Source organism: Actibacterium sp. 188UL27-1, assembly GCF_016901225.1.
Taxonomy (GTDB): domain Bacteria; phylum Pseudomonadota; class Alphaproteobacteria; order Rhodobacterales; family Rhodobacteraceae; genus 188UL27-1.
Genome location: NZ_JAFEUL010000009.1, coordinates 114,356 through 172,026 on the forward strand (window position 1 = coordinate 114,356; position 57,671 = coordinate 172,026).

General features: G+C 59.9%; 48 protein-coding genes and 1 pseudogene (2 of these 49 running past the window's edge). 24 read left to right on the forward strand and 25 right to left on the reverse strand.

Annotation, left to right across the window (positions count from 1 at the left end; all coding sequences use genetic code 11):
* The 9 genes and pseudogenes from puhB to bchF all read right to left on the reverse strand — a co-directional run.
* Positions 1-399, reverse strand: partial view of a photosynthetic complex putative assembly protein PuhB gene (gene puhB, locus IU397_RS13480; RefSeq protein WP_204414419.1) — the 5' portion only. 273 nt of this gene lie to the left of the window's left edge; 399 of the gene's 672 nt are visible here — the first part of the coding sequence; the start codon lies at positions 397-399; its stop codon lies off the left edge, out of view.
* 77 nt (positions 400-476) lie between these two features.
* Positions 477-1,232, reverse strand: coding sequence for a photosynthetic reaction center subunit H (gene puhA, locus IU397_RS13485; RefSeq protein ID WP_204414420.1), 756 nt, complete (start codon positions 1,230-1,232; stop codon positions 477-479).
* Between the two features lie 18 nt (positions 1,233-1,250).
* Complete coding sequence (locus tag IU397_RS13490; RefSeq protein WP_204414421.1) at positions 1,251-2,660, reverse strand: PucC family protein; 1,410 nt, start codon at positions 2,658-2,660, stop codon at positions 1,251-1,253.
* Complete coding sequence (gene bchM, locus IU397_RS13495) at positions 2,657-3,328, reverse strand: magnesium protoporphyrin IX methyltransferase (RefSeq protein ID WP_204414422.1); 672 nt, start codon at positions 3,326-3,328, stop codon at positions 2,657-2,659. Before bchM ends, IU397_RS13490 begins: the two co-directional genes overlap by 4 nt.
* Complete coding sequence (gene bchL / locus IU397_RS13500) at positions 3,328-4,260, reverse strand: ferredoxin:protochlorophyllide reductase (ATP-dependent) iron-sulfur ATP-binding protein (protein WP_204414423.1); 933 nt, start codon at positions 4,258-4,260, stop codon at positions 3,328-3,330. Before bchL ends, bchM begins: the two co-directional genes overlap by 1 nt.
* Positions 4,261-4,380: 120 nt before the next feature.
* Positions 4,381-7,941: a magnesium chelatase subunit H gene (locus IU397_RS13505; protein ID WP_204414426.1), complete on the reverse strand. Its 3,561-nt coding sequence runs from the start codon at positions 7,939-7,941 to the stop codon at positions 4,381-4,383.
* Positions 7,931-9,517: a ferredoxin:protochlorophyllide reductase (ATP-dependent) subunit B gene (gene bchB, locus IU397_RS13510; RefSeq protein ID WP_204414434.1), complete on the reverse strand. Its 1,587-nt coding sequence runs from the start codon at positions 9,515-9,517 to the stop codon at positions 7,931-7,933. Before bchB ends, IU397_RS13505 begins: the two co-directional genes overlap by 11 nt.
* A gap of 148 nt (positions 9,518-9,665) precedes the next feature.
* Positions 9,666-10,940 (reverse strand): annotated as a pseudogene (locus IU397_RS13515) (ferredoxin:protochlorophyllide reductase (ATP-dependent) subunit N); the annotation flags it as partial.
* Positions 10,937-11,425: a 2-vinyl bacteriochlorophyllide hydratase gene (gene bchF, locus IU397_RS13520; RefSeq protein ID WP_204414438.1), complete on the reverse strand. Its 489-nt coding sequence runs from the start codon at positions 11,423-11,425 to the stop codon at positions 10,937-10,939. The pseudogene IU397_RS13515 and the gene bchF, both read right to left, overlap by 4 nt.
* Positions 11,426-11,742: 317 nt before the next feature.
* Here bchF and IU397_RS13525 point away from each other — a divergent pair, with 317 nt between their 5' ends.
* On the forward strand, positions 11,743-12,495 hold the full coding sequence (locus IU397_RS13525) for a B12-binding domain-containing protein (protein WP_204414440.1): 753 nt from the start codon (positions 11,743-11,745) through the stop codon (positions 12,493-12,495).
* A gap of 38 nt (positions 12,496-12,533) precedes the next feature.
* Positions 12,534-13,949: a transcriptional regulator PpsR gene (gene ppsR, locus IU397_RS13530; protein ID WP_204414442.1), complete on the forward strand. Its 1,416-nt coding sequence runs from the start codon at positions 12,534-12,536 to the stop codon at positions 13,947-13,949.
* Positions 13,950-14,046: 97 nt separating this feature from the next.
* On the opposite strand, the gene IU397_RS13535 is transcribed toward ppsR, so the two are convergent.
* On the reverse strand, positions 14,047-15,810 hold the full coding sequence (locus IU397_RS13535) for a bifunctional diguanylate cyclase/phosphodiesterase (RefSeq protein ID WP_204414444.1): 1,764 nt from the start codon (positions 15,808-15,810) through the stop codon (positions 14,047-14,049).
* Positions 15,811-16,064: 254 nt separating this feature from the next.
* Here IU397_RS13535 and chlG point away from each other — a divergent pair, with 254 nt between their 5' ends.
* Genes chlG through idi form a run of 4 tightly spaced genes read left to right on the forward strand, consistent with a single transcriptional unit; the run spans position 16,065 to position 19,979 of the window.
* Positions 16,065-16,964 carry a chlorophyll synthase ChlG gene (gene chlG / locus IU397_RS13540; RefSeq protein ID WP_204414445.1) on the forward strand — a complete coding sequence of 300 codons (900 nt, stop codon included), beginning with the start codon at positions 16,065-16,067 and terminating at the stop codon, positions 16,962-16,964.
* Positions 16,964-18,253: a BCD family MFS transporter gene (locus IU397_RS13545; protein ID WP_204414447.1), complete on the forward strand. Its 1,290-nt coding sequence runs from the start codon at positions 16,964-16,966 to the stop codon at positions 18,251-18,253. Before chlG ends, IU397_RS13545 begins: the two co-directional genes overlap by 1 nt.
* A 5-nt stretch (positions 18,254-18,258) precedes the next feature.
* Positions 18,259-19,440 (forward strand): geranylgeranyl diphosphate reductase, encoded by a 1,182-nt coding sequence (locus IU397_RS13550; protein WP_204414455.1) that lies wholly within the window; start codon positions 18,259-18,261, stop codon positions 19,438-19,440.
* An 8-nt stretch (positions 19,441-19,448) separates the two neighbouring features.
* Positions 19,449-19,979: an isopentenyl-diphosphate Delta-isomerase gene (gene idi / locus IU397_RS13555; protein ID WP_204414457.1), complete on the forward strand. Its 531-nt coding sequence runs from the start codon at positions 19,449-19,451 to the stop codon at positions 19,977-19,979.
* Between the two features lie 219 nt (positions 19,980-20,198).
* On the opposite strand, the gene IU397_RS13560 is transcribed toward idi, so the two are convergent.
* A complete protein-coding gene (locus tag IU397_RS13560; protein ID WP_204414459.1) occupies positions 20,199-21,518 on the reverse strand; it encodes a M10 family metallopeptidase C-terminal domain-containing protein in 1,320 nt (439 codons plus the stop codon).
* A gap of 218 nt (positions 21,519-21,736) precedes the next feature.
* On the reverse strand, positions 21,737-22,564 hold the full coding sequence (gene dapD / locus IU397_RS13565; protein ID WP_204414461.1) for a 2,3,4,5-tetrahydropyridine-2,6-dicarboxylate N-succinyltransferase: 828 nt from the start codon (positions 22,562-22,564) through the stop codon (positions 21,737-21,739).
* Between the two features lie 87 nt (positions 22,565-22,651).
* Between dapD and IU397_RS13570 the strand changes: the two genes are divergently transcribed.
* The 6 genes from IU397_RS13570 to IU397_RS13595 all read left to right on the forward strand — a co-directional run bounded on the left by IU397_RS13570 (position 22,652) and on the right by IU397_RS13595 (position 30,950).
* Entirely contained in the window at positions 22,652-23,497 is an 846-nt protein-coding gene (locus IU397_RS13570; protein ID WP_204414463.1) for a TIGR00730 family Rossman fold protein, read from the forward strand.
* A 3-nt stretch (positions 23,498-23,500) separates the two neighbouring features.
* Entirely contained in the window at positions 23,501-23,833 is a 333-nt protein-coding gene (locus tag IU397_RS13575) for a hypothetical protein (RefSeq protein WP_204414465.1), read from the forward strand.
* Between the two features lie 77 nt (positions 23,834-23,910).
* Positions 23,911-25,218, forward strand: a complete 1,308-nt coding sequence (locus tag IU397_RS13580; protein ID WP_204414467.1) for a PAS domain-containing protein — start codon at positions 23,911-23,913, stop codon at positions 25,216-25,218.
* Positions 25,219-25,950: 732 nt separating this feature from the next.
* A complete protein-coding gene (gene dapE / locus IU397_RS13585; RefSeq protein WP_204414625.1) occupies positions 25,951-27,099 on the forward strand; it encodes a succinyl-diaminopimelate desuccinylase in 1,149 nt (382 codons plus the stop codon).
* Between the two features lie 48 nt (positions 27,100-27,147).
* A complete protein-coding gene (rnr, locus tag IU397_RS13590; RefSeq protein ID WP_204414469.1) occupies positions 27,148-29,403 on the forward strand; it encodes a ribonuclease R in 2,256 nt (751 codons plus the stop codon).
* Between the two features lie 293 nt (positions 29,404-29,696).
* Entirely contained in the window at positions 29,697-30,950 is a 1,254-nt protein-coding gene (locus IU397_RS13595) for a lytic murein transglycosylase (protein ID WP_370541693.1), read from the forward strand.
* On the opposite strand, the gene cobM is transcribed toward IU397_RS13595, so the two are convergent.
* The 6 genes from cobM to IU397_RS13625 form a co-directional block, all read right to left on the reverse strand.
* Positions 30,934-31,707 carry a precorrin-4 C(11)-methyltransferase gene (gene cobM / locus IU397_RS13600; protein WP_204414473.1) on the reverse strand — a complete coding sequence of 258 codons (774 nt, stop codon included), beginning with the start codon at positions 31,705-31,707 and terminating at the stop codon, positions 30,934-30,936. The genes IU397_RS13595 and cobM overlap by 17 nt on opposite strands.
* Entirely contained in the window at positions 31,704-33,542 is a 1,839-nt protein-coding gene (gene cobJ / locus IU397_RS13605) for a precorrin-3B C(17)-methyltransferase (protein WP_204414475.1), read from the reverse strand. Before cobJ ends, cobM begins: the two co-directional genes overlap by 4 nt.
* Complete coding sequence (gene cobI / locus IU397_RS13610) at positions 33,518-34,234, reverse strand: precorrin-2 C(20)-methyltransferase (RefSeq protein ID WP_204414477.1); 717 nt, start codon at positions 34,232-34,234, stop codon at positions 33,518-33,520. The genes cobJ and cobI overlap by 25 nt, the downstream gene beginning before the upstream one ends.
* Entirely contained in the window at positions 34,231-35,436 is a 1,206-nt protein-coding gene (gene cbiE / locus IU397_RS13615; RefSeq protein ID WP_204414480.1) for a precorrin-6y C5,15-methyltransferase (decarboxylating) subunit CbiE, read from the reverse strand. Before cbiE ends, cobI begins: the two co-directional genes overlap by 4 nt.
* 81 nt (positions 35,437-35,517) lie before the next feature.
* Entirely contained in the window at positions 35,518-36,159 is a 642-nt protein-coding gene (locus tag IU397_RS13620; RefSeq protein WP_204414482.1) for a precorrin-8X methylmutase, read from the reverse strand.
* Between the two features lie 434 nt (positions 36,160-36,593).
* On the reverse strand, positions 36,594-37,676 hold the full coding sequence (locus IU397_RS13625) for a sirohydrochlorin chelatase (protein ID WP_204414484.1): 1,083 nt from the start codon (positions 37,674-37,676) through the stop codon (positions 36,594-36,596).
* A gap of 331 nt (positions 37,677-38,007) precedes the next feature.
* On the opposite strand from IU397_RS13625, the gene IU397_RS13630 reads away from it, so the two are divergent.
* Complete coding sequence (locus IU397_RS13630; RefSeq protein WP_204414486.1) at positions 38,008-39,003, forward strand: glutathione S-transferase family protein; 996 nt, start codon at positions 38,008-38,010, stop codon at positions 39,001-39,003.
* On the opposite strand, the gene IU397_RS13635 is transcribed toward IU397_RS13630, so the two are convergent.
* Positions 39,000-39,362 (reverse strand): response regulator transcription factor, encoded by a 363-nt coding sequence (locus IU397_RS13635; RefSeq protein ID WP_204414488.1) that lies wholly within the window; start codon positions 39,360-39,362, stop codon positions 39,000-39,002. The genes IU397_RS13630 and IU397_RS13635 overlap by 4 nt on opposite strands.
* 150 nt (positions 39,363-39,512) lie before the next feature.
* Between IU397_RS13635 and IU397_RS13640 the strand changes: the two genes are divergently transcribed.
* The 4 genes from IU397_RS13640 (at position 39,513) to IU397_RS13655 (ending at position 43,027) form a co-directional block, all read left to right on the forward strand.
* Positions 39,513-39,887, forward strand: coding sequence for a DUF1636 domain-containing protein (locus tag IU397_RS13640; protein ID WP_239479784.1), 375 nt, complete (start codon positions 39,513-39,515; stop codon positions 39,885-39,887).
* 9 nt (positions 39,888-39,896) lie between these two features.
* Positions 39,897-40,853 (forward strand): threonine-phosphate decarboxylase, encoded by a 957-nt coding sequence (locus IU397_RS13645; protein WP_204414491.1) that lies wholly within the window; start codon positions 39,897-39,899, stop codon positions 40,851-40,853.
* Positions 40,853-41,764 carry an adenosylcobinamide-phosphate synthase CbiB gene (gene cbiB, locus IU397_RS13650; RefSeq protein ID WP_204414493.1) on the forward strand — a complete coding sequence of 304 codons (912 nt, stop codon included), beginning with the start codon at positions 40,853-40,855 and terminating at the stop codon, positions 41,762-41,764. Before IU397_RS13645 ends, cbiB begins: the two co-directional genes overlap by 1 nt.
* Positions 41,765-41,854: 90 nt before the next feature.
* Positions 41,855-43,027 (forward strand): lytic murein transglycosylase, encoded by a 1,173-nt coding sequence (locus IU397_RS13655; RefSeq protein WP_204414495.1) that lies wholly within the window; start codon positions 41,855-41,857, stop codon positions 43,025-43,027.
* Positions 43,028-43,097: 70 nt separating this feature from the next.
* Here IU397_RS13655 and IU397_RS13660 read toward each other — a convergent pair whose 3' ends face one another.
* Positions 43,098-43,544 (reverse strand): cupin domain-containing protein, encoded by a 447-nt coding sequence (locus tag IU397_RS13660; protein ID WP_204414497.1) that lies wholly within the window; start codon positions 43,542-43,544, stop codon positions 43,098-43,100.
* Positions 43,545-43,547: 3 nt separating this feature from the next.
* Entirely contained in the window at positions 43,548-44,156 is a 609-nt protein-coding gene (cobO, locus tag IU397_RS13665; protein WP_204414499.1) for a cob(I)yrinic acid a,c-diamide adenosyltransferase, read from the reverse strand.
* 118 nt (positions 44,157-44,274) lie between these two features.
* On the opposite strand from cobO, the gene IU397_RS13670 reads away from it, so the two are divergent.
* Positions 44,275-44,565: a hypothetical protein gene (locus IU397_RS13670; RefSeq protein WP_204414501.1), complete on the forward strand. Its 291-nt coding sequence runs from the start codon at positions 44,275-44,277 to the stop codon at positions 44,563-44,565.
* Positions 44,566-44,570: 5 nt separating this feature from the next.
* On the opposite strand, the gene IU397_RS13675 is transcribed toward IU397_RS13670, so the two are convergent.
* From IU397_RS13675 to cobW, 4 genes are all read right to left on the reverse strand, one after another.
* A complete protein-coding gene (locus IU397_RS13675) occupies positions 44,571-45,104 on the reverse strand; it encodes a hypothetical protein (protein WP_204414503.1) in 534 nt (177 codons plus the stop codon).
* A gap of 101 nt (positions 45,105-45,205) precedes the next feature.
* Entirely contained in the window at positions 45,206-48,946 is a 3,741-nt protein-coding gene (gene cobN / locus IU397_RS13680; protein WP_204414505.1) for a cobaltochelatase subunit CobN, read from the reverse strand.
* A gap of 13 nt (positions 48,947-48,959) precedes the next feature.
* Positions 48,960-49,412 carry a GNAT family N-acetyltransferase gene (locus tag IU397_RS13685; protein ID WP_204414506.1) on the reverse strand — a complete coding sequence of 151 codons (453 nt, stop codon included), beginning with the start codon at positions 49,410-49,412 and terminating at the stop codon, positions 48,960-48,962.
* Positions 49,409-50,467 (reverse strand): cobalamin biosynthesis protein CobW, encoded by a 1,059-nt coding sequence (gene cobW, locus IU397_RS13690; protein WP_204414508.1) that lies wholly within the window; start codon positions 50,465-50,467, stop codon positions 49,409-49,411. The genes IU397_RS13685 and cobW overlap by 4 nt, the downstream gene beginning before the upstream one ends.
* Positions 50,468-50,718: 251 nt before the next feature.
* Between cobW and smc the strand changes: the two genes are divergently transcribed.
* From smc to IU397_RS13720, 6 genes are all read left to right on the forward strand, one after another.
* Positions 50,719-54,174: a chromosome segregation protein SMC gene (gene smc / locus IU397_RS13695; RefSeq protein ID WP_204414515.1), complete on the forward strand. Its 3,456-nt coding sequence runs from the start codon at positions 50,719-50,721 to the stop codon at positions 54,172-54,174.
* A 46-nt stretch (positions 54,175-54,220) separates the two neighbouring features.
* Entirely contained in the window at positions 54,221-54,586 is a 366-nt protein-coding gene (locus IU397_RS13700; protein WP_239479785.1) for a hypothetical protein, read from the forward strand.
* A 194-nt stretch (positions 54,587-54,780) separates the two neighbouring features.
* Complete coding sequence (locus IU397_RS13705; RefSeq protein ID WP_204414517.1) at positions 54,781-55,404, forward strand: aspartyl/asparaginyl beta-hydroxylase domain-containing protein; 624 nt, start codon at positions 54,781-54,783, stop codon at positions 55,402-55,404.
* Positions 55,405-55,709: 305 nt separating this feature from the next.
* Positions 55,710-56,852, forward strand: coding sequence for a hypothetical protein (locus tag IU397_RS13710; protein WP_204414519.1), 1,143 nt, complete (start codon positions 55,710-55,712; stop codon positions 56,850-56,852).
* Complete coding sequence (locus IU397_RS13715) at positions 56,846-57,298, forward strand: toxin-activating lysine-acyltransferase (RefSeq protein WP_204414521.1); 453 nt, start codon at positions 56,846-56,848, stop codon at positions 57,296-57,298. Before IU397_RS13710 ends, IU397_RS13715 begins: the two co-directional genes overlap by 7 nt.
* On the forward strand, positions 57,295-57,671 hold the start of the coding sequence (locus IU397_RS13720; RefSeq protein WP_204414522.1) for a hypothetical protein. 613 nt of this gene lie beyond the right edge of the window; only the first 377 of its 990 coding nucleotides appear in the window; it begins with the start codon at positions 57,295-57,297; the stop codon falls past the right edge of the window. The genes IU397_RS13715 and IU397_RS13720 overlap by 4 nt, the downstream gene beginning before the upstream one ends.

Here is a 57,671-nt window from a genome sequence, read left to right on the forward strand (position 1 = left end):
CGCCGCATTTTCAAGCTGCTTGTAAGGCATATTCAAGGTGAGTTGTAGCGCAGCGCCGACGCGCAGCAGCACGCGTTCCGTCGTGACTGTGTAGACGGTCGCGCGGGCCTGCACCCAACTGAACCCATAAAGGATGCCACCGGCAACCGCGCCCATAATCAAAAGAGGCACGGCAGAACCAAAGGCGACGCCAACGCTGTGATCGGCGAAGGCCGAACCCACCCGCCAGATGATCAGAAACGCGAAATAACCGATAACCCAGCGCAGCAGCAAAGAGTCCACCGCCAATTGCCAGGCATCGGGTTTGCCTTGCCACAACATGTGCTCCCCCTTGGGAAGCCGGGCGGGCAAACCCGGCGCATGCTCAAAAGCGAAATCATCATGGGTGTCATGTGGCATGGTCTTTGTCCCTATTGGTGGTGTCCGGAGGCGTGGCGAGCGCCCCCGGGCCTGACCCGTGAGTGGGCTTGTCGTCTCTAGGCGTAGAGCTGACCACCGGCGACGTAGCCGCTGATCTTGTCTTCTTCCAGCAGGGTCACCTGCTCCGAGGATTTGTGCTGTGGAATGCCTGGGAACCGGTCACGCTTGAGGTTGCGAACCATCACGTAGTTCCCTTTGATCTTGCAGAGGGTCATGGGGATCAGGCGCTTGCCGCCCCCAAGGCTTTCTTCCAGCTCGACCTCGAGATAGCGGACCAACTGCTCAGGCTCATCGACCCACATGTCGGTTACCGCAGCAGCAGATTTGCCGTCACGGCCCCCGACCTTCAGGCCACGCGGATCGCGCCCGGCAGAGATATGGAACCCTTCGGCATGACTCATCGGGACGATCTTTGGATAGCCCTTGCCGTCCAGCTCCGGATGGTCTTTCCGGTTGCTCCAGGAGGCTGGGCCGACACCGTCCACCATCGCGTCGCCCGTGGGCACGTAGGGGCTGCCACCCACGGGAGAGGTTCGCTCCATCGGTAGATCCGTGCGGCGATGCGCGTCCTCGTTCTCAGCGCTGGGGACGGTCACGTCACCGCGGCCATGGGGCAAGTGAAAGGTCTTGGGTGTAGGCAGCGAGAACGGCCCCTGGTTTGCCGCGTCACCGCCATCCTCGCTTTCGAGCGGATAGCCTTCGCGCATGTTTTCGGTCTGCAGATAGTAAATCAGCAGGGCGAAAAACAGCCAGAACATCCAGATCGACACACTGGCCAAATCCACATTGCCAAAAAATTCTACGCCAACCATGGGTGATACCTCCGGGGGTCAGGCGGGCAGATCGGCAAGCCCTATCTTGCCGTCATGCCCGCTGGGGTTTTTAGTTTGAGGGGAAAACCTAGCGGTACGGACCAAGGGCCCAAGCGCCGCAAGAGTGAGGAACAGAAGACCGATTTCAACATGATAAACAACCGAATAGGCCGTCGCCGGACCTAGCTGTTCGGTCCATTGGGTCGCGCCGACCAGATCGCGGATCGCGCCGCCAAGAAAGATTGAGATGCCTGCCGCAGTCGCCTGCGCAGCACCCCACGCGCCGAGTGCCAGACCGCGCCCGGCAATGCCATGGGCCGGCATAGTCATCGCCGCCGTCAGGGTCGCAACCGCAAAAAGACCACCGCCAAACCCGATGCCTATGGCACCGGCAAAGAACAACGCGGGCGAATTCAGCGGAGCGGCAAACACAACCGCCGAGAACGCCCCGATACCGACCAGGATACCGCGGGCCGCCATGCGGTAGGCATCATGCCCCTGCCCCAAAAGCCGCGCGGCATAGCCAAAACCAGCCAAGGCACCGACGGCCCAAACCGCGGTCAGCATCGTGGTGGCCGCGACGCTCAGGCCAAGGATTTCACCGCCATAGGGTTCCAGCAGCACATCCTGCATATTGAACCCCATGGTCCCGATTGCGACGACCGCCAACAAACGACCGGCCTGCCCGCCCCGTGCAAAGTCGGCCCAGGCGTCCGTGAATTTCGGGCGCGGCTCCGCACGCTCCGCCTTGGTCATGGGTTTGACGATTTCCTGCCGCCAGAGGGCGACCAGGTTCAGCAGGATCGTCACAACGGCGGTGCCCTGCACTACCTGGATCAGGCGCAATTGGCTGAAATCCTGCAACAGCGCCCCGATTATCACCGCAGAGACGCCCATGCCCACCAAGAACATCACGTAAAGCAGCGCAACGACCCTGGGGCGCGTCTCATCGGTTGCGCGGTCGCTGGCCAGTGCCAGCCCAGCCGTCTGGGTCATGTGCAGGCCAAGGCCTGTCATCAGAAACGCGAGTGCAGCCAGAACTTCTCCGGCAAAGGGTACGTCATGGACCGTATCCCCTGACAGCACCAACAGCGCAAACGGCATAACTGCCAGCCCGCCCATCTGCCAAAGAGAGCCAAACCACATGTAAGGCAACCGTTTCCACCCGATGGCCGAACGGTGCGTGTCCGACCGGAACCCCAGCAACGCCCGGAACGGCGCGACCAGTACCGGCAACGCAATCATGGCCGCCACGATGATCGCCGGAACGCTCAATTCTACGATCATCACCCGGTTCAGCGTGCCCAGCAGCATCACGGTCGCCATGCCGACACTGATCTGAAACAGCGACAAGCGCAGCAATTGCCCGAGCGGCAACGCGTCCGAAGCCGCATCAGAAAAGGGCAAAAAGCGGCGCAGATCGGTCATGGCCGCAACTCAAGGCATTGGGAAATGTAAAAGCCGCTGGTCACCCGCTCGACTTCGGACAGCGTGCCATGATCGGCGGTATGCCGGGCCAGACGGGTCGCCTTGTGCGGCACCATGGTGGGGGAGCGATCAGCGCGCGGGAAAAGCTGCCCCATGCCCCAAAAAGCCATCAGAAAAGGTGTGCGCGGCGCAACGGTAAAGACAACCTGGCCCACCCGTGGGGCCAGCCGCCCCATCGCCGTGCCGATATCTGCCGCGTTGTAGTAAATTAGGCTATCCATGGCGATAACGTGGTCAAAAGCACCCAAATCGTCGGCCAGCATGTCGCCCGCACGAAAAGTCACCTTGGCGGACAGCGCCGGATCCAACCGCTCCGCCGCGATATCCACAAGGGCGGGGGAGATATCAATCGCCACCACCTCGGCCCCACGTGCGGCCAGTTCTGCCGTCATCTGTCCCGCGCCGCAGCCCGCATCCAGAACCCGCGCCCCGGTCAGATCCTCCGGCAATTGCCCTAACATCACCGCCCGCATCCGGTCCCGCCCTGCCCGCACGGTGTGGCGGATTTTCGACACAGGCGCGTCAGAAGTCAGCCGCGCCCAGGTCTGGGTCGCGGTGCGGTCGAAATAGTCCTCGACCCGGGTCAATGTGGCGGCATAATCCCCCATCAATCAAATCCCAACAACTCAAAGATGTCGCGGTCGGGCAAAGGCGCCGGTGCCAAGGGCTCGGTCCCGTTCCACAGCGTTTCAGCCAGACGAATGTATTCCTTGCGCACCTGAACGATGTCTTCTTCATCCGGCATCTCAAAGAGGGTCTTTTTCTTCAAGCGCGACCGCCGGATGGCATCCAGGTCAGGCATATGGGCGATCCGGTTGAAACCCACCGTCTTGCAGTACCGATCCACCTCATCGGTCTCGCGGGACCGGTTAGCCACGCACCCAGCCAGCCGCACGCCATAATTCTTCGACTTCGCCTGCACGGCGGCAATGATCCGGTTCATCGCGTAGATACTGTCGAAATCATTGGCCGTCACGATCACGGCCCGGTCGGCGTGCTGCAACGGTGCGGCAAAGCCACCGCATACTACGTCGCCCAGCACGTCAAAAATCACCACATCGGTGTCTTCCAACATGTGATGCTGCTTGAGCAACTTGACGGTCTGCCCCACCACATAGCCGCCACAGCCGGTGCCTGCAGGTGGCCCGCCAGCCTCCACACACATCACACCGTTGAAACCTTCAAACATGAAGTCCTCGGGCCGCAACTCCTCGGCATGAAAATCCACGTCCTTCAGGATGTCGATCACAGTCGGCACCAGCGATCCGGTCAGCGTGAACGTGCTGTCATGCTTGGGGTCGCAGCCGATCTGCAACACCCGCTTGCCCAACATCGAGAATGCGGCCGACAGATTGCTCGACGTGGTCGATTTGCCGATCCCGCCTTTGCCATAGACCGAAAAGACCTTGGCCCCTTCGATCTTCATCGAGGCATCCTGATGCACCTGCACAGATCCCTCGCCATCTTGCCCGCGCAAAACCGGTGGCGCTCCGCGCCCACGAACCGCCGGCGGCTGCTTGAGATCATCATAGGGCGCCATGGGCATCCTCCCGCCATGAAAGAGCCAAAGCCTCTTTCTTATTGTTGAAAATACTCCGGGGGGGGTGGGGGGCTGGCCCCCCGGTCTCTCCACGGATCGTCAGGTCTAGGGCAAGGCACATCATTCCGCCGCGATCCCCTCTAACCGGTCTTCCAACTCATCCGCCGCATCCTGAAGCGCCGCGAGCGTTTCCTCATCCGGCTGCCAATAGGCTCGATCATTCGCCTCCAACAGCCGCCCGGCCATCCGTGCGCTGGCCTGCGGGTTCAGCGCCGCCAGCCGCTTGCGCATCTCTTCATCCAGAACAAATGTTTCGGACAGACGCTGATACACCCAAGGCTCAACTTGGCCCGTCGTGGCCGACCAACCCAGGGTATTCGTCACCTGCGCCTCGATCTGGCGGACACCTTCATGGCCATGCTTCAACAGCCCCTCGAACCATTTGGGGTTCAGGCTTCGGCTGCGAGTCTCCAGGGCCACTTGTTCCTGCAAAGTCCGCACCTTACCGGCACCGCGGGTCTGGTCGCCGATATAAACGGCAGCTTCCGATCCCTTGGCGCGCTTCACGGCCCGGCTGATCCCGCCGAGCGTGTCGAAGTAATGGTCGACGGTCGTCACGCCCAACTCGACAGATTCGAGGTTCTGATAGGCCACATCGACGTCTTTCAGCGCCCGTTGCAGCAGTGCGGGTTTTGACATCGCCTTGCCATCCCGGCCATAGGCAAAGCTTTTGCGCGCCTCGAATGCATCGGCCAGTTCGTCTTCCTCGCCCCAGGCGCCACTATCGATCAAGCCGTTAACATTGGCGCCATAGGCACCTTCGGCATTGGAAAAGACGCGCAGAGCGGCTTCTTCCAGCGGCACATCCATCTTGGCGGCATAATCAAGCGCATGGGCGCGGACAAAATTCTGCTCTGCGGGCTCGTCGGCAGATGCGGCCTTCCACGCGGCTTCGGCCAGCATCTTGGTCTGCAAAGGCAGCAGGTCGCGGAAAATCCCCGACAGTGTCATGACAACATCAATGCGCGGACGGCCCAGATCCTCCAACGCGATCAGATCCGCCCCGGCCAAACGCCCGAAATTGTCGAAACGTGGCTTGGCCCCGATCAGGGCGAGCGCCTGGGCAATGGGCCCGCCATCGGATTTGATATTGTCGCTGCCCCACAGAACCAACGCGACGGTCCGCGGCAGCTCTGGATGGGTCTCCAACAGCAACGCCGCCTGTTTCACGCCATCCTGCATCGCAAAAGCCGTTGGCATGCGGAACGGATCAAAGGCATGGATGTTGCGGCCCGTCGGCAGAATTTCCGGCGAGCGGATCAGATCGCCCCCCGGAACAGGCGCGATGTAACGCCCGCCCAAGGCGCGCATCAGAGCAGGCAATTCCGGCTCTTCCTGCAAAAGTTGATCAATGCCGGCACGGGTCTCAGCATCCCGCTCGGCCATCGTATCCAGATGGTGAGCGCGCGTCGCATCATCCATAGGGCGACCGACCACGTGCAGACCGTTGGGGATCAGCGCATCTTCGGTTTCCAGCAATTGCAGCCACAATGCATCCGGTGCGATGCCGCCCAGATCAACGGCAGCGGCCTGACCGGCAATCAGATCCTCCAACTCAACCCGATCCGCCGCATCCGCAGACATGGACCGCCAGCGGCTGAGGCTATCTTTCAGTTCGGCCAAACCTTTATACAGGCCCGCCGTGGCCAAAGGCGGCGTCAGATGGGTTACCGTGACAGCACCGGATCGGCGTTTGGCCAACGTTGCCTCGGACGGGTTATTGGCCGCATACAGATAGACATTCGGCAAGTCACCGATCAGACGATCAGGCCAATCCGCCGCACCCAAACCAGATTGACGACCCGGCATGAATTCAAGCGCGCCATGCATGCCGAAATGCAGCACGACATCGGCCTGAAACCCGGTTTTCAGCCATTGGTAAAAGGCGCTAAAGGCGTGGGTCGGTGCAAAACCCCGCTCGAATAGCAGACGCATCGGATCACCTTCGTAACCAAAGGTCGGTTGCACCCCGACAAAGATATTGCCGAAATGCGCACCCAGGACGAACACACCGCGCCCATCGGATTGCACCCGGCCGGGTGCAGGACCCCAGACAGCCTCGATCTCCTCCAGCCAGGGCGTGCCCGTCACGATGTCATCGGCCAGGACCTGGGCTGCGACATTGGCCTCTTGCCCATATTGCGCAGCATTGCCTTTCAGAACCGCCATGCGGAGGGCATCCACATCGGCCGGCAGATCCAGCTGATACCCCTCCGCCTTCATCCGGTGCAGCGTGTTCCACAGGCTCTCGAACACGCTCAGATACGCGGCCGTGCCCACCGCGCCGGCATTGGGCGGAAAACCGAAAAGGACAATGGCGACCTTCTTGTCGACATTCTGAGCCCGGCGGAGTTTTGCAAGGTTATCGGCCTTGGCCGCCAGCCTCTCTGCCCGTTCGGGACATGCTGCCATCGCCTTGGTGTCCGAGACAGACTGGCAATTACGACTGCAGCCGGCACATTTCTCAGGTCCGTGCCGACCCCCAAAAACGATGGGGTTAGTGGCGCCATCGATTTCAGGCAACGCCACCAGCATTGTGGTTTCGACCGGCCCCAAACCCTGAGGAGAGGCCGCCCATTGGCCCAATGTCTGAAATTCCAAGGAATGCGCTGCGATGTATGGGATATCCAGTCCGGTCAACATCTCGACTGCGGCATCGCTATCATTATAGGCGGGGCCGCCGATCAGCGAAAAACCGGTGAGAGAGACCAGGGTATCAATCCGGATATCGTCGCCATCCCTGAAATACGCCTCCATCGCCGGGCGCCCGTCCAATCCACCCGCAAATGCGGGTATGACGCGCAGCCCGCGGGCCTCCAATGCGCGAATGACCCCATCGTAATGGGCCGTGTCAGACGCCAGGATATAAGAGCGCAGCATCAGCAGGCCGATGGTCGCCTTTGCCGCGTCAGGTGCCGGCAGGTCGGCCAGATCCGTAGTGATGTTATGACCCGGCAGATCCGGGTGATACAGGCCGACTTCGGGATAATCGATCGGCGCCTCGGCCCGCACCGGTTGCCAGCTTTGCCCGGTGGCATAACGATTGACGAGAAAGCGCACCATCTCGCGCACATTGTCGTCGGAACCGCCCAGCCAGTATTGCATGGTCAGGAACCAAGCCCGCAGATCCTGCGCCTTGCCCGGAATAAGTTTGAGCAGCTTTGGCAAGCGGCGTAGCACCTTCATCTGCTTGGCCCCGGATGCGCCGGAGGGCTTGGACGAGCCGCGCAGCCGCTTGAGCATCTTCATGGCGGCCGATGTCGGCTTTGCCATATCGAGATCGCCCATCTTTGTCAGTCGAACGACCGAGGCATCGGCAATAACACCGACCAATGCGTCACATTCATCCCGCCGGACCAAAAGATCCGCCATCAGACTTTGGACATGTTCCTCAAGGAACAACATGTTGCAGACGATGATATCGGCATGCCGGACAGCTTGGCGTGCCTCCTCCAATGAAGCGCTGTTTTCCGACCATTCCGCCGCCGCATGGACCGAGACGTGGAGCCCGGGGAAATCCTTCGCCAGATCATCTGCGGCGCGTGCCGCAGGACCCGCCGCATGACTGTCAAGTGTCAGGATGACAAAGCGATAGCCCGATATGAAAGCATCATCGCGCATAATGAGCCTTTGCTTCATAAAGCGTATCAACGCTGATCTGGTGCATGCCGCGCTCAGCCGCGAACAGCTCGGTATTGCGACGGGCCTTGCCCCGCACGAAGAATGGGATTTTCTTCAACTCCCGCTCAGCATCGGCCAGCCAGATGACATTTCCTTCGGCAGGCAGAGCTGGCGCGTCGACCATTGAGGCCTCCTTGCCAGCGGCCGCAGTCGCGGCAGACAGCGCGGGGTCAGGGGTCGGACGACCTTCAACTGTCCCCGCGGGGACAGAATGGCCGTGATGGGACGGACCTGCCGCATCATGAAACTCGAAGTCCTCCCTGAACATAGCCAAAAGGTGCTCTTCCAGCCCCATCACAAGCGGATGGATCCAGGTATCGAAAATGACATTCGCGCCCTCAAAACCCATCTGAGGGGAATACCGAGCCGGGAAATCCTGCACATGGACAGGGGCCGAAATGACGGCGCAGGGAATGTTCAGACGCTTGCCAATATGGCGCTCCATCTGGGTTCCAAGGATCAGTTCCGGCTGAAGCGCCTCAATCGCGGCTTCGACCTCCAGATAATCATCGGTAATCGTTGCCTCCAATCCCATCTCTCGGGCAAAGGCGCGGATATCGCGGGCAAATTCGCGGTTGTAGCAGCCTAGCCCCACAACCTCAAAACCCAGCTCTTCCTGGGCCATGCGCGCAGCCGCCCTGACATGGGTCGCATCCCCAAAGACAAAAACGCGCTTGCCCGTCAGATAGGTGCTGTCGACACTGCTGGACCACCATGGCAGCCGCAGCCGACTGTCATCTGGCATCACCGTTGATCCGGACAGCTCCTGAACTTCGGCAATGAACTCTCGCGTTGCGCCGACACCAATTGGAACCGTCTTGGTGTAAGGCTGACTGTGGGTACGCTCTAGCCAGCGCGCCGCAGTCTCGCCCGTTTCGGGATAGAGCAACACGTTGAAATGCGCGGCGCCCAACCGAGCAATATCGGTCGGGCTTGCCCCCATTGGAGCGACGACATTGATGTCCACGCCCATCTCTTCCAGCAACGCGGCGATCTCCGTCACATCATCCCGGTGACGAAACCCCAAACCGGTTGGGCCCAGCAGATTGCAGCTGATCCGCGCCGTCCGCTCGATAGGTTCTGCAAGGCAGCGGGTAATCTGAAAGAACGTTTCATCCGCGCCGAAATTTTCCTTGCGGCTATAAGACGGCAACTCCAACGCAATCACGGGGACCGGCAAACCCATGGTATCAGCCAAACCGCCGGGATCATCCTGTATCAGTTCCGCCGTGCAGGACGAGCCTACGATCATGGCCTGCGGTTGAAACCGATCATGGGCGTCCTGGGCTGCATGTTTGAAAAGAGCGGCGGTGTCAGACCCCAGGTCCTGGGCCTGAAACGTGGTGAACGTGACCGGGGGGCGATGACTGCGCCGCTCGATCATTGTGAACAGCAGATCCGCGTAAGTGTCCCCTTGCGGGGCATGCAGAACGAAATGCAGATCTTTCATCCCGGTGGCCACGCGCATGGCACCCACATGGGGCGGGCCCTCATATGTCCAGACCGTCAGCTTCATGCGATCACCAACCGGGCGATTTGGCATCTACCTGGTACAAGAAACGGCATTTCAAACGGTCCGATCATGCAAGTCATGCGCTGACCTCTCCAGCGGCGGCAGGGCGCAAGCCCTGCGCGGCCGATGGCCCCTCGATGGGGCCGGAGGTCGCCCCCATCCGTAAGGCGGCGCGACGCCGCAACGGACGGGAAAACAGACCCGCCAGATCGCCTGCCTGCTCGTAAAAGTGAACCGGCGTGAAAACCAACTCGATCGCCCACTTGGTGCTCAAGCCCTCTGCCTCCAGCGGATTGGCAAGACCAAGGCCGCATACTGTCAGGTCAGGACGGTTTGCACGGCAGCGATCAAGCTGTAGATCGACATCCTGCCCCTCTGACAGAACTGGCCCTTCGGCAATCAATGCCAGGTCGGGCCCGCACAAATCCTTGTGCAGGTAGGGCGTACCAATCTCCACGGCCTCCATCCCACATTCCCGGGTCAGGAACCGCGCCAAAGGCACTTCCAACTGACTGTCCGGAAAAAAGAACACGCGCTTACCATTCAGCTCCTGGGCCTGTGCAGCAATCGCCTTGCGCGCACGTGCGCGGGGCGCGGCGGTCACATCATCGAACACGTGCTGCGCAATCCCAAAGGTCTCAGCGACCGCGGCAATCCAAGCCGTTGTCCCCTCCTCCCCGAACGGGAAAGGTGCAACGATCCGCGTGGCACCCCGGCGCTCCAGAGCCCCAGCCGTGTCGCCCAGAAATGGCTGCGTTAGCGCAAAGACGGTGTTCGGACCGACAGCAGGATCGTCTCCGGCCCGACGCGCGGGCAAGCAACTGACATGCTCGATCCCCATCGCCGCCAAAAGCGACAACGCCTGATCCTCCACCACATCTGGCAAGGCCCCTACCACGACGAAATTTCGAGCTTCGGTTTCCGGCAATCCCGGCACCATAGATGCCAGACAAGCATCTTCGCCTTGGGTAAACGTGGTCTCAATCCCAGAGCCAGAGAAGTTCAGCACGCGGACATGGGGGGCAAATTGCTGGCTCAGCCGCTCCGCAGCACGGCTCAAATCCAGCTTGATCACCTCAGACGGGCACGACCCAACCAGAAATAATTGTCGAATATCGGGACGACGCGACAACAGGCGCGTCACCTCGCGGTCAAGCTCTTCATGGGCATCCGCCATGCCGGCCAAGTCTTTTTCTTCGAGAATCGCGGTCCCAAAGCGCGGCTCGGCAAAAATCATCACACCGGCCGCACTTTGCAGCAAATGAGCGCATGTTCTGCTGCCAACCACCAGAAAGAAGGCGTCTTGCATTTTGCGGTGAAGCCAGATGATCCCGGTCAAGCCGCAAAACACTTCGCGTTGGCCGCGCTCGCGCAGGATGGGCGTGTCGCGACATCCGGATTGGGGGAGAGGGCGCTGCTCTGTCATGCCACGACTGTTCCCTGCAGCCGCGCAACGCGTAGCTTCCAAAGAAATTGCCCCGCATTCACCACGTAGATGGCGTAGGCCGCCAACGCCAACAGCATCTGCTCAACCGGGCTGAGCGCCCCGGTAAGCACCGCATAAACATAGATCGTATGCAATGCGATCACGCCAAAGCTCACTACATCTTCCCAAAAGAAGGCTGGCGCGAATAGATATTGACCGAACACGACCTTTTCCCAAATCGCTCCGGTGATCATAATTGTATAGAGAATGGCGGTTTTCAGCAGGATCGACCATGTCGCAGCCTCATAGCCTGCGCTGCTGACCAGATAACGCAGCACCAAAACCAGCGAGATCGCAAAGACCAGAAATTGCAGCGGTGCAAGCACACCCTGAACGCTGGTCCATACGGTCGCATCCCGCCGCGCACGCTCGGCCGGTGTGTAGAGCGCTCCTGTGGCGGGCTTTTGCTCTGTTCGCGGCGACATTTGTGTGAGTCTCCCAACGCTCCCCATGGCAGGAGTTTAGGAATGCCAGCTCGGAAGTGTCAACTGAAACTTACACTCAGCAGGTTTACATTCGACCATGCGGCAATCGGGGCAAATCGTGGCGAACTCGGCAAAAGCCTAATAAATTCTGCCCCCTTGCCCTTAAGACACTGGCCGCGACACCACGATACCAGCCGACCTGTCAATTACCTTTGACATTTTGGACAGGCTTTGTGAAACTACATATATTGATGGTTGGTGCGCCAAGCCCCTTGTTTGTCTGGTATCAGACACCCGACCGTCTTAGGATCACTCCGATGGCCAATGCATCACATCAGACGCCGAAACCTATTTCGAACCGGATCGGGTTAAAGGTGGATGGATCGAATGACTTAAGTATCCTGAACTTTATCCTGGATGCGGTGCTTGCAGTGGATCGGTCGCGTTTTGATCGCATGGTCGAAGATGTGCGGGATTTGCATCGCATCCAACCGGAAAAATTGATTGACCACTACATCCCGGAAGCAGCGCAAATACTCGGTCGGGAATGGTGCGCAGATCACATGAGCTTTGCCGAGGTCACGATAGGGTCAGCGCGCCTGCAAAGCTGGGTACGCGATCTTGATCGCGACTTTGATACCCGGTCGGCGCTTGACGATCTTGACGGCCCATCGGTTCTTTTGGTCATCCCACCCAACACATTTCATACTCTTGGCACCATGGTGGCACTGTCTCAGTTCCGCCGGGCCGGCGCCTCTGTCCGCTTGCTGATCTGCCAAAAGATCGGCGATGTGAGGCAGGCCCTTGCGCAGACCAGTTTTGACATGGTCGCATTATCTGCCCCTGGCGGCACATCGCTTGATCTGCTGCGCCAAATGGTCGAAAATATCAGATATCGGCCCGGCAAGACGCCACTTATCGTCGTCGGCGGTGGCCTCTTGGCGCTTGAGCCTGAAACGAAGATACTGATTGGCGCAGATTTTGCAGCGCATGATCCAAAGGAGGCTCTTGCGCTTTGCGGGCTCAAGATTTGCACAACCGGCGCTCCACCCCGCGCGACCCGCGTCTAGACGGGGATCCGGTTGATGGTAGCAATGGACAAGTTCACATGACATCCCGCGGCGCGAAATACTGGAACAGCGGATCGATACCGCTGATTGCGCCAGACCTGTTGGGCGATATCATTGCCATGGCGTCCGATCTGGCCATCGTGATTTCACCCAACGGACTTGTGTTATCCGTTCTGGTTAATCCCAACAACCGACACCTCGCCCCTGCCAGCCACTGGGAGGGATGCGACCTGCGGCAATTTTTGACCGTCGAGAGCGTACCGAAACTGGACGAAAGGCTGCGGCAATATGATGAGACACAGTCCAGTTCGGAGATGATCGAACTGAACCATACCGAAGATGCGAAATGGGAATTCCCCATTCGTTATTCGCTGCATACGATCGGCCCCGATGGCACCTTGCTGATGCTGGGCCGCGATTTGCGCCCGATTGCCGAGATGCAGCAGCAATTGGTCAAGGCGCAGATGGCGCTTGAAAAGGATTACGAGGTCCAGCGGGAATATGACACGCGCTACCGTGTTCTGATGGATGCCTGCCAGGATGCGATGATCTATGTCAGCCTGAATACGGGCCGGATTTCCGACGCCAACGCGGCAGCGGCGCAACTGCTGGACACGTCCCGCGATGCCTTGCGCGGTGCGGCCTTTGCGCAGGAATTCGAAGGCCGCCGCCGGGGCGAGCTGATGGAAAGCCTGACGAATGTTGCCATTGCCGATGATCGCTCGGCGCTGGAGGTTCAGACCCGGCAAGGGGGACACGCGGTTCTGATATATCCCCGCATCTTCCGCGCCGCTGGCGACCGGCTTTTGCTGTGCCGGATCGAGGCCATGGATGGTGCAGATGACCTCGGCGATGCGCTCTCCAAGGATTTGTCGGGCCTCTATCGGGATGGTGTCGACGCGATCGTATTTACCGACGGCGACGGTGTTATTCAGACGGCCAATGAAAGTTTCCTGAACCTGATTGATGCGGCCCATATGACGGGCGTTAAGGGCAAGAGCCTTGGTGGGTTTCTGGTGCGCGGTTCTGTCGATCTGAAGGTTCTGATCGAAAATGCCACGCGGGCCGGTCAGATGCGGATGTATGCGACCAAGCTTAGCTCGGAATTTGGTGGACAGGTTTCCGTGGAAATCTCCGCAACATATCTCAACCACCGGGCGCATCCGGTCATCGTCTTTGTCATTCGCGATGTGAGCCGTGCGGAGGCCCTGCGCAAACCCGGTGTAGCGGTTAACGATGATGCAGTTCGGTCCGTCATGGAAATGGTGGGGTCCGCCACGCTCAAGGATATCGTCGCGGAAACAACCGACGTGGTGGAAAAGATGTGTATCGAAACCGCGGTAGAATTGACCCGCAACAATCGTGTTGCCGCTGCGGAAATGCTGGGATTGTCACGGCAGAGCCTTTACGTGAAACTTCGCAAATACGGCTTGCTCGCGAAAGGTGCTGATTGAGTACGGATCGGATGTTTTGAGATTTTCGCGACCGTCTAATCCTCAATACGCTCACATGATCGACGATCTGCAAAGCGTTGATTTATGACGCGAAATCCTAACCTGAACCCACTACCCGCAAAACGTCGTTGTGCTGCAACACTTGGGTCGGATCGAAACCCGCCAGCCAAGGTATGAGGTCTCTCAACGGCATGGGCCGAGCGATCCCGAAGCCCTGGATATGGGTGCAGCCATAAATCCCCAGCATATCCGCCACGTCCGAACTTTCGACACCTTCCGCCACCACGTTGAGGTGAAGCTCCTGCGCGAGCCGGATGATGGACCGTACAATAGCCGCCGAATTCACATCCGTCAGGATGGTACAGACCAAAGATCTGTCGATCTTGATCCCGGTGACATTCAACTGTGCCAGATGGGCCAGACCAGCATAACCGACGCCAAAATCGTCCAAGACCGTTGGGAAGCCGGCATTTACCAGGCGATCAATCTCTTTGGCCATGCTGGACTCCGCGGCCTTGTCATCGAAAAAAACCGTTTCCAGGACCTCAACCCCCAATAGGCTATGTGGCACTTCCATTTGATCCGCGGCCCATTTGAGATGGTCCACCAAACCGCCATGGGCGAGCGTGTGAGACGATGCGTTGAAGCTCACCTTGATATCGTGCAATCCGATGGCCCGGATCTGCGCCAAGGTGTGAACACTGGACCGCATGGCCGACAGATCGATGTCTCGCAAGAAGCCAATTTCTTCAGCTACGGGTAGAAATTCTGCGGGTGACATGAAACCGCGCTGCGGATGATCCCAGCGGGCAAGTGCCTCAACGCTGACAACCTTGCGGTTTTCGAGGCTCAGGATCGGTTGGTAAAAAAAGGACAAGCCGTCATTATCGATCGTCTCGCGCAGATCTTCTGTCAGGCGCTTGCGCAACGAATGTTTGCTGCTGAGCCGATCATCATAGGTGGCGACCGCCCCGCGACCGTGTTCCTTGACATCGTAAAGCGCGAAATCCGCCTGCTGGATCAGTTGCCCGGCTTTGCTACCGCCTGAACCAGAGCGAGAAATGCCGATACTGGCACCGCAACTTAGCCGAACCTTCTCCCACAAAACCGGTTCGGCAATGGTGTCGATGATCCGCTCGGCAAATAGGGCCACCTCTGCCGGATCCGGGGCATCCGGCATCACGATTACGAATTCGTCACCCCCCACCCGGGCCACAAGATCGATCTGGCGGGTATTCTGCTCCATCGCACGTGCGGCATGGACAAGCACGGCATCGCCTGCTGTATGGCCGTGCGTATCGTTGATCTCTTTAAACTTGTCCAAATCGACATGGAAAACCGCCACTTCCGTTCCGGCCTGGACGGCATGTTTCAGGGCACGATCCAGAAAATCCGACAGCCTGTGCCGGTTTGCGAGCCCGGTCAGCGTATCAAAATTGACGGCATGCTCCAGCTCCACCCTGGCTCGGTTCAACTGGTTTTGGATCTTGATCTGGCTGGTCACATCACGGGCGGTCAAGACCACGCGCGGGCCATCCCCAGTCTCGACCTTCGCAGATGATAACTGCACCCAGTACCGCTCACCAGTTTTGCGCACATTTTCGACAATCTCGAAATCATCGGGATGCCCGGAACTCTCATCATATCGGAAGGCTGCGAGTTGATCGTCGGTCGGCGTGAGATTGGGGGGCAGCAGAAATTCCTGGGGACGCCGCCCTAATATTTCCGACATTTCGAACCCGGTGATGCGCGTGTAGGCTGCGTTCGCCCAAAGGATATGCCCTTCCATATCCTGGATCACGATCCCATCGCTGATGTGGTTGGACAAAAGATCGCGGACCTGATGCTCGACCAACGGCATGGGGTGTCCGCTGGTCCTGACCACCAGCCGAATGAACCCAAGAAAGAGACGCCAAATAACTTGCACGAATAGAACCCAATACCACCGATACGCGGCAAAAAATAAGCTGCAAACCTTATCGGCCGGTGACGGCAGCCCCCCTAAATACCTCAACATTGATGAAAACATGTCAGAGTTGGCTGGCGGGCGTATCGCCGCAGCGGATCTGCGTTTATTTCCTTGCGAGACTCTTTTATGTACTATTCACTAGACATATGAGTGTCAGTACAAATTTACACATTCGGACCTGGCCGGAGCTACGGGCGGCCCTGACATTGATCAAGCCGATCACATGGTTTCCGCCCATGTGGGCCTATCTATGCGGTGCAATCTCATCAGGCGGTGCAGTTTTGGACAACTGGGCCCTAGTATTGGTGGGTATCATCCTAGCCGGCCCCGTTGTCTGTGGCATGAGCCAGGCGGCCAACGATTGGTGCGACCGCCATGTCGATGCCATCAACGAACCCGATCGCCCCATCCCCTCAGGCCGCATCCCAGGGCGTTGGGGCCTTTGGATTGCGCTGGCGATGACCGGCCTTTCGCTCATCCTGGGCAGTTTCTTGGGACCTTGGGGGTTTGGTGCGACCGTCGTAGGCGTGCTCGCCGCATGGGCCTATTCAGCCGAACCCATCCGCCTGAAGCGATCAGGTTGGTGGGGGCCTGGCCTTGTGGGCTTATGCTACGAAGGGCTCCCCTGGTTCACCGGCGCGGCGATCCTATCGGCTGGTGCGCCATCGGGGCCCATCATTCTAATCGCCTTGCTGTATGCCCTTGGCGCACATGGCATCATGACATTGAACGATTTCAAAGCGCTCGAAGGCGACAGGCAGATGGGCGTGCACTCCCTGCCAGTCAAGCTTGGCCCAGAACGCGCAGCCCGGGTCGCCTGCTGGGTCATGGCATTGCCGCAAATCGCGGTCATCGCGCTGCTCTTCACGTGGCAAAAACCGATCTTCGCCCTCATCATCACCGCCAGCGTGATCGCCCAAGGGGCCGCCATGCGCGTCCTGCTACGCAACCCAAAGGACAAGGCGCCCTGGTATAACGGCACCGGCGTGATGCTGTATGTGCTCGGAATGATGGTTGCCGCCTTTGCGCTGCGGGGGATGGCTTGATGAAACTGTCTTGGATTTCAATCATTCGGCTGGGCCTGGTGCAAATGGCGTTGGGGGCCATCGTGGTCTTGATGACCTCAACCCTAAACAGATTGATGGTCGTAGAGCTGACGCTGGCCGCGTCCCTTCCCGGCGCTTTGGTGGCGTTTCACTACGCCATCCAGATCACCCGACCCAATTGGGGGTTTCTCAGCGATACGGGCGGGGAGCGCACCAAGTTCATCATCGGCGGCATGGGGGTGCTGGCAGTGGGCGGCGTCCTGGCCGCCGCAGCGATCTGGGTGCTGGAAACGATGTTTTGGGCAGGCCTTGGCCTCAATATCGTGGCCTATGCCCTGATCGGTCTTGGTGTCGGCGCATCGGGCACATCGCTCCTGGCGTTGCTGGCCACGGCAACGGATCCGCGACGCCGGGCCGCCGCCGCGACCATAACCTGGCTGATGATGATCTTTGGCATTGCGGTTACCGCAACGGTAGTGGGAAAGCTGCTGGATCCGTATTCTGCCCAGCGACTGGTGCAAATCGTCGGCGTCGTGGCCATCGGGGCCGTGGGTCTCACCTGCCTGTCCGTATCGGGTATCGAGCGAAATATTCTGGCAGACCCGCAGACGGACCGCACCCCGTTTACCGAAGCCCTGCGTCAGATATGGGCCGAGGACCATGCGCGGAATTTCACTATCTTCGTCTTTCTGTCGATGACCGCATATTTCATGCAAGAGCTTATCCTTGAACCCTATGCCGGGTTGGTCTTCAACTTTACGCCGGGGCAGACGACCTCCATGTCAGGTGCCCAGAATGGCGGGGCCTTCATGGGGATGGTGACCGTGGGCCTTGCGGTGAGCGCGTTCAAGTTCGGCACCTTGCGCAATTGGGTCGTCGCCGGTTGTCTGGGATCTGCCGGGGCCCTTTGCATCATCGCCCTGATGGGTCGTGTGCCGGAAGATGCGGCCTTGTTGCTACCAGCGGTGATCACGCTTGGTTTTTTCAATGGTATGTTCGCCGTCGCCGCGATCGGCGCCATGATGGCGTTGGCGGGACGCGGTCAGACATCCCGCGAAGGCACGCGGATGGGCCTGTGGGGCGCAGCGCAAGCCATGGCTGCCGGATTTGGCGGATTGGCCGGGGCGACCGCAGTCGATCTGTTGCGCCTGGGTCTGGGCCACGATGCCACGGCATTTGAGATCGTATTCCTGTTCGAAGCAGTTCTGTTCTTGCTGGCCGCGGGCATGGCCTTGCGGATCATCGAAAACTCATCGCGGCAAAGCGCCGCCCTTGTTCCAGGGGAGTGAATGACATGACCTATGACGTTGTCGTGGTGGGGGGCGGGCCATCCGGAGCGACCGCTGCCGAGGATCTGGCCCGCACCGGAAAGCGTGTGGCCCTGTTGGACCGGGCCGGTCGCATAAAACCATGCGGTGGCGCCGTGCCGCCCCGGTTGATTGCGGATTTCCGCATCCCCGATACCCAGATCGTGGCCAAGATCAATACTGCACGCATGATCTCTCCTACCCAGCGATCCGTCGATATCCCGATCGAAAACGGTTATGTCGGCATGGTCGACCGAGAACATTTTGATGAATTCCTGCGCGGTCGCGCCATCAAGGCCGGCGCCACACGCCTGACGGGAACCTTTCTGCGGATCGAGCGTGACGAGGATGGCACCCATGTCATCTATCGCGACAAGCAAAGCCGCAATGAAGAGCGACTGACCACCCGATTGATCATTGGCGCTGACGGCGCGCGGTCTGATGTGGCACGCGGGGAGGTCCCCGGTGGCGATACCATTCCCTACGTCATTGCCTATCACGAAATCATCGAGGCTCCCGGGAAGACCGGGTCCTATGATCCCAAGCGGTGCGACGTGATCTATGACGGTGCAATCTCACCCGATTTCTATGGTTGGGTCTTTCCCCATGGCGCGCAAGCCAGTGTCGGCATGGGGACGGGCCGGGACGGCGTCGATCTGAAGAAAGCCACGGCCGATCTGCGGGACGCATCAGGTTTGGGCGATTGCACCACGATCCGCAAGGAAGGCGCACCGATCCCGCTGAAGCCATTGGATAAGTGGGACAACGGACGCGACATCGTCTTGGCCGGCGATGCGGCGGGTGTTGTGGCGCCCTCCTCTGGCGAGGGGATCTATTACGCCATGGCGGGGGGGCGGGCGGCGGCCACTGCGGCCGAAGCCACGCTTGCCTCGGGTCGGGTGCGTGACCTGCAGATCGCCCGAAAGATGTTCATGAAAGAGCACAAGACAGTCTTCCGTGTCCTCGGTGCGATGCAGGATGCCTATTACCGCAGTGACGAGCGGCGCGAGCGCTTTGTTTCCCTGTGTCATGATGTCGACGTGCAAAAGTTAACCTTTGAAGCGTACATGAACAAAAAGCTCGTGCGTGCCCGACCGCTGGCGCATTTGAAAATCGGGCTGAAAAATATCGCTCACCTGACCGGAATCGTCCCGGCCGCCCGAACCTGATCGGAACCATGACCATACATATCCCGGCCTGGGTCAACGGATCGCTCAAACCTATCGAAAAACTCGAAGTCCACAAGAAAGGGCTGCGACACAAAGCGGTGTCGGTTTTTATCATGGACGGGGAAAACGTGCTGCTGCAACGCCGGGCAATGCACAAATATCATACGCCTGGGCTTTGGGCCAATACGTGTTGCACCCATCCGGCATGGGAGGAACCCCCGGCGGATTGCGCCGTACGGCGACTGAAGGAAGAGTTGGGTATTGGTGGCGTTTATCCTTCCCACCGGGATCAGGTGGAATATCGCGCCGATGTTGGCGGCGGTATGATCGAGCATGAAGTCGTCGACATCTATATGGCCATGGCAACGCGAACCTTGAAAATCGCACCAAACCCGGATGAGGTGATGCAGGTCGAATGGGTCGGATTTTACGACCTGACGGCGGAGATTGCACGGCGCCCCGAACGGTTCACACCTTGGCTGCGTATCTATCTCCAGGAACACCGCGACCGGATTTTCGGAGCCTTGATGAAAGTCTAAAAACGCCCGTGGTGCCATGACAGCATTGTCGATAAGCAAACCGGATCCTGATCCCAAACGTGAATTACAATCGCTACGCTGACCCGGTTGGTGACGGGACCAGGCGACATCGCGGGCGATGTGTGGCATAGAAAGTTCGCCGCCCTCTAACGGACCTCCCCGACGTTTCAATGAAGGCAGCTTGGCCTATCGCACCAGCGCAGGCCACATCTGGTCACCTCAGAACAGGAACTGGTCCGCCGATATCTCCAAGTGGCTGATATCTTGCAAAATCAATTGGATCTGGGATTTTCCGGTATCCAGACTGACCGTTGTTGTCGCACCCTTTGAACCTGCATCGATACTGAGGTTTCTCGCTGCAAAGCCCTGGCCGCTGATATCGATCTTGTCGACGCCAATCTCAAAGTCGGTGATCGTATCAGCCTCAACACCGGCATAGGATTTCAGGAAAAAGATGTCGGCCCCGGCACCACCGGTCAGGATGTCGTTCCCATCGCCTCCGATCAGGATGTCATCGCCTATACCCCCGTCCAGCCGATCATCCCCCTTGCCCCCTTGAAGCCGGTCATTGCCGCGTCCACCGATCAGGATGTCGTCGCCTCGATTGCCTTTCAGAACATCGCTGCCACCGATTGCGTCGTCGCCGGTTAGGATGTCGTTGCCCCGGCCACCCATCAACTCATCATTTCCGTGGCCCCCGAACAGGCGATCATTGCCGCTGCCACCTGTTACCGTATCATTGCCCGCACCAGACCGGATCGAGTCATGACCATCACCGCCATGGATCACATCGTGGTTTTCCCGTCCCCAGACGGCATCATTGCCACCTTCCGCATGGATGATGTTCCGGCCTTCTACGCCATAGATGCTGTCATCGCGATTCGACGCCGAGATGACAAAGACATCGGCCTGGTCTTCGAACCGCCATCCGCTGACATCCATGGGCCCGCCATAGAGATGATCGAGCGCTTGCAGATCAAAACGGCCCAGTTCTTCGGCATAGGTGGGGCCACGACCAAAATTATAGCTCATGACCGAATTTGCCGGGATATCCAGATCCTCGCGCAATATGTTCGGGCCATCATGGGGATGCAGCATCCCGACGGCATGCCCCAATTCGTGCAGCAATGTATAGAAGCCAAAAGACCCCTCATCGTAATTGCCGCGCCCATCGACAACCAAAACACCCTCGGATGTGTAGTAATCGTTGACGTAAGGCAGGGACGCCCATCCGCCATAGCGAGAGCCATGGGCATTGTGGATGTCGATCATCGCGTCGCTTTCAACCTCGACAAACACGATGCCAGCCGCGGTCTCGTACATCACGGCTGCGTCCCGGAAATTGGCTTCCTGAGCCTCGGTGAACACGCTGTAGCGTTTGGCGTTGTAGCCATAACTGCCCGGCTTGGGCAGATCAGCCGCCACCATGAAACTGTAACTCACGATAATAGGGGTTTGTAAGTCAGCCCCCGCATTCCAGCGGTACGGCCCATCGGTGGGATCGGGGAGAATTGTTTTGAACGTAGACAGAACAGCCATCAAGGATCCTCGGTGCGGTACATGTGTCACGCAGCCGAGGATCAACAGACCATGCAGGCAATAACCCGCGTTTCTGGTCAGCCGACCGATGTTCCCGGACGCGTCTACACCGGGAGGTAAGGTTCAAATTCTTTCTAAAGTGTAAGCTAAATGTCACCAAATAGTTTCAATTCTCTACGTTCGCAACTTGACTCAGCAGATATGTCAACCAGTGGCAACTAGTCCCTTAGCAGATCATTGATTCCGGTTTTGGACCGCGTGCGCTCGTCGACCCGCTTCACGATCACCGCGCAATACAGGTTTACTCCACCGGTTGACGGCAGCGATCCGGCTACAACGACCGAATAGGGCGGCACTTCTCCATACATGACCTCTCCGGTAGCGCGATCGACGATCTTAGTCGATTGGCCGATGAAAACGCCCATGCCCAACACGGATCCTTCGCGCACAATCACACCTTCAACGACCTCGGACCGGGCGCCGATAAAGCAGTTATCCTCAATAATCGTGGGCCCGGCCTGCATGGGCTCCAGCACACCACCGATGCCAACACCGCCCGACAGATGCACATCCTTGCCGATCTGCGCGCAGGATCCAACCGTGGCCCAAGTATCGACCATGGTGCCGCTGTCAACATAGGCACCCAGGTTCACAAAGGACGGCATCAACACCACACCCGGCGCAATGAAGGCTGACTTGCGAACAATGCAATTGGGGACAGCGCGAAACCCTGCGGCCTTCCACTGGTTGTCACCCCATCCTTTGAATTTGCTGTCGACCTTATCCCACCAACTGCCGCCTTGGGGGCCGCCTTCCTGCGGCTCCATATCCTTGAGTCGAAACCCAAGCAAAACCGCTTTTTTTGCCCATTGGTTCACATGCCAGGTGCCATCGTCTTGCCGCTCGGCCACCCGCAGACTGCCGCTGTCGAGCGCATTCAAGGTATCCTGAATAGCGTCCCGTGTTTCCCCGGTTGTGTTAGGGGTGATTTCGTCACGAGCGTCCCACGCCGCCTCGATTGCGGTTTCCAATGTAGCGTTCGACATGGTCTGCCCTCCCCGGTTGGCTCTGGTCCTTGCGTTGCGGTGCCTATAGACCCAAGGGATAAGGGGTGCAATCCAAGGGAACAGGCCATGAAAGACGACAGAAAGACCGCGTTCCGACACGCCAGCCAAGATATCGAAACGGCGCACCAGGTTCCGCAGACACCCCAGACCCAGTCCCAGGCCTATGAATTGGCTTTTGCTGATGACGCATTTCTGTGCCGCCAGGAACTCCGGCCGGTTCGGCTGCAGCTTGAGTTACTCAAGACCGAGATGCTGATGGAAGAGGCGGGCATCAACTCGACCATCGTTCTGTTCGGCGGAGCCCGGATTCCGGCCCCCGCCGCAAAGGCGGACGCGCGCACCAAGACACTGGCAGACCTGTCCCAGTTCTATCAAGAGGCCCAGCGCTTTGCTCAGCTGATGACAGAGCGCTCCATGGCGACCGGCGGGTCAGACGGCGTGATCGTCACGGGCGGTGGCCCGGGCGTGATGGAGGCGGGCAATCGTGGCGCGGCAGAGGCAGGCGGACGCTCCATCGGGCTGAGCATTGTTTTGCCCCATGAGCAGGCGCCCAACGCCTATGTCACGCCTGAGCTGTGCTTCAACTTCCACTACTTTGCGATCCGCAAGATGCATTTCCTGATGCGAGCCAAGGCGATTGCCGTCTTCCCGGGCGGGTTCGGTACTTTGGATGAATTGTTCGAAAGCTTGACCCTGATCCAGACGGGGCGGATGGAGATCGTGCCGATCCTCCTCTTTGGGCGGGGTTTCTGGGAAAGCATCCTGGACTTTAAAGCATTGTCCGATGCTGGCACCATTAGCGATGACGATCTGAGCCTCTTCCGCTTTGTCGAAACCGCAGACGAGGCGGTGGATGCCATCGACACCTGGGACAATGCCGGCACGCGGCGCGGCACAATCCCCGGAAGATAGGCCATGGCCAAGCGGGAAGGTCACGAGGTCTTTACCTTGCTCGTCGAGGTTGGTCGCAAGGCAAATGACGGATTGCCAAAAGGTGCGACTGGGGCTGCGCTGATGTGTTATGCCAGCGGCGTTGATGAAGCAGAGGCGGTTCGCGAAACCGTCGCCATTCTCAAACAGGCAGATATGGCCCCCCTTGATGTCTCGGGCTACGGCACATTGGCCGAACGGCTAGACGAGGGTCATGACATATCCGACGACGAAAAGGATCTGATGGCGCGTGCGCTGGCAGAGAATTCCGTGATCGTGGCGCAGATGACACCGTTTTTCGACGATAAGAGCGGTTAATCACCCGGAAACCCGCCTTTGTCACATGTAAAGCAATCGTCCTCGCCGTCCGTCATACCTGATGGTAAGAGTTGCCCATGACAGGCTATGACCGCCGCATCTTGAGCCGACCCTCCAGCGGTGCCGTCCAGGTCGATCCAAATGATCTGTTCTTTTCGCGCACCGATACCCGCGGCGTCATCATGGCCTGCAACCACACTTTTAAACGGATCAGTGGGTATGAATACCATGATCTGATCGGCGCTCCCCACAGGCTAGTGCGCCATCCCGACATGCCAAAGGGTGCATTCCATTTGATTTGGGATCGGCTGAAACAGGGAAAACTCACAGGCGCCTTTGTCAAAAACTTGGCCAAGGACGGGCTTCATTACTGGGTCTTTGCGCTGATGTCGCCCGTTGATGGCGGATACCTGTCGGTGCGGTTGAACGCGTCAAGCGAGATGCTGCCCATGATCCAAGAGCTTTACGCGACCCTGCGAGAGGCCGAACTGTCCGGCGGAGCAACACCCGAAGAGAGCGCACAAGCATTGCGAGCGGCGTTGGCGGCCCACGGCTATCCGACCTATGGAGCTTTCATGGCCCAGGGGCTGCGGCGCGAGATGGATGCCAGAGAAGCAGTGCTGTCCTCAGAGGCCAGCGATACCGGCGCCGGGTTTGATGCGGTTCTCAAAAAAGTAGATGAAATCCGAACGGAAACGGCGGCCCTGGCCCAAACCTTTGCCAAGGTTCAGGCCATTCCGCAAAATATGCGCATACTCGCGTCTCAGCTTGAAACACTGGGTGGGCCAATCAGCGCCATCTCGTCTAACTATGGGGGTCTGTCCCGCACGTTCATGAACTGGATCACTGGCTTTCATGACGATACCAGCCAAAATTCGGAACGAAACCGGACAATAATCTACAAAAGCCTGTTTCTGATGAATGCTGCCAGGCTGCAGGAAGAGATGCAGTCACAATTCATGCAGGAACAGCGGGACCCATGTATCGCCGATGCGACCCATGAAATTCGTATCCTAAAGGAACAAACCGATAAGTCACAGGATCTGGCAAACCAGGGGTTGCGGCAGTTGGCCAACACGGCGGGGCAATTCACCGGAGCCGTCGGCCATATGAAGCGGCAAGTCATGGGTTTGAGTTCGACCAGAATGATGTGCAAGATCGAAGGGGCCCGCCTGGGCTGCCAGGCCGACGGGCTGGTCGAGATCATCAAACAACTCGACCGGTTCCAGACCGAAGTCGAAAAGCGGCTCAACCGGATCGATGGTCTGAACCGGGATACCAAACGCACGGTCGACATGCTGGTGCATGGCGGCGCGCAAACGAAATATAGATCGTACCGGCTACACCCTGACAGCGCAGCCCGGATGTTGAGCTCCGGAATGTGATTGTACGATACGATCATCATCTGATAGTAGCAATCTATCGGCTTACTCCACGACTGCGCCAAGAGGTGCACGCAATCGCAGCAGCAATGCAGCTATCAAGGTCTGCGGTATCAGACCTCGCCGAACAATCTGCACTGAACCAGAGAATAGTCCGCTGAAGGTAGGTAACGGACGTCGATCGACTAGGATCGATTGAGCCGAAGGAACCGCGCTCGACAGTTGTGTCTCCGAACAAAGCGGCTTGCATGGCGTTTCGAAGATATACGCTCTCGTTGTTTGACGACTGCTTGTCTGCATTTCAGGCGCGTATCCCAGATCTCGCCCGATTCAGCCTGCGTTTGCGATATCAGCGCTACGAAATCTCTGGCCTTTCCGACATATAGGACGGAGTTGACCCGAAAAGGCAGTTCAACAGCTATTCCATCCGCTGTTGCGCCGACGAATTGTAGCGCTGTTCGGTCAAGAGGGTTATTTGCTTATGGGCATCGTTGAGGTTCGGACTGAGAAAGCTCGACCCACATGTTCGTTGCCCTCGACCGCATTTTAAAACCCCCTTTGAGATAACCACATCACTGCGCGAGGCAGCCAATTGCCAGCCGGTCATGGCGTGATCTCGTCGCGTTTAGCCTTACCCAATACTTACCGTCCTGTCCGTTGGGACTGAACACCGACTTCTTTTGTGCCAGCCGGCATTCCATGGCCGACGAAACTGCAGTATCTACCGCCATGGCCATGAATACAGACCCCGTTGATCTGACCGCGCGTCTCGTCCGCTGCCCCTCCGTCACACCTGTCGAAGGGGGCGCACTGCAGTTGCTGGAGGGCATGCTCAGCCACGCCGGGTTTGAATGCATGCGCGTTGACCGCAATGATGTCGCCAACCTATTTGCCCGCTGGGGGCCACCCGGACACCCCAAAACACTGGGGTTCAACGGTCATACAGATGTGGTCCCCGTGGGCGATGAAAAGGCCTGGAGCCATCCCCCATTCAGCGCCGATATCAGCGGTGGCTACCTCTATGGGCGCGGCGCGACGGATATGAAATCGGGCGTCGCAGCCTTTGCCGCAGCCGCGGTGGATTTCGTGCAAACAGCACCACCAGACGGGGCCATCATCCTCGCAATCACAGGCGACGAGGAAGGTGAGGCGACGGATGGCACGCGCGCCTTGCTCGACTGGATGTCCGACCGCGGGGAGACAATGGCCGCCTGCCTTGTGGGCGAGCCGACCTGCCCGGAGACCCTGGGAGATATGATAAAGATCGGGCGGCGCGGCTCCATGAGCGCGCATTTTACGGCACAGGGCGTTCAGGGGCACACAGCCTATCCACACCGCGCCTGCAATCCCGTAACGGCAATTGCTCAACTGGCAGCGCGGCTCTCGGATCATCAACTGGATCAAGGAACCGACCACTTCGATCCCTCCACCCTATCGATCACAACGATCGACACCGGCAACACCGCAACCAATGTGATCCCCGCCAACTGCCGCATGACCGTGAATATCCGCTTCAATGACACCCATAGCGGTGCGGGCCTTTGCGACTGGTTGCGCGCACTTGCCGATGTGGTTGCAATAGAAACCGGCGCGCAGATCCAGATCAACACGCGCGTGTCGGGCGAGGCATTTATCACGCCCCCCGGACATCTATCCGCTCTGGTCAGCGCGGCCGTCCAGGCCGAAACAGGTGTCACACCGGAACTATCAACGACAGGCGGCACGTCCGATGCCCGCTTCGTCAAGGATTATTGTCCCGTCGTTGAGTTCGGGCTGGTCGGTAAAACGATGCATGCCGTGGACGAGCGGGTGGAGATCGCTCAGATCCATCAATTAAAAGCCATCTACACACGCATCTTGCAGGATTATTTCGCGAGAGGCTGAAGCGGCTTGGGCCATGACAGCCTGATAGTAGCGTGATAGGCCGATCCCATGACAGAGCTTCCGACGAAGGCGCAGTTGCGCGAGTGGATTTCCGACAATCCTGGGCAAACCTCGAAACGCGACATCGCGAAGGCGTTCAACGTCAAGGGGGCTGCGCGTATCGATCTGAAGCGCCTGTTGAAGGAGCTTGAGGCCGAGGGGCATCTGGAAAAACGCCGTCGCACCTACCGCGACCCCGACAAGCTGCCGCCCGTGACGATCCTGCATGTACTGGTGCCCACCCCCGATGGCGATCTGTTTCTGAAACCCATGGAATGGCATGGAGAAGGGCCCGAGCCACGCGTGATCTACGTGCCGCGCCAGGCCGATCCAGCATTGGGCGAAGGAGATCGTATTCTGGGACGCCTGGCCGAGGTGAAGGGCGAGGAATATCAATACGAGGCCCGTCTGATCCGCCGCATCGGGCAGAACCCCAAACGCGTTTTGGGGGTTTTTCGCAAACAGACCGAAGGCGGGCGGATCGTCCCCATCGACAAGGGCGATGACAAGGAATGGCATGTGCCAACCGGTGCCACAGGCGGCGCGCAAGACGGAGAGCTGGTCGAGGGCGAACAATCCAGTCCGCGCAGTCGCATGGGTCTGCCCCAGGCGCGGATCACCGAACGACTGGGTGATCCCTCGGCCCCCAAGGCGGTCAGCCTGATCGCGATCCACCAGCATGGCATCCCCGATGATTTCCCTGACGATGTTGTGGAAGAGGCAGATCGCCAAAAACCGGCCGGTTTGAAGGGGCGCGAGGATCTGCGGGACCTGCCGCTGATTACAATCGACCCCAGCGATGCCCGCGACCATGACGATGCGGTCTATGCTATGCCCGACCCCGATCCAGAGAATGAGGGCGGGCATGTGGTTTGGGTCGCGATTGCGGATGTGGCATATTACGTCTGCCCGGGCTCTGCCCTTGATCGTGAGGCGCGGATGCGCGGCAACTCCACCTATTTCCCCGACCGGGTCGTGCCGATGCTGCCGGACCGTTTGTCGGGTGATCTGTGCTCGCTCCATGAAGGGGTGCCGCGGGCGTGTCTTGCCGTCCGGATGCGGTTGAGCGCGGAGGGAGCACTGGTAGGGCATGACTTTCATCGCGGGCTCATGCGTTCCGCCGCATCACTGAACTACGAAGAAGTTCAGGACGCCATGGATGGCGCTCCGAACGACAAATGCAAACCGCTGATGAAGACGGTATTGGAGCCGCTTTACGCCGCGTACCACGCTGCCCGAAAGGCGCGGGAGGCGCGGCAACCGCTGGATCTGGACCTGCCGGAGCGGCGGATCGTGCTGTCGGATGCTGGGGAGGTGACCTCGGTCAATTTCAAGGACCGGCTGGATGCCCATCGCCTGATTGAAGAGTTCATGATCCTGGCCAATGTCGCGGCGGGCGAAACGCTGGTTACCAAACGCCAGCCGCTGCTGTTTCGCGTCCATGAGGAGCCCAGCCCGGAAAAACTGGAGGCGTTGCGGGAAACGGCCCGGGCCTCTGGTATGACACTGGCCAAGGGGCAAGTGTTGCAGACCCGGCACCTGAACCAGTTGTTGAACGCGGCTGCCGGGTCGGATTTTGCCGAGCTGATCAACCTGGCGACCTTGCGCTCCATGACGCAGGCCTACTATGGGCCGGAGAATTTTGGGCATTTCGGTTTGGCGTTGCGGACATATGCGCATTTTACATCTCCGATCCGGCGCTATGCCGATCTTATGGTCCATCGCGCGCTGATCACCGCCCATGGCTGGGGTCAGGACGGGCTTAGCGACGCGGATATCGACGGGATGGCGCGGATGGGGGAGCATATCTCAGAGACCGAGCGACGCTCAATGACCGCCGAGCGCGACACGACCGACCGCTATCTGGCCGCCTATCTGGCCGAACGGGTCGGCAATGAGTTTGAAGGGCGGATCAGCGGGATTGCGCGGTTCGGTGTTTTCGTGAAACTGGACGGAACGGGAGCCGATGGGCTGGTGCCCATTCGGTCCTTGGGGCGCGAATTCTTTCACTATGACCGTGAGGCGCAGACCCTGATGGGGGCTGATAGCGGACGCGTGATCAGCATGGGGCAGCGCGTAACCGTGCGCCTAGCCGAGGCTGTTCCTGTCACCGGTGGTCTTATGCTGGAGCTTTTGGCGATTGACGACAAGGCCATGAGCGGTGGTGCATCGGCAAGGGGGGCACGCACGCCCAAGCGCAAGCAAGCCAGGTCCCGGATCAAGCAGGGCAAGGACAAACGCAAGGTCAAACGCCAACGCAAGTAGGCCGGCGGTGCTCCCGCCCGGCCCGGGGTCGCGCATGCTGCGCGGCCCGGTCCCGTTGGGCGTGGCGCGCATGCAAGGATCCACCCCCTGGCTGACCTGCCACTTGCGCGCGCCCTGCATGGTCAGCGCCCCTGGTCGTTATCGCCATACCTTTGGCCGGGATATGGACATTATCTGGACTTATACGCAGAGCGTTATCCGATCTTCTTCCGCCAGACGCCATTTCGATGTATATTGGTGGCAAATAAAACGGGCGAGCAGGTACCGATATGGGCAAGATCAAATCAGGTGTGATGGGTGTCATCGCGCTGGGAACGGGTATATTTGGCACCGTTGTTTACGCAGCACCAATGGCTGTGGAAACATCGATCCGGCCGTTGGAACGCCCCGGGGGCGTTGTTCAGGCGGTGACGGAGATCAAGATTTCGGATGCCGGATTTCAACGCTGGATACAGGCTTTCCGGGCGCGGGCACAGGCGCAGGGAATTTCCGAAGGCGTTTTCCAGCAAGCCTTCCGGGACGTCCACTATGACGCCAAGATCGTTGAGTTGGATCGCAACCAATCGGAATTCACCAAGACGATCTGGGATTACCTCGACAGCGCGGCGTCTGACACGCGGGTGGCCAATGGCAAAAAGGCATTGGCCCAACATCGCGGCGTTCTGGACGAGATCGAGCAGCGTTACGGTGTGGAAGCCGAGATTGTGACGGCCATTTGGGGGCTGGAAAGCGCCTATGGCGCGGTACGCGGCAACACCAAGGTGATCGAGGCGTTGGCGACCCTGTCCTATGATGGACGGCGCGGGGCCTTCTTTGAAGCGCAGTTGATCGACGCGCTGAAGATCCTGCAAAATGGCGACACCACTCCGGCCAATATGACGGGCAGTTGGGCCGGTGCCATGGGCCATACCCAGTTCATGCCCACCAGTTACCAGACCTTTGCCCAGGATTTTCGCGGCGATGGCAAGCGCGACATCTGGTCGGATGATCCAACCGATGCCTTAGCCTCGACCGCTGCTTACCTAGCGAAATCGGGTTGGATCACGGGCCAGCCCTGGGGTGTCGAAGTTGTGTTGCCGGACGGGTTCGATTACGGGCTGACCGGCCACCCGACCAAGAAATCGCCCGATGCCTGGGCCGCTATGGGGATCCGCGATATCAATGGCAACGCCGTGCCAAATCATGGTCCGGCCTCGATCCTGATGCCTGGCGGGGCCAAGGGTGCCGCATTCATGATCTTTAAGAATTTCAATGTGATCGAACGTTACAACTCCGCCGATGCCTATGTGATTGGCGTCGGCCATCTGAGCAACCGGATCACCGGCGGCCCTGCGATCCAGTCCGACTGGCCGCGGGAGGATCGCGCCCTGAAACTGGCCGAACGCAAGGAATTGCAGGAGCGGCTCAGCAAAGCGGGCTTCGACACCCAGGGCATCGATGGCAAGATCGGGCCCAAGACGATTGCCGCCATCCGCGCCTACCAGCGGTCCATGGGGGATATCCCCGACGGTTATGCCTCGCTCGCGGTTCTTAAGAAGTTGCGCTGACCTTCGGTCGCAGAACATGGGGCTTGGTCGCATCGTAAAGCGCGCTGTCGACGAAATCTGGATGCGCTGACAAGGCTGGGCCGACCAGGATCAAGGCGGTACGCGTGATCTTGGCCGCGCGCACATCCGCATGGATCCCCTCCAGCGTGCCGCGCAGGATTTTTTGATCCGGCCAGCCGACCCGGTAGCCGATGGCGACAGGGCAATCCGCACCATAATACGGCGACAGCTCCCGCACGATCTGCCGCAGATTTCGGATGCCCAGATGAATGGCCAGCGTGGCACCAGTCTGCGCGAAATTCTTCAGCGTCTCGCCCGCTGGCATACCAGTCGACTTCACGGAAACGCGGGTCAGGATGATCGATTGTGCGACCTCCGGGATCGTCAGTTCCTGCCCCAACTCCGCGGCAAAGGCTGCATAGGCGGGCACACCGGGGATGATCTGATAATCAATGCCATCCGCACTCAACCGCCGGATCTGTTCGGCGATCGCCCCATAAAGCGAGGGGTCACCGGAATGCACCCGGGCAACATCCTGACCAGCACCATGGGCTGCCACGATCTGTGCATGGGTCTCCTCCAGCGTCATCGGGGCCGTGTCCATGACAAGCGCGTCGCCCCGCGCGCAGGCTACGACCTCGGCCGGAACAAGCGAGCCCGCATAAAGGCAGACGGGGCATTCGCCGATCAGACGGCGCGCCTTGACCGTAACCAGTTCCGGATCACCGGGGCCCGCGCCGATGAAATAGACAGTCATTCGGCAGGCTCCTTCGCGCTCATCTTCTTGGCATATCCACGGGGTGTATACATGCGCGGGCCTTCGCCACGCTCGGCCAGCGCCGATTGAGACGAACCCACCAGAACAACAGTCAGCATATCAACTTCGTCCACCTCCAAGGCGTCCAGCCGCCGGTACCGTAGATATTCCTCTGGCCGGCCTAGGGACGTCGCCAGCAAAACCGGGCAATCGGCGGGGCGGTGACCCAGCAGGATCTCCCGCGCCTCGGCCAGCAAAGTACGGCGCTTTCGCGAGACGGGGTTGTAAAAGGCGATCACGAAATCACCTTCTGCCGCCGCCTTGATCCGTCGCAGGATGTCATTGCGTGGTGTCAACAAATCGCTCAGCGATATGGTGCAAAAGTCGTGGCCCAAAGGAGCGCCCGCCCGCGCGGCCGCAGCTTGCAAGGCCGACACGCCGGGCGCACTGACCACCTCAACCCGGCAGGCCGCATCGGGCAGATCGCCACGGTCCAGCAGCTCAAAGACGAGCGCGCCCATGGCATAGATCCCCGCATCGCCTGAACAGACCAGCGCAATTTCGCGCCCCTTGCCCGCCTCTTCCAAGGCATAGCGACAGCGCGCCTCTTCCCCACCCAAGGGAAAATCGGCACGCGGCTTTCCAGCAGCCAAAGGTCCCAACAGGTCGATGTACAAACCGTAGCCCACCAATTCATCAGCCTGGCTGATCAGCTTGCTGGCCTCGGGCGTGCGCCAATCAGCTTGTCCCGGCCCGATCCCTATCAGGGAAACACAGCCCCGCCCCCGACCACCCAGATCAATGATCGGCGCAGGTGCCTTGGCCATTGCGCAAGTGGCCTCTGCCGTCTTGACCTTTGGGACCACCAGGTTTGCTGCAAGCCCCGCCAAAGCCAATGCCGCCCCTTCCGACACGCCATGGCACCCGACCTCGGCAAAGACGACATCCGATGGAGTTGCCAAACGCGGAGTTTCGGCTTCCAGCTCGGCGGCTGTGAAAAGCCGGAATGGCACCTTCAACCAGTCTGCCACGGCCAACATGGCCGGTTCGTCAGCTTTCAGGTCCAGGGAGGCGATGCCCGCCACCGCCTTGGGCGGTATGTGGTTAGCATCCAACATGTTGCCGACCATGGCGCGCATGCCATCGGGGTCTGCCCCCCGGGCGCAACCCAGACCCAATGTATACTCCACCGCAACATAGCTGAGATGGGGCAGATCAAACCGCGGGTTGCCGCCGTCAAGCTTTACCAAAAGGGCGCGCGCCGCAACACTACGGGGCACGTCGATGGGAGTAACATTCGATAGATCAGCAACCGGTTTGAGCCAGTCGAACGTGCTCGCCAAGCCATAAGGCGCGCCCGATAGCAGATCCGCCATGACATCCTTTGCATGCTCCGGATTAGTCAATCGGTAACCGCTAGGCGGTTCGTCCAACGCTATGCCAAGGGCCAGATCGCCCGAGGTCGTCACAGCCGCTTTCGCCTCCAATCCTTGGGCGATCTGTCGCGCCAGACGGTTGGCGCCCCGGTGACCGCCAAGCAAGGGGATCACGACTGTGCCATCATCGCTGACCGACAAGACCGGCGGCTCGCTGCGTTTATCCACCAGCATCGGCGCTATGGCGCGGATCAAAATGCCAGAGGCGCAAACGCCAATTACAGGTGTCCCAGCCGCGAACAAATCGCGCACATGGTCCAGCGCGTTGGGGAAGAATGCATCTGCCTGATCAACACGGCCCTTACGGCCATGGACCGGCGCATCCAGCAGTGCCGCGACCCGGTGCGCAACGGCTTCGCCCGACCGGTTCAGCGCTATAATGACGGGGGTTGCAGCCATGGGTCGGCTCCTTTGGTCACCAAGATCATCGAAAAATAGGGCGCTTTTTCAGGGGCTTGTGCCAGGGGAAGGCAGCGTTCCTGGGGCAAACTGGCCCGTTCGACATACAGCGCCTGATCCGTCAGGCCCGCCGCATCGATCACCCGGCGCAGTTTGGGTAAGTGGCGGCCCAGCTTCATCACGACCGCGGTATCGGCCCGGGCAAATCGGTCTGCCAATTCCGGTTCAGATAACGGCGCCGGAATCACGCTGACCACATCGTTGCGCGACGCCAGCGGCAGCCCGGCCCGGCCCGCGCAGGCCGTCATCGACGTCACACCAGGCACGATCCTAACGGTGAACCTGTCCGCCAATCTTGCGTGTAAGTACATGAAAGAGCCATAGAAAAACGGATCCCCTTCACACAGCGCCACAACATCTTGCCCGGTCTCCAGGATCGTCGAAATCTGCTGCGCCGCCTGGTCATAGGCCGCCTGGGCCGGGGCGCGGGCAGTGGTCATGGGCAGGTCAATCCGGATCTCTTGTGCATCGGGGGGGATCGCATCGGCCGCGATCCCGCGGGCAAAGCTGTCAGCGCCGTCAAGGGTCGGATAGGCAATCACCCGGGCCTTGCAAATCAAACGGTGCGCTTTCAGCGTCATCAGTTCCGGATCACCGGGGCCCAAGCCCACGCCGTAGAGGGTACCGGTCATCGTTTGATCAAGCTCCACTGGGTTACGGGCATAGCAGGACGCCAACCATGATAGGAGCCGACTGGCTCGGCCCGGTGAACTTGCAGACGTACCAGATCGCCGCCATACCGCGTGTGCAATGCCAGCAATTGAGCCTCGGATTCCAGCGTGACAGCATTGGCGACAAGGCGACCCAGAGGACGCAGGGCCTCCCAACAAGCTGTAAAGGTTGCTTCACTCAAACCACCGCCGATAAAGACAGCATCAGGTTTTTCCAGGTTTTCCAAGGCGTTGGGGGCCTCGCCGTCAATCAGCTCCAGCCGCGGGGTGCCCAGGGCACTTGCATTGGCGGCGGCCATCATCCGACGGTCGGCACGGGGTTCCAAGCCGATGGCGCGGGCATAGCGGGCAGCGCGCATCCATTCGACCGCGACCGAGCCGCAACCGGTGCCGACGTCCCAAAGCAACGCGCCGCGCATGGGCATGAGCTTGGCGAGGGTGGCGGCGCGGACCTCGCGTTTGGTCATTGTGCCATCATGCTGGAACAGGTCATCAGCCAGGCCCGGGACACGGGGGATAAGGGCCGCGCCAGGGGCGGCGACACAATCGATGGCGAGTGTATTAAAGGGCGGCACGGTATGGCGCCAGTCGCGCGCCAGCCCATCAAAGCGCCGTTCCTGCGGGCCGCCCATGGCTGCGAGGACGGTCATACGACTGTCGCCAAAGCCGCGCTTGGTGAGGAACTCGGCGATTTGGGATGGGGTACCGGCACCGGTGGTGAGGATCACAAGCCGTTGATCTGGCTGGATAAAAGCGATCATTTGTTCGACGGGGCGGCCGTGGACAGTGAGCGTTTCGACATCGGCCAGAGACCAGCCCATGCGAGCGGCGGCCAATTGAAAGGCCGAGATCTGGGGATGGTAGGTGATCTGTGCCGGGTCGATGCTGCGACCGATCTTGGCCCCCACGGAATACCACAACGGGTCGCCTGTGGCGAGAACCACAACCCGTTGACCGTGCAGGTTTTTTATCGTGTCGATCAAAGCATCGAATGGGTGCGGCCAGGCAAGACGCTGGGCCCTGAGGTCCGGCGCAAGATCGTGGTGGCGGTCGCCACCGATGATGATCTCGGCCGCCTCCACAATGGCGCGGGTGGCGGGGGCAAGGCCGTCCAACCCGTCTTCACCGATGCCGACGATATGGAGCCAGGGCGTGTCAGACATCGGTGTTTTCTCGATGCAGAACCCATGCACAAAGGATGCACAAACCATGCATACGATTTGTGCGGTGGGGTAGGATTGCGTTCATCTTTGGATGGCTCCGGTCAGACCGCCGCTGAGGGCATTGACGGCGGCTGAGGCCATGGCGGATCCGCCGCGCCGACCGCGCAGCGCGATGAATTCGGTGCCGCGGGAGTTGGCGGCAAGTTCGGCTTTGGATTCGGCGGCCCCCACGAAGCCCACGGGGAAACCGAGGATCAGCGCAGGTTTGGGCCAGCCCTGATCGAGCCGCTCCAGCAGATGGAACAAGGCGGTTGGTGCGTTGCCGATGGCCACGATGGCACCTGCGAGATGCGGCTCCCATAGATCGACAGCGGCGGCGGAGCGGGTGGTTTGCAGGTCCTTCGCCAAGGTGGGGGTGTCCATGTGGTTGAGGGTGACGATTACTGGATTGTCTGCCGAGAGGGCGCGGCGGATGATGCCAGCGGCGACCATCTCACAATCGCACAGGATCGGCGCACCAGATTGGAGCGCGGTGTGCCCGACTTTGACGGCAGCCGGGGAATGGGCGATGCGATCCGCAATCTCGACCATGCCACAGGCGTGGATCAGGCGGGTGGCGACGGCCTCCATGCCCGGGTCAAAGCGGGCGAGGTTCGCCTCTGCCCGGACGGTGGAGAAGCTGGCCGCATAGATCGCTGCCGGATCTTTGACATAGGGGCGCATTCAGCGCGTAGCCCCGCCACGCGACGGTGGGATAGAGCGGGTTTTGATTGCAAAACCTGCGGAGTCCCACCCCGTGGAAAGCGAGGCACTATCGCCAAAATCGATACCGTCATCAAAAACACCGGGTTGGCCTGTGAGACGAGGGCATCGCCCGACCTGGAGGGTGTCCGGAACAGCTGTGTTGCTGGTTAAGGCGCAAGAATTCCAACGTTCTGCTGTCTGATACCTTGCAAAACCGCCCTCCTGGGGGAGGTGCCCGGAAGGGGCGATTGCCCACTGAACAATCGCCTGATCCCTCCACGCCGATGCCCGGCCTGTCACCCAGGCGGGACACATGGTCAGCGCCTGCGCGTTAGATCGACCGCCACGATATCGGGCATCGACCAGATTTTGTGGCTCCGGCGGGGATATTTTTGAACACATAATGGAGGCGGTCATGCCTTGGTCTTTCGGACGCTTTCGGGACCGTGGGGGTGTTTGGCATGGGGATAGGGTGCGTGGTGGTGGTGATGCCCGTGGTCATGGTCGTGACCATGGTGATGATGATCGTCGTGTGCATCCTGGGCTTCGAGGCGGCAAAGGCCTGTGCAAAACGTGTCACACAATGCGCAATCGGCGACATTGGAGCCCGGGGCGGAAGCGCCCTGACCTTCGACATGGTGGTGGTGACTTTCCTGGACGGCGCCGACCTCTGCCTCGAACCCCAGGACCTGGGTGCGGTATTTGCACATGGCGCAGTTGGGGGGCGGCACCTCGCCCACCTGTTCGGTGACGCGTTCGGCGAAAGTGGCCAGGACCTGGTCATGGTCGCCAAGGTAACCCGCCTTAAGGAATTCAATTTCGGGGTGCTGGGCTGCGACCTGGTCGGTAAAGCCATAGATCCGGTCGATCAGGATACCGGTGAAGAGGAAGTACGGAAAGACCACGATCCGTTTGTAGCCCAGGCGGGCAGCGTGGTTGAGGCAGGGTTCAACCAGGGGAAAGGTCACGCCGGAATAGCCTATTTCGCACCAGCCGAAGCCCATCCCTTCCCACAGCAGGCGGGCAATTTTGCTGACATTGCCGTTGGCGTCGGGGTCACTGGCGCCGCGGCCGATGACGACCAGACAGGTGTCGTGCAACGGCACGTCGGACGGGTTGGCATCGAGCACCGCTTGGATGCGGGCGCCGGCAGCGGCGACCATCTTGGGGTCGACGCCCAGTTCCCGGCCGTAATGCACATCAATCCCGTGTTTCGCGGCATAGGTATTGAGCACGGTAGGGATGTCATTCTTGGCATGCATCGCGGCGAAGAGCATACCGGGCACGGCCAGGATCCGTTCGCAGCCCTGTTCGCGCAGCCGGTCAAGGCCGTCGCGGATCACCGGGTTGGCAAATTCCAGATAGCCGTAATCCAGCAGCCAATCATCGGGCAGATAGGCGGGCAGCTTTTGCGCCAGCACGGCAAATTCATCGACCGCGGCCTGGCTGCGCGAGCCGTGGCCACAGATCATGACGCCAGTCTTTGGGGTTGGCATGGCGGCTTCTCCTCGGGTTCATCCACGCGAAAGCCAGCGGGCGGATGCCCGTTTGGACGATGCGAAATAGGGTCCCCGGTGCGGGTCGACCTGCCTTCGCCAACCGCTCTGGCCCCGTGGCGTCGTCTGACTGACCGTATAGGGGGCTGAGACGCGCGTCGCAAACCGATTTGCGACGGGGTTTCGGTTGGGGGCGACGACAATTTCGCGCGATCTGGCCACGTGAGGCAGGGTTTTGTGCGGTGATGCGGAGGGGGCTGCGCGCTGAGCCCGGTTTTCAACAAGGAATTCTGGGGGTAGCCAAATGGTGACATAGGCGAAGGAGCGCGACATGGGATTGCTGGTTGACGGTGTTTGGCACGACACATGGTATGATACGAAATCGACCGGCGGGGCGTTCAAGCGGTCAACAGCGGGCTTTCGCAATTGGGTTACGGCGGATGGCGCGGCCGGGCCATCGGGTGAGGGTGGGTTTCCGGCGGAAAGTGGCCGGTATCACCTTTATGTCTCCTACGCTTGCCCGTGGGCGCATCGGACGCTGATTTTACGCGCGCTGAAAGGGTTGGAGGCGCATATCAGCGTCTCGGTCGTGGATCCGGACATGATGGATAAGGGGTGGGAGATGTCCGGCGACTATCCCGGTGCCACCGGTGATCCGCTCTATGATGCGCGGTATTTGAGCGAGATCTATACGCGGGCCGACCCTCAGGTCTCGGGCCGGGTGACGGTGCCGATCCTGTGGGACAAGCGGCGCGAAACGATTGTGTCGAACGAAAGCTCGGAAATCATCCGCATGTTCAATTCGGCCTTTGACGGGCTGACCGGGAATGCGGCGGATTACTGGCCCAAGGATCTGCGAGGGCCGATGGAACCGGTGAATGACCGGATCTATGGTACGGTAAATAACGGGGTCTACAAGTCGGGCTTTGCCACGTCGCAGGCCGCCTATGACGGCGCGGTGACCGCCTTGTTCGAGACGATGGATTGGCTGGAGGCACGGCTTTCCGGGCAGCGCTATCTGATGGGCGACCGGGTGACGGAGGCGGATTGGCGGCTGTTCCCGACGCTGGTGCGGTTCGATCCGGTGTATCATCTGCATTTCAAATGCAACCGGAGGCGGTTGATCGATTATCCGAACCTGTGGGCCTATACTCGAGAATTATACCAATGGCCGGGCGTCGCGGAGACGGTGAATACGGATCATATCGTGCGGCACTATCATTACAGCCACGAGACCATCAATCCGCACCGGATCATCCCGATCAATCCCGAGATCAACTGGACGGCACCACACGGCAGGGAGAGCTTGACCGGTGTGGCGGCCTAGCCCGCCTTGCCGTAATGCTCAACCATGGCAGCAAGGTCTTCGGGCGGGGTTTCCACCTGCAGAAACGCACACGCATTGGGAGCATGCTGAAAGATCGAACCGTCGGAAAAAAAGGTGGTGTTCGTGACGAAGATCACCTTTGTGTCAGGATAGCGATAACTTGCGAAATCGGACACGGCAAAGGCGCTACCTTCGTCCAGCATGACATCCATAACGATGATATTAGTTTCTCCGCTGCGCAGGGCATGGATGGCATCGGTCTGGCCGCGCGCCATTGTCACGTCAAAGCCGAGACGTTCGAGGTGGCGCTGCCATAGCCCCCCAACATTCTCATTGCTCTCAACGATCAAAACTTTCATTTGGGCCTTTACCTACACAAATCGGGTTGAATGTCTAAAAAATGCTTCACAATTGCTAACCGAGTCTTAACGGATACCTTAAACTCGTAAACGCTTCCGTTAACGTCAACCGTCGGCTGTAATCCGCCGTCAAATACACAGAGTGATTAAATGATAAGCACGTGGATCACCGTTTGCGACACATGTAAACAGGAAAATTGGGATGCCGTTGCGGAAGTGACCGATGGTGAACGCCTGGCCGCGCTGATCGAAGGCTTGGTTAACGAAGGTGAATCGCTCGGCGTGCGCCGGCATTCTTGCTTGATGGGATGCAAGCAGGCCTGCAACGTCACGATCCAGTCAGAAGGCAAGCTGAACTACACGTTGGGGCAGTTCGATCCCGAGGAAAGCGCAGCGGCAGGCATCGTGGCTTACGCGAAGCTGCATGCAAAGAGCGAGACCGGACAGGTGCCCTACCGGGAATGGCCAGAGGCTATTAAGGGGCATTTCATAACCCGTCACCCTCCCCTGCCCGTGCAAGACTAAGCGCGCGCCATGGCACGCAAACGGGATCACGGGGGCGGCTTAGACGGCGCCATGGCCCGGTGGGGCGGACAGCGGGCCGATTGGCTGGATCTGTCGACCGGGATCAACCCCGTTCCCTATCCGGTCGGCGCCGTAAAAGCGCCTGACTGGACCGCACTGCCTGACCAGGCAGCCCTTACACATTTGCTGAGCGCGGCGCGGCGGTTTTGGGATGTGCCTGAAGGAGCGCAGGTTGTGGCGGCTCCGGGAACGTCTGCCTTGATCGCGCGAATGCCATGGCTGACCCATCAGCCCGGGGCCGTCTACATCCCCGGCCCTACCTACAATGAGCACGCAGCGGCGTTTCGCGGTGCCTGGGGGGCGTGCATCACGGAAATCGACGACACGGCGCCGGTGCATATCTATGTGCATCCGAACAATCCCGATGGCCGACTATGGCCGGATCGCGTGATTGCCGACCGCCCGCTCACGATAATCGATGAGAGCTTTTGCGACATTGCCCCCGGATGCAGCCATGTGGGCCATGCGGTTCGGCCCGGCGTGGTCGTCCTCAAGAGCTTTGGCAAGTTCTGGGGTCTGGCCGGTCTGCGGCTGGGTTTCGCGATTGCGGCCCCCCAAACACTGGCCGGTCTGGAGGATCAACTGGGGCCTTGGGCAGTGTCGGGCCCTGCCCTGACCATTGGAGCACGCGCGCTGGCGGATCGCGTCTGGGCGGATGCAACACGCATGCGACTGACGGATGATGCAGCACGGCTAGATAGGTTGGCGGCACAGGCGGGTCTGCCTTTGGTCGGCGGCACGTCCCTGTTTCGGCTCTACGAGACGGCCAATGCCGCTGCGTGCCAGGGCCAGCTGGGACAGGCCCGCATCCTGTCGCGGATCTTTCCCTATTCTGATCGGTGGATCCGGCTGGGCCTGCCCGGCACAGCCGATGATTGGGACAGACTGGAAGAGGCGCTGACCTGATGGGCGCGCCTTGGCTGTTATGTGTGGCGTTGGTCCTGGATGCCGCCTTGGGGGAGCCGCGGTGGCTGTGGTCCCGCGCGCCCCATCCTGCGGTTCTGATGGGCCAGGCCGTAGATTGGGTCGATCAGACCTTGAACCATGGCGTGGCCCGCAGGTTGAAAGGCGCGGTGGCCACGGGCGGCCTGGCCGTGATTGCCGTGGCACTGGGTCTGGCATTCTCCGTGCATTGGTTGCCGGAGGTGATCATTGTGGCAATCCTGCTGGCCCAGCGCAGCCTGGTTGACCACGTACGCGCCGTTGCCAAGGCCCTGCGCTTTGGCGTGGCACCGGGGCGGCGGGCTGTGGCCATGATTGTGGGGCGGGATACGGGCGGGATGGACAAGCAAGCCATTGCACGCGCCGCGATTGAGAGTGCTGCTGAAAACCTGTCAGACGGCGTTGTGGCCCCCGTCTTTTGGTATCTGGTCGGCGGATTGCCGGGGCTGATCCTGTACAAAATGACCAATACGGCAGACAGCATGATCGGCTATCGCACGCCCCGCCACGGGGCGTTCGGTTGGGCCGCCGCGCGCCTGGATGATGTTCTGAACTGGATCCCTGGACGGATGACCGCGGCCTTGATCGCCCTGACCCATGGCGGTTTGGGCAAATGGGACGAGATCGGGTTGGACGCGCGGCTTCACCGCTCCCCCAATGCCGGTTGGCCGGAGGCGGCCATGGCCAGAGCGCTTGACATCGCCCTGGCCGGCCCTCGCAGTTATGAGGGAGAGATGCGGACATTTCCCTTTGTCCATGCAAGCGGGCACCGCGAGATCGGCCCGGTACAGATCGACAATGCTGTCCGCGCCCTCTGGCGCAGTTGGGCTGCGATGTTGGCCGGGGTTGCCATTCTGGCGCTTGTGATTGGCTGAATTATCACCAGCACGGATACAAATCCTATTGCCCTTCGCCCGGCTTATTGCGCACAAGTCTTTGAAAATGTTCCTTGGCAGGTTTATCCGATGCGGCAGTTCCTTTCGATCCTTCTTTCCCTGACCGCAGCACCCGCGATGGCATCCGTGCCTTGCGGGGGATCATTCGGCGGATTTGTCGATCAGATGAAGGCGGCTGCAATCGAACAGGGCCACAGCGCCGACACTGTCAACACGTTCTTCTCAAGCGTGCGGCAGGACCCAAAGGTGATCAGATCCGACCGGGCGCAAGGCGTGTTCAAGATGGCGTTCATCGACTTTTCGCGCCGGATCATCAGCCAGAACCGGCTGGACCGTGGCCGGGCCAATGCCCGCACCTATGCCAGCGTATTCGACCGCGCCGAGGCGGATTACGGCGTCCCCCCGGGTGTGCTGTTGGCGTTTTGGGCGCTGGAGACGGATTACGGGGCGGTTCAGGGCGAGTTCAACACTTTGAATGCGCTGATGACGCTGAGCCATGATTGTCGCCGTCCAGAGCTGTTTCGCCCCCAGGTTTTTGCCGCGCTGGAACTGTTCAAGACAGGCGATTTCAGCCCAGCCCGGACCAAGGGCGCCTGGGCTGGAGAAATCGGGATGGTACAAATGCTGCCCGAGGATATAATCAAGAATGGCGTAGATGCGGATGGTGACGGTCAAGTCAGCCTAAAGACATCGGCCCCCGATGCGCTTTTGTCAGGTGCCAAGATGCTCAAAGGGTTGGGCTGGCGTGCGGGCGAGCCCTGGCTGCAGGAGGTGACCGTGCCCAGCGATCTGGATTGGTCGCAAACCGGGCTGACGACGCGCAAGAGCGTCGCGGAATGGGCCGATCTGGGTGTGGCGGCACGGCAAGGCGATCTGGGCCCCGCCACGCTTGAGGCGGCTGTGCTTTTGCCGCAAGGCCGCAAGGGCCCTGCCTTCCTGGCCTATCCGAATTTCGACGTTTATTTCGAATGGAACCAGAGCTTTGTCTACGTCACCACCGCGGCCTATTTTGCGACTCGGCTGAGTGGTGCAACTGTTTACAATGCCGGATCACCGGATGCCGGATTGTCCGATGGTCAGATGAGGGCCCTGCAACAGAAATTACAGGATCGTGGATATGATGTGGGCAAGATCGACGGCATTCTGGGCGCCCGAACACGAGCCGCCGTCCAGGCGGAGCAGCAGCGTTTGGGTCTGCCTGCCGATGCATGGCCAACCCGGCAATTGCTGGACAAGCTGTGACTTTTGCAGGGGCCGGGTCGCTGCCGCTACCGGGTAAACGCGGTGACATTCGACCTTCATGGGGTAGAGATCACGAACCGGAGCACTTCAAGATCGTCCCATGCCGGTCGCGGAGCGTTTTGATACCGTTCTTCACGGTTTGTATGTTGCCGGTTTCGGGATATGTCACCACGTCGTCATGACTGCGCGTGCCGACCACAAGGTAGGTGACAGGCTGATCGCTGCAGTTTTCAAGCTGATGCCCCACCGGGTGGCCCGCCTTGAACGTCGCCGCCATGCCCGGCATCATCTGGGTTCTGATATCGCCTTCAACCAAGGTGATCGTCCCCGACAGGACATAGACAAACTCATCTTCGCTGGCATGCCAGTGGAGGTTTGAGGAGCGTGAACCAGGTTCCAGCGTCTCCGTAAAGGCACCGAACTGGGTTAACCCGCCCGCATCACTGAGCCGGGTCGCCGTGTAGGCACCGATCTCGTCTTCGCCAGTCTCGACCTTCGGATCGCGCACCACGGGCACGACTTAGAATTCCACCCCGATCTGCGCCTTGATCCCGGCCCGGAACGGGTGCTTGACCAGTTCCATCTCGGTCACCAGGTCCGCGGCTTCGATCATCGGATCCTTGGCGTTGCGGCCTGTCAGCACGACATGGGTCATGGGAGGCTTTTCCGCCAGCAGGAAGGCCACGACCTCCCGCACATCCACGTAATCGTACCGCATTGCGATGTTGATCTCATCAAGTAGCACCATCTTGTTGTCCGGGTCGCGGATCAGATCCTTTGCCTTGGCCCAGGCGGCCTGCGCCATTTCGATATCGCGGGTCTTGTCCTGGGTTTCCCAGGTGAAACCCTCGCCCATGGTGTGAAACGCGCAGATGTCTGCGAACTTTCCCAGGATCAGGTCACGTTCGCCTGTGCTCATGCCCCCCTTGATGAACTGCACGACGGCGCATTGCATGTCATGGGCGATGCAACGAAAGATCATCCCGAATGCCGCCGAGCTTTTGCCCTTGCCCTTGCCGGTATGGACGATGATCAAGCCCTTTTGGTCGGTCTTGGTCGCCATGATCTTATCGCGGGCGGCTTTTTTCTTGGCCATCTTAGCGGCGTGGCGGTCGATGTCTTCGGTCATGGCGCCGGTCCTTTCGCGTGCTCGTATCATAGGGGTAGCGCGTTTGGCCTGTCACGAAAAGTAATCAGTTCTTAATCATGTTGGCGGCAATTTGAGGGCGACGCCGAGCGGAGGTCCCATGCGTATCCTCATTCCGATCTGCTTGTTTCTTGCCGCATGTGGCACCGCCACCCCCGGATTCATGGGTGCGGAGCCGACGCGGCTAGAGGTCGATGGCATGACCTTTGACGTGCGCCTGCGCGCCGACGAGGCCGAGGCGCAACGGCGCAACGTCAAGTTTGGTGTGAGATGGGCCGATGTGGCTCCCCGCGCCGGTATCGCGATTGAACGTGTGTCGGGCTGCCAGGTACGCCCCGGCAGCCTCACTGGCGACCCGTCCGTCGTGTTCGCACAGATCGATTGCGGTTAAGATCGTTATTTCACCGTGATGGTGATCGGCGGATAGGCGAAGTCATCCTTGGTATCATCCCGTTTCGCCGCCGCAACTGCGCCGGCCACCAAAACACCCAGCAATCCGGCCCCGGCCCCAGCATTCACGCGCTGCTGATTGGTCAGGTTATAGGCACTGACGGTGGCGGAGCCAGAGGCCTTATCCAACACGCATCGCACAAAGATCGCGGGAGAGTTCGGCCCGTAATCCGGCACGATGACATTGGCGGGGCTGCGGAATTTCGCTTTATAGACGCCCGAATCCATGTTGCAGGGGACGCCTGACAGCTCTGACGTCTTGTTGTCGCTGCCCTTGCCGCGGGTCCTGACCTGCACAATGTTCTGGCCCCGGAACCGCGGCACCGGATTGCCGCGCGCCCGGTCCCGCGCATAGACATCAATGCCTGATGCCTTGGACGGCACATTCGGTGTGACGGTTACCGGCGGCGTCTTGATTTCAGCAGGCGCACAGGCCGTCACGGATAGGGCGACAATGATCGCCAGAAAGCTTCGTGTCATCTGTCCCTCACACCTGGATCTACGGCGGTTGGCCCCAACCTCACATATGAGTGATGGCGGAGCCGACCTGTAACTTCAATAGCGCATGCGTCGTCACAGGGTCAGGGCAACAGCGCCTCAATGCGAGCGCGGGCGGAGTTCGATCTTGGTGTCCACAGACCCCGGTCAATCGCCTCCTGCAGGCGCTGCGCGATTTCGGTCAAGGCAGGGGCGTTGTTCTGAGTAATGAAGTCGCGCGTCTCGTCATCTTCCAGGAAGGCCGCTTCGACCAAATCAAAGTGATGGCCCCGCACGGCTCCCGTTGTGGCGGCAAAAGCGAACAGGTAATCAACCGTCGCCGCGATCTCGAACGCGCCTTTATAACCGTGCCGTTTGACCCCATCGATCCATTTCGGGTTGACCACGCGGGACCGGACGACGCGGCCAATCTCATCCTCAAGCGTGCGAATGACCGGGCGCTCAGGGCGGGAGTGATCGTTATGATAGATCGGGCGAGCCGCACCTTGCAGCGCTTGAACCGCCGCTGCTGCTCCGCCTTCAAACTGATAATAATCGTCTGAATCCAGCAGATCATGCTCGCGGTTGTCCTGATTCTGGACAATGGCTTCGGTCTCGCGCAATCGCGTTTCAAAGGCCGCCCGGGCCGGTGTGCCTTCGGCGTCCTTGCCATAGGCATAGCTGGACCAGTTCAGATAGGCCTCGGCCAAGTCCGCCGGCTCGGACCAGAGCCGTTCGTCGATCAACGCCTGCAATCCCGCACCATAGGCACCGGGTTTGGAGCCAAAGACGCGGTGCCGACTGCCTTCTGTTCTAGCCCGCGCGGCGGCAGAGTTCTGGCTTTCGGTTTCGTCCAGCGCCATCACTGAGCGAGCCGCATTATCGACCAGGGTGATCAGTTGCGGGAAGGCATCCCGAAAGAACCCGGAGACGCGCAATGTCACATCGACACGCGGCCGTCCCAGCACGCTTGCAGGCAACACCTCAAATCCAGTGACCCGCCGGTTCGCACTGTCCCAGGTGGGTTTGACGCCCATCAGCGCCAGGCATTGGGCGATGTCATCGCCACCGGTTCGCATGTTGGCCGTGCCCCAGGCGGTTAGTAAAAAGGTGCGTGGCCAATCGCCATGATCCTGCAAATGTTTTTCGATCAACAAGTTGGCCGATTTCCACCCCAAGGCCCAGGCCGTCGGCGTCGGCACGGCACGGCTATCAACGGAGTAAAAGTTCCGGCCCGTCGGGAGTACATCCGGTCGCCCCCGGGTCGGCGCGCCGGAGGGCGCAGGGGCGACGAACTGCCCGGCAAGGGCGGTGAGGAGCCCCTCCGCCTCCGCCGGACCACAGCGCGCCACGGCAGGTCGGATCTCCGCCTCAGCCTGCGCCAACACAGCAGCACTTGCGGGCCCTGGCGCAGCCGCCTCCCCGTCCAACATCTGCGCAGCCAGCATCTCCAACCGCTCGACAGTATCACCGCCAGATCGCCAAATATCGGCACTCAACCCCTCCAAAAGCTGGGGTCGCGCACCCACCCATGCGGTCGCCATATCCGTATCAAGCGGATCAAACTCCAAATCCAAATCAGCAGCGAGTGCTCGCAGCAGCGAGCCGTGTGCGCCTTGCCCATCCCCCCTTGGCAGCCGAAGCAAGGCCTGGACCAGATCCCGCTCCAATCGCCCATCGGGAGATTGACCGAACACATGCAACCCATCCCGGATCTGCGCCTCTTTCAACTCGCACAAATACGCGTCCAGTCGGTTCAGATCGCCATCCCTATCGCCCGTGAACCCTGCATCCCGATCCAGCCCCGTCACTTGCGTCAGCGACAGGATCTCCTGCCGCAAATGCGCCAGCCGCCTTGGGTCCACGCCCGCAGCCTCATAATATTCATCGACCAAGACTTCCAGATCGCGTAACGGGCCGTAGGTTTCGGCCCGGGTCAAAGGCGGCGTCAGGTGATCAATGATCACTGCCTGCGCTCGTCGTTTGGCCTGGGTTCCTTCGCCTGGATCATTCACAATGAATGGATAGATGTGCGGCATGGGCCCCAGCACCACCTCGGGCCAACATTCCTCCGACAGGGCCACGGACTTGCCTGGCAACCATTCCAGATTGCCGTGCTTGCCCATATGCACAACCGCATGGCAGCCTGCGACGTGGCGCAGCCAGAAATAGAAGGCCAAATAGTTATGCGGCGGGACCAGATCCGGCGCGTGATAGGTCTCTGTCGGGTCGACATTGTAACCCCGCGCTGGCTGCAATCCAATAAACGCATTTCCATGGGGATGGATCGACAATTTGAACCCCAATGATCCAACGGTATCGCCCCCAGTAACTGTCGGAGCCTCCGGCGGGAATATTTTTGTCAATAAGAAAGGATCATTTTCCGGCGGGCCCCATCGGTCCTCGATCTGTTGTCTAATTACATAAGGCAGCGCGCCATAGTGTTTCTGGTAAGTCAGAAGATCCAGCGTCACTCCGCCCTCGCGGTCCACCCGGTCGGTCAGCCAGTTGGTTGGCCCTGCCATGAGCGCGGCCATCAAGGCAGCGCCATCCGGCAAGTCGTCAACTGCGTAACCCGTTTCCGTCAGCAATCGCAGAACTCGCGCGGTCGCCGCAGGCGTATCAAGACCAACTCCGTTCGCCAGCCGCCCGTCCTTGTTCGGATAGTTGGCAAGGATCACCGCGACCTTGCGCTCTGGCGGAGGGGTCGCACGCAACCGTGCCCAAGCCGCTGCGAGTTCCGCCACAAAGGTCACCCGATCCCCGCGCGCCTTGTAGGTCGCAATGGAGCATTCCGTGGCATCGTCCCAATAGGCCTCTCCCTTGAACGAGATCGTACGGGACAGCACGCGGCCATCCACCTCAGGCAAGGCCACATTCATGGCGATGTCGCGTGCGGATAGCCCGGCCAGACCCTCGTCCCAAGCCTGCTCAGTTCCGCCTGACAGAACGACCTGGAACACCGGCGCGCCTTGCGCGGCGGGCAGGCAGAAGGGGTTCGATGCCCCCTCTGCCTGCTCCCCTTGATGGGGGGAACCCACGGCGAAAGAGGTCGCGTTCAGAATAACACTGGGCGGAGCTTGTTCGAACAATCGGGTTAGGGTCGCGACTGAAACTGGATCTTTCAATGAGGCTACAAAGATCGGCAGTGGCGCCAGCCCCTGCTGCAACAGGGCTTTGACGAGCCGGTTGATCGGACTCAACCCCGCGCCTTGGACCAGTGCGCGGTAAAAGATGACCGGCACCACTGGCGCAGTGTCCGCCCAGACCGCACGCACAGCATGCAAATCGCTCAACCCCTCACCGGGCCAATAGATCCCGGCGCGGAGTAAAGGGCGCGCGGGAGAAGGGCGATTGGATACGCCACGCGCCATGGCGCGCGCCCTTTCGAGAAAGAGTACAGCATTTTGCGGCCCACCCTCGACCAGGCAGGCCCAAAGCGCGTCATAATCCTCTCCGGAAACGGTCGACAGATCACGCAATTCCGGATCTGGTTTGTCATCCCCGGGAAGCGCCGCGAACGGCACGCCGGCAGCATGTAAATGGGCTGCATATTGCTCCAACCCATAGCGCCAATAGCCCGATCCACCCAGCACACGGGCAATGACCAAGCCAGATTTCACCGCGCAATCGGAGATATGCAGGTCAACCGACATCGGGTGATGCAGATGCATCAAGCTGGCCAGGCGCAGGGTTGGAGGATCGCTCATTTCGGCCCGGGCCGCACTCAACGCAGCCAGTTCGGTATCGGCTGCAGAGATCACCACCACCTCTGCCGGGCTCTGGCCCAAATCGGTGGGTTCGTCATCGTCAATCCGGCCAGGCGTTGCCGCTAGAAGATGCATCAGCGCCCGCACATCACAATGCGCGCTCCATGAACAGGGAGGTCGGATCCACCTTGTAGTCGCCAAAAACGCCACGCCGCTGGAACCCGTGGCGTTCATACAACCGGTGAGCCGCATGAAGCGCATCGCCCGTTTCCAGCCGGATCACGGGCATTCTTAAGGCCTGCCCCGCTTCGATCAAATGGGCGATAAGAGCGTCGCCAATGCCAAGCCCGCGGGCCTCCGGATCAACAAACATCGACTTTACTTCACCGTAACCCGCCTTTTCGGCCAAGGCAGCGCATCCTTTGATCTGTCCGTCATGTTCAGCCACGAAAAAGTGGATTGCGGGCGCGGTTAGGGCATCAAGGGAGAGGTAGTGATTAGCCTCAGCCGGAAAAAGACGCTCCATCAGCACATGACTGGCCTGCAAAAGCGCTGTGGCGGCAGGATCCCATGGATCACCCCGGCGGATCAGAATGGTCATGCGTCCTGGAGGGCGGCCGTGATGGCCGCCCTATCCAGCCCTGTTTGACCGATGACCACCAGGCGGGTCTGGCGCGGCTCATCCCCCATGAGCGGTCGGTCGAAATAAGTCTCAACCCGTGGTCCGACGGCCTGGAGTGTCAAACGCATCGGTTTACCCTTTACAGTGGCAAAGCCCTTGAGACGCAAAATGTCGTGGGTCTGGATCACGCCCGCTACCTGAGCGGCAAACGCATCAGGGTCAGAAAGTTCGGGGGCCGTGACCACGAAGCTTTCAAAATCGTCATGGTCGTGTTCGTGATGATGATGCTCCTCGTCATCATCATGGTGATGATGGTGATGCTCATGCCGAGCCGACACATCATTTTCAGCGGCCGCGTTTTGACCCAAAAGAATATCCAGCGGCAACTGCCCATGGGAGGCGCGGACTATGCGGACGGCATCGCGTGTCTGATTGGTGAGATCCGCCGCGACTTGGGTCGTCTCGTCCCGCTCCAGCAGGTCCGTCTTGTTGACCACGACCATGTCGGCGCAGGTCAACTGATCCTCGAACAACTCCGATAGCGGGGTTTCATGGTCTAGGCTCTCATCCGCGGCGCGTTGGGCATCGACCGCCGCATGGTCATGGGCAAATCGACCTTCGGATACCGCCTTGCCATCAACCACCGTGACCACGCCGTCCACCGTCACACGAGTGGCAATTGCGGGCCAATTGAAAGCGCGGACCAGGGGTTGCGGAAGGGCAAGGCCGGAGGTTTCGATCACGATATGCTCGGGCGGGGTGTCGCGGGCCAGCAGGGCCTCGATCGTCGGGACGAAATCCTCGGCCACGGTGCAGCAGATACAGCCATTTGACAGCTCGACCACATCTTCGTCTGCGCAGTTTTCAATACCGCAGCCTTTCAGGATGTCACCGTCCACGCCCAGATCACCGAATTCGTTTATGATCAGGGCGATCCGCCGACCCTCGGCCTGGGTCAGCATGTTGCGAATGAGGGTCGTCTTCCCGGCGCCCAAAAAGCCGGTGACGATGGTGGCGGGAATCTTTGCGGGCATGGGAGTGCTCCTGCTGATGTGTCAGGCAAATTGGACAGATGCAGATCGCACCGTCAAGGATGATTCTGCGCGCGAAATGCCGCTTGTCGGCGTTGGCGCCTACGGCGGGGATATTTTCGGGCATATGATGGAAAAGACGCGAAAAACGGCCAGATATTGTGGATAAGTCAATCATAACGCGCAGATGTGGTTGACTTTGCGCCTGCAGGCACGAAACAGTGTCAGCCACAAAATAGCAAGGAGGCGGCTCTGTGCAGTTCACCCGACTGCGGCTGAACGGATTTAAAAGCTTCGTCGACCCAACCGACCTGGTGATCGCCCATGGGCTGACCGGGGTTGTGGGCCCCAATGGCTGCGGCAAGTCAAACCTGTTGGAAGCGTTGCGTTGGGTGATGGGCGAGAACCGTCCAACGGCCATGCGCGGTGGCGGCATGGAAGATGTGATCTTTGCCGGGGCCGCCACGCGCCCGGCCCGCAATTTTGCAGAGGTCAGCCTGATCCTGGATAACAGCGAGCGTTTGGCCCCGTCGGGGTTCAATGAAAGCGATGCGCTGGATATCGTGCGGCGGATCACCCGGGATGCAGGTTCGGCCTACAAGGTGAACACCAAAGATGTGCGTGCCCGCGACGTGCAGATGCTGTTCGCCGATGCCTCTACCGGCGCCCATTCACCGGCTTTGGTGCGGCAAGGACAAATCAGCGAGTTGATCAATGCCCGCCCCAAGGCGCGGCGGCGAATTTTGGAAGAGGCAGCTGGCATAAGCGGACTATACCAGCGTCGGCACGAGGCGGAATTGAAGCTGAACGGGGCCGAGACCAATCTTGCCCGCGTCGATGACGTGATCGAGCAATTGGCCGGGCAGTTGGCTGCCCTTGCACGGCAGGCCAAGCAAGCCGCACGTTACCGCGAAATTGGCGGCGCCTTGCGCCGAGCCGAGGGCGCATTGCTTTATCGGCGCTGGGCCGAGGCGCGCGACCTGGTGCAGGAGATCAGTTCCGAATTGCAGGCGCGGATCACGGCTGCCTCAGTAGCCGAGCGTGGCGTGCGCGAAGCTGAAGCGACGCGCGCCTCTTGCGATGAGGCGCTGCCGCCAGCCCGCGAAGAGGAGGCGATTGCTTCGGCCGTGGTGGCACGCGTGGCGCAGGAAATGGGCGCCCTGAGCGAAGAACAGGCGCGCGCCGCCAAGGCCATCGACACGCTGGAACAACAGATCGGTACGCTGGGTCAGGACATGGCCCGCGAGACCGAATTGAACCAAGATGCCGAAGAAACGATTTCGCGGCTGCAAGAGGAGGCCGCGGCCTTGGCCCGCAAGGCCGAAGGTTATGACGAGCGGTTGAAAGAGGCTCAGGATCTGGCGCATCAGGCGGCAGGCTCGCTTCAAACCGCCGAGGATGACCTGTCGCGCCGGACCGAGGATGCAGCGCGGTTGTCAGCCCGCCATCAATCGGCCGGGCGGTTGGTTGAGGATGCACGTCGTGCTGCGGACCGGCACCAGACCGAGGCAGCCAAGGCGGGTCAAGCCGTTGCTGCAGCCAAGGGCGCGATGGAGCAAGCCGCGAGCGCAGCGCAGACCGCCGCCGCATGGCAGGCCGAAGCAGACCGAGCAGCACAAGCCGCTGAAGAAGCATTGCAAGCTGCCGATGATCAACGCGGCAAAGTAGCGGCGCAGGAGGCCGAGGCCCGCGCAACCCGATCCGCTGCCGATGGTGAGGCCGGAGCGTTGCAAGCAGAAGTGACGGCCCTGTCCCGGCTGGTTGAACGCGAAACCGGGGCCAGCGCCCAGGTTCTGGACCTGTTGCGCGTCGATGATGGCTATGAGCAGGCTTTGGGCGCGGCTTTGGCAGAGGACTTACGCGCGCCACAAGTATCTGATGAGGATCGGTCGGGCTGGGCTGCCTTGCCACCTTATGCGGATGCCGTCGATTGGCCTGACGGGGTGACGGCCCTGGGCGACCATGTGACGGTGCCGGATGTGCTGGTGCGCCGTATGGGCGCCATTGGGTTGGTCGATGCCGATTGCGGCGCAACCTTGCAGGCGGCGTTGCAACCGGGCCAACGTCTCGTCTCGACTCAGGGTGATCTATGGCGGTGGGACGGGTTCCGGGCGACCGCCGATGATGCACCCTCTGCCGCGGCCCTGCGGTTGCAACAGCTCAATCGATTGGTCGCATTGAAACGGGATCTGGAACAGGTGTCGGTGCGCGCCACCGAGGCGGCCCAATCGCATGAGGCCTTGCAAGCCGCGCTGAAAACCGCGACCGATGCTGACAAAGCTGCCCGCGACGCGCGACGCAGTGCCGACACGGCCAACGCCGAGGCGAACCGCACCCTGAGCCGTGCCGAAAGCGACCGCAGCATGGCTGAGACCCGCTTAGAAGCGGCGGAATTGGCCGTGACCCGCCATACCAACGAGGCCGAAACAGCAGCGGCGCGGGTGACAGAAGCCGAGGCCGGCCTAACAGATTTGCCGGATCTGGAGGCCGCCCGTGCGGGACTGGATACCGCAAAACATGCCGTAGAAACGGCCCGGACCGACATGCTGGGCAAACGCAGCGCCGCCGATGAGTTACGCCGCGCAGGTGAAGGCCGCCAGCGTCGCGCCAATGCCATCGCAAAGGAAGAGGCCGATTGGCGCGCGCGTCTGAACAACGCCGAAATGCGGTCCTCTGAATTGTCGAACCGTCTGGAACAGGCCAAGGCGGATCTTAAAACGGCCCAGGCCGCCCCGAAAGATATCATCGCCCGGCGCGAAAAACTGACCGAGGCACAGACCGTTGCGCAAACTCGCCGTAAGGCGGCGGCGGATGCCTTGGCCGAGGCTGATAACGCCTATCGCGCCGCCGAGGCCGCTGAGCGCCAGGCCAACAAGTTTGCCGGTGAGGCGCGAGAAGCCCGCGCCGCAGTAGAAGCGCGGGCAGAGGCCGCCTTGGAAGCGCAACAGACGGCGGAAACCAGGGTACGAGAGGAACTGGAATGCGCCCCGGATCAGGTGTTGGAACGGCTGGAGCTTAACCCGGACAGGATTGCCGCCGCCAACGTTTTGGAGAGCGAGATTGCGAAACTCCGTCGGCAACGCGATGCGTTGGGCGCCGTCAACTTGCGCGCGGAGGAAGACGCCAAGGAGGTTCAGGACGAGCATGACACCTTGGTCACCGAAAAGGCCGATCTTGAAGCCGCTATCCAGACCCTGCGCGCCGGAATCTCTGGCCTGAACAAGGAAGGGCGGGAGCGTTTGCTGACCGCGTTCGAGCAGGTCAATGACAGCTTCGGCACCCTGTTCAAGCACCTATTCAGCGGTGGCGAGGCCCGACTGGAACTGGTCGAAAGCGACGATCCCCTAGATGCAGGGCTAGAAATCTTGTGCCAACCGCCGGGTAAGAAGCTGAGTACACTCAGCCTGCTGTCGGGTGGAGAACAAACGTTGACGGCGCTTGCCCTGATCTTTGCGGTTTTCCTCGCCAACCCGGCCCCTATTTGTGTGCTGGATGAGGTCGATGCACCGCTGGACGACGCCAATGTCACCCGTTTTTGCGACCTGCTGGACGAGATGACGCGCCGGACAGAAACCCGCTTTCTGATCATCACCCACCATGCGGTCACCATGAGCCGTATGGACCGCCTATTTGGCGTCACGATGCAGGAGCAAGGCGTCAGCCAATTGGTGAGCGTCGATCTGAAAAAGGCCGAAGCGCTGGTTGCCTGACCACAACGTGACCGATCTTGTAGATCATCTGATTTAAAGTCGTGCTATGAACAGATCGATTACATGCCGCATGCTGGTGTTTGGAGCCACGATAGCTGTGCCCGTAATAGCTCAGCCCTTTGCCTCAAGACAGGGAGATGAGGTGCTGAGCGAGGCGGCGATGACCCAGCAAATCGTCGGGCAAACCCATACGTTCTTTGACGGTGGTCAGTCGTTTTTCTCAATCTCGGGCAGCTATAGCTACACCTATCCGGATGGCGGCCTGGCCTACGGAACGTACGAATTGCGGGATGGTGGCATTGTCTGCACCAGCTTTCGCCAAGGCTTTGAGCGCTGCGACATGTATGTCCGCAACGCCAATCGGTTGATATTGATCACAGAAGCCGGAGACCGGTTTCCTGTGCGCCCGTGACCTCTTGGTTTGCTGGCATATGGTCATCGCATACCGGTTCATCAGCGCGAATCCGCAACAATGATCTCTCGAAATGCACCGATACCAGCGGCTTCCCGCTTTGCGGCCCCCATGAAGACCTAAAGCGATGTACATGCGCACCAGATCCGCTGATCCCGAAACCGGTCACCTCGTCCCATAAAAGGAGCCGCATCGTGGATATATCCAATGGCCCTCCGCGCTTTTGGAAGCCTGCCAAGTTTAAAGGCCTGCCTGAATTGGCGAATTCATGGACCCGGATCCGAGATGAGTTGCGTGATTTTCAATTCGGAAACCTGACCATTGATCGGGAGGGCAAGACCCATGATCAGGTCTTTACCGAGGTTACGTCCCACATACAGGGCGGAGGTGACTATGGCTGGATCCGCGGGTGGGGCCCTGACGGCGCCAGCGACAACTGGACCCAACTGGGCCTTGTGATTTGCAACCAGCCGATCCCTTTTTTGGGAAATGCTTTTCCGACCACCTTGTCGTTGCTAGCGGTGATCCCGGACATCAAGGTTGCAGCTTTTGTACGCTTGGGCCCAGGGGGATTTCTGACAACCCACCGGCATCCCGAATTGGCGGAGGAAGGTTTGTTGCAAATGCATCTGGTGCTGGATGCTTCTGAAACAGCGAATTACGCATACATGAATGTTGAAGGGGAATTTCGGCAGCACGCGCCTGGGACAGGCTTTGTCTTCGATGGAAGCCGCGACCATTTCGCCGTGAACGCATCCAAAACCGACCGGATCATTCTTTATCTAGAGTTCAAACCGCACCCGGCGGCAGAGGCTTAGGTCGCTTCGAGATTGCCAGTATCTGCCCCATAGGTCTGGCTCGCTCCGGAATTCCCGACTTGTCGGCTGGTGTTCGCTATTTCCGGGTGAGTGGTTGATTGAATCATTTTCAGATAGCTAAGCCTTTGAAATGGATAAATTTGCCAGTTGTATGAATTTGGAAGAATCGGTCAAGTATCTCTAATCGTTTCGCAAAATACTGCCGACCCCGAAATACCTCCATTGCGGTAATTCAATTTAAGTTGGCATCTGAACCAGATCGGCCAACGATTTTTGAGCAATTGTACAGGTTCGGGGGAGCAAAGATGGACAGCGTTTATGACTGGATTGATTTGCATGACATCTCTGTTGAATTGGCCAGCGATGTCCTCCTTGCCCATCAAAGCCGGGCACTGCCTGTCGCGCTCCCTTGGATCGCGGATAAGGTAGATCAGCCACCGCGGCGCTGTTGCTTACCTGATCTGGAGACGTGTCTGAACACTCTTGTCGCGCCCAGCCTGGGGCGGCTACTGGGTGACATTGGGGCAGTGCAAGCGATTGTTGAGACCGTGGACATTTGTCCGCTAGGGGAAAATCCAGCCACTTTACCCCATACGCGCGATCTGGGGCGAGACAAGCCACCTGTCATCGCGATACATTGGCAAGGTACCGCTGCCGATCTGCTGTGCCTTGCACATGAGGCAGCTCATGCCATTCAAATCGTTTGGTCTGATCATGCGATGATGCCCCCTGTCGCGCGGGAGACATGTGCCTTTCTGGGTGAACTTGCACTGATCGAGGGTGTTCGGGCCAATAATCCCGAACAGGCATCAGATCTCGCAGCGGCCTGGATCACGGATAACATTCTTTATCTGGGCAAACATGTAGAGGCCCTTGAACAGGTGTTACGCGACCCGTCGCATCCCTATCATTACCAGATCAATTATCCGTTCGCGCGCCTTGCCGCGATCTTCCTCTTTTGGCGTGCCAAGAAGCGCCAGAAAAGGATTGCCAATCTATTCCAAAGTGGTGCAGCAGGTATGGCCCACCTTCCCCTCCATGCCATGGCTGCCTGGGCCTGTCATCCGACAAATTGCCTACCCGCCGCCCCCCTGGCCGATCAAAGCCCGTCTGGCGATGCATATCGAAATCTTGCGATGATCGCGCATCTTGATCTGCAAGCCAGCGGATCGGAGCACAGCCTGAGCATTGGCGACTACTACGCGCGGATCCTGGCTCATTTTCAGACCGGAACAGCCTTCATTGCACTGGACGGGCTGAATAGGCCCGTAGGCTATGCCACTTGGGACCAGACGGAACAGAAGGCTCCGTTGGCGCTTTGCAATCAGGTCGCACCATTTGGCGATCATCTCGCCGTTCAACGTACGCTGGAGCGCCATCTAGACGGCTTGCATCCCATAGCGGCGCGGCACCCCGAGAGCATGAAATCGGAACAAAAGGCATGGTAAGGATCGACCCTTACACGAGCTGTGGCTACGCTATAGAGTTGTTGGCGTTGTCGCAATATCATCGGCAATTCAGGCTTAAATCGTATCTGGAACGCGAAGTCTTTCCGGCCCTCAGGGCCGAGCAAGTTCGGTTTTACTGTGCCGACGACGGCCGCCCCACGGCCATGGTGAGCTGGGCTTGGCTGTCTGAACCGGTTGAGCACGAGGTTCATCGCACCGGCCGTGCGCTGTCTGCCAACGAGTGGCGCTGCGGCGACCGATTGTTTTTCAACGACTGTATCACACCATTTGGCAATGTCCGCGAGGTTTTACGGGACATGACCCACAACGTCTTTCCAGAAAATGCGGCAACCAGCCTGCGCCGCAATCAAGACGGCTCCGTGCGCCGCATCAATCACTGGACCGGCGTTAACCTCAGAACCCGTGCGCAGGGTGTGGTCGCATGATGACCACTGACCTGATTAAAAATACGACAGCCGTCGTTGAACACCTTATCACACTGCTTTGCGAAGGTTTTGAAAACCCCAATGGGCGCAGTTCGACGATTGACCTGCGTCTGGTTGGGTCCTCTGTCCCGAAACTCGCCGTGAAAATGGGTAAGTCATTGATGGTTTATGACAGCGCGAGGAATGAGCCTGCGGACGCGACGGTTACCATCAACCTGCCCACGATCCAAGCACTGCTCGACGAGCAGCCCGGGGGCGGTTTCGCTGGATTTGGAGATGTGCGTGTGACGGGCGACCCGGATGCAGCTCGGCACCTGTTGCAGAGCGCCTTGCGCCCCAGCCCACGAACCTTGGCGCGGTTTCGCCAGGCCGA

Coding starts and splice junctions, on each gene's coding strand:
- puhA (WP_204414420.1), bottom strand. CDS start 1,232: ATGGTTGGCGTAGAATTTTTTGGCAATGTGGATTTGGCCAGTGTGTCG.
- IU397_RS13490 (WP_204414421.1), bottom strand. CDS start 2,660: ATGACCGATCTGCGCCGCTTTTTGCCCTTTTCTGATGCGGCTTCGGAC.
- bchM (WP_204414422.1), bottom strand. CDS start 3,328: ATGGGGGATTATGCCGCCACATTGACCCGGGTCGAGGACTATTTCGAC.
- bchL (WP_204414423.1), bottom strand. CDS start 4,260: ATGGCGCCCTATGATGATCTCAAGCAGCCGCCGGCGGTTCGTGGGCGC.
- IU397_RS13505 (WP_204414426.1), bottom strand. CDS start 7,941: ATGCGCGATGATGCTTTCATATCGGGCTATCGCTTTGTCATCCTGACA.
- bchB (WP_204414434.1), bottom strand. CDS start 9,517: ATGAAGCTGACGGTCTGGACATATGAGGGCCCGCCCCATGTGGGTGCC.
- bchF (WP_204414438.1), bottom strand. CDS start 11,425: ATGTCGCCGCGAACAGAGCAAAAGCCCGCCACAGGAGCGCTCTACACA.
- IU397_RS13525 (WP_204414440.1), top strand. CDS start 11,743: ATGGCCAATGCATCACATCAGACGCCGAAACCTATTTCGAACCGGATC.
- ppsR (WP_204414442.1), top strand. CDS start 12,534: ATGACATCCCGCGGCGCGAAATACTGGAACAGCGGATCGATACCGCTG.
- IU397_RS13535 (WP_204414444.1), bottom strand. CDS start 15,810: ATGCCGTTGGTCGAGCATCAGGTCCGCGATCTTTTGTCCAACCACATC.
- chlG (WP_204414445.1), top strand. CDS start 16,065: ATGAGTGTCAGTACAAATTTACACATTCGGACCTGGCCGGAGCTACGG.
- IU397_RS13545 (WP_204414447.1), top strand. CDS start 16,964: ATGAAACTGTCTTGGATTTCAATCATTCGGCTGGGCCTGGTGCAAATG.
- IU397_RS13550 (WP_204414455.1), top strand. CDS start 18,259: ATGACCTATGACGTTGTCGTGGTGGGGGGCGGGCCATCCGGAGCGACC.
- idi (WP_204414457.1), top strand. CDS start 19,449: ATGACCATACATATCCCGGCCTGGGTCAACGGATCGCTCAAACCTATC.
- IU397_RS13560 (WP_204414459.1), bottom strand. CDS start 21,518: ATGGCTGTTCTGTCTACGTTCAAAACAATTCTCCCCGATCCCACCGAT.
- dapD (WP_204414461.1), bottom strand. CDS start 22,564: ATGTCGAACGCTACATTGGAAACCGCAATCGAGGCGGCGTGGGACGCT.
- IU397_RS13570 (WP_204414463.1), top strand. CDS start 22,652: ATGAAAGACGACAGAAAGACCGCGTTCCGACACGCCAGCCAAGATATC.
- IU397_RS13575 (WP_204414465.1), top strand. CDS start 23,501: ATGGCCAAGCGGGAAGGTCACGAGGTCTTTACCTTGCTCGTCGAGGTT.
- IU397_RS13580 (WP_204414467.1), top strand. CDS start 23,911: ATGACAGGCTATGACCGCCGCATCTTGAGCCGACCCTCCAGCGGTGCC.
- dapE (WP_204414625.1), top strand. CDS start 25,951: ATGAATACAGACCCCGTTGATCTGACCGCGCGTCTCGTCCGCTGCCCC.
- rnr (WP_204414469.1), top strand. CDS start 27,148: ATGACAGAGCTTCCGACGAAGGCGCAGTTGCGCGAGTGGATTTCCGAC.
- IU397_RS13595 (WP_370541693.1), top strand. CDS start 29,697: ATGGGTGTCATCGCGCTGGGAACGGGTATATTTGGCACCGTTGTTTAC.
- cobM (WP_204414473.1), bottom strand. CDS start 31,707: ATGACTGTCTATTTCATCGGCGCGGGCCCCGGTGATCCGGAACTGGTT.
- cobJ (WP_204414475.1), bottom strand. CDS start 33,542: ATGGCTGCAACCCCCGTCATTATAGCGCTGAACCGGTCGGGCGAAGCC.
- cobI (WP_204414477.1), bottom strand. CDS start 34,234: ATGACCGGTACCCTCTACGGCGTGGGCTTGGGCCCCGGTGATCCGGAA.
- cbiE (WP_204414480.1), bottom strand. CDS start 35,436: ATGTCTGACACGCCCTGGCTCCATATCGTCGGCATCGGTGAAGACGGG.
- IU397_RS13620 (WP_204414482.1), bottom strand. CDS start 36,159: ATGCGCCCCTATGTCAAAGATCCGGCAGCGATCTATGCGGCCAGCTTC.
- IU397_RS13625 (WP_204414484.1), bottom strand. CDS start 37,676: ATGCCAACCCCAAAGACTGGCGTCATGATCTGTGGCCACGGCTCGCGC.
- IU397_RS13630 (WP_204414486.1), top strand. CDS start 38,008: ATGGGATTGCTGGTTGACGGTGTTTGGCACGACACATGGTATGATACG.
- IU397_RS13635 (WP_204414488.1), bottom strand. CDS start 39,362: ATGAAAGTTTTGATCGTTGAGAGCAATGAGAATGTTGGGGGGCTATGG.
- IU397_RS13640 (WP_239479784.1), top strand. CDS start 39,513: ATGATAAGCACGTGGATCACCGTTTGCGACACATGTAAACAGGAAAAT.
- IU397_RS13645 (WP_204414491.1), top strand. CDS start 39,897: ATGGCACGCAAACGGGATCACGGGGGCGGCTTAGACGGCGCCATGGCC.
- cbiB (WP_204414493.1), top strand. CDS start 40,853: ATGGGCGCGCCTTGGCTGTTATGTGTGGCGTTGGTCCTGGATGCCGCC.
- IU397_RS13655 (WP_204414495.1), top strand. CDS start 41,855: ATGCGGCAGTTCCTTTCGATCCTTCTTTCCCTGACCGCAGCACCCGCG.
- cobO (WP_204414499.1), bottom strand. CDS start 44,156: ATGACCGAAGACATCGACCGCCACGCCGCTAAGATGGCCAAGAAAAAA.
- IU397_RS13670 (WP_204414501.1), top strand. CDS start 44,275: ATGCGTATCCTCATTCCGATCTGCTTGTTTCTTGCCGCATGTGGCACC.
- IU397_RS13675 (WP_204414503.1), bottom strand. CDS start 45,104: ATGACACGAAGCTTTCTGGCGATCATTGTCGCCCTATCCGTGACGGCC.
- cobN (WP_204414505.1), bottom strand. CDS start 48,946: ATGCATCTTCTAGCGGCAACGCCTGGCCGGATTGACGATGACGAACCC.
- IU397_RS13685 (WP_204414506.1), bottom strand. CDS start 49,412: ATGACCATTCTGATCCGCCGGGGTGATCCATGGGATCCTGCCGCCACA.
- cobW (WP_204414508.1), bottom strand. CDS start 50,467: ATGCCCGCAAAGATTCCCGCCACCATCGTCACCGGCTTTTTGGGCGCC.
- IU397_RS13700 (WP_239479785.1), top strand. CDS start 54,221: ATGAACAGATCGATTACATGCCGCATGCTGGTGTTTGGAGCCACGATA.
- IU397_RS13710 (WP_204414519.1), top strand. CDS start 55,710: ATGGACAGCGTTTATGACTGGATTGATTTGCATGACATCTCTGTTGAA.
- IU397_RS13715 (WP_204414521.1), top strand. CDS start 56,846: ATGGTAAGGATCGACCCTTACACGAGCTGTGGCTACGCTATAGAGTTG.